Annotated in this window: 58 protein-coding genes, 1 pseudogene and 1 riboswitch; of the genes and pseudogenes, 28 read left to right on the top strand and 31 right to left on the bottom strand. The window is 58.0% G+C overall.

Going from position 1 to position 54,880, the window contains the following annotated elements; all coding sequences use genetic code 11:
- Positions 1–45 precede the first annotated feature (45 nt).
- Together QZR14_RS19615 and QZR14_RS19610 are read right to left on the bottom strand one after the other, a co-directional pair.
- The gene (locus QZR14_RS19615; protein ID WP_311997473.1) at positions 46–684 is read right to left on the bottom strand and encodes a hypothetical protein; all 639 of its coding nucleotides are present in this window, start codon (positions 682–684) and stop codon (positions 46–48) included.
- A gap of 252 nt (positions 685–936) precedes the next feature.
- The gene (locus QZR14_RS19610) at positions 937–1,740 is read right to left on the bottom strand and encodes a 2OG-Fe(II) oxygenase (protein WP_311997472.1); all 804 of its coding nucleotides are present in this window, start codon (positions 1,738–1,740) and stop codon (positions 937–939) included.
- A 267-nt stretch (positions 1,741–2,007) separates the two neighbouring features.
- Here QZR14_RS19610 and QZR14_RS19605 point away from each other — a divergent pair, with 267 nt between their 5' ends.
- Together QZR14_RS19605 and QZR14_RS19600 are read left to right on the top strand one after the other, a co-directional pair.
- Complete coding sequence (locus QZR14_RS19605; RefSeq protein WP_311997471.1) at positions 2,008–2,991, top strand: helix-turn-helix transcriptional regulator; 984 nt, start codon at positions 2,008–2,010, stop codon at positions 2,989–2,991.
- A 223-nt stretch (positions 2,992–3,214) separates the two neighbouring features.
- On the top strand, positions 3,215–4,411 hold the full coding sequence (locus QZR14_RS19600; protein WP_311997470.1) for an SEC-C metal-binding domain-containing protein: 1,197 nt from the start codon (positions 3,215–3,217) through the stop codon (positions 4,409–4,411).
- Between the two features lie 96 nt (positions 4,412–4,507).
- On the opposite strand, the gene QZR14_RS19595 is transcribed toward QZR14_RS19600, so the two are convergent.
- Both QZR14_RS19595 and QZR14_RS19590 read right to left on the bottom strand, forming a co-directional pair.
- The gene (locus QZR14_RS19595; RefSeq protein ID WP_311997469.1) at positions 4,508–5,089 is read right to left on the bottom strand and encodes a hypothetical protein; all 582 of its coding nucleotides are present in this window, start codon (positions 5,087–5,089) and stop codon (positions 4,508–4,510) included.
- Between the two features lie 277 nt (positions 5,090–5,366).
- Complete coding sequence (locus tag QZR14_RS19590; protein ID WP_311997468.1) at positions 5,367–7,286, bottom strand: tyrosine-protein phosphatase; 1,920 nt, start codon at positions 7,284–7,286, stop codon at positions 5,367–5,369.
- Between the two features lie 159 nt (positions 7,287–7,445).
- Between QZR14_RS19590 and QZR14_RS19585 the strand changes: the two genes are divergently transcribed.
- Positions 7,446–7,655, top strand: a complete 210-nt coding sequence (locus tag QZR14_RS19585) for a hypothetical protein (RefSeq protein WP_311997467.1) — start codon at positions 7,446–7,448, stop codon at positions 7,653–7,655.
- 93 nt (positions 7,656–7,748) lie between these two features.
- On the opposite strand, the gene QZR14_RS19580 is transcribed toward QZR14_RS19585, so the two are convergent.
- Positions 7,749–8,078 carry a DHCW motif cupin fold protein gene (locus tag QZR14_RS19580; RefSeq protein ID WP_095049927.1) on the bottom strand — a complete coding sequence of 110 codons (330 nt, stop codon included), beginning with the start codon at positions 8,076–8,078 and terminating at the stop codon, positions 7,749–7,751.
- A gap of 367 nt (positions 8,079–8,445) precedes the next feature.
- On the opposite strand from QZR14_RS19580, the gene QZR14_RS19575 reads away from it, so the two are divergent.
- Entirely contained in the window at positions 8,446–9,963 is a 1,518-nt protein-coding gene (locus tag QZR14_RS19575; RefSeq protein WP_311997466.1) for an EAL domain-containing protein, read from the top strand.
- Between the two features lie 62 nt (positions 9,964–10,025).
- On the opposite strand, the gene QZR14_RS19570 is transcribed toward QZR14_RS19575, so the two are convergent.
- Entirely contained in the window at positions 10,026–10,292 is a 267-nt protein-coding gene (locus QZR14_RS19570) for a hypothetical protein (RefSeq protein ID WP_250604762.1), read from the bottom strand.
- A gap of 142 nt (positions 10,293–10,434) precedes the next feature.
- On the opposite strand from QZR14_RS19570, the gene tspO reads away from it, so the two are divergent.
- Positions 10,435–10,875 (top strand): tryptophan-rich sensory protein TspO, encoded by a 441-nt coding sequence (gene tspO, locus QZR14_RS19565; protein WP_007916213.1) that lies wholly within the window; start codon positions 10,435–10,437, stop codon positions 10,873–10,875.
- The gene (locus QZR14_RS19560; RefSeq protein ID WP_311997465.1) at positions 10,875–11,852 is read left to right on the top strand and encodes an alpha/beta hydrolase; all 978 of its coding nucleotides are present in this window, start codon (positions 10,875–10,877) and stop codon (positions 11,850–11,852) included. The genes tspO and QZR14_RS19560 overlap by 1 nt, the downstream gene beginning before the upstream one ends.
- Before the next feature lie 314 nt (positions 11,853–12,166).
- On the opposite strand, the gene QZR14_RS19555 is transcribed toward QZR14_RS19560, so the two are convergent.
- Positions 12,167–12,361: a hypothetical protein gene (locus QZR14_RS19555; RefSeq protein WP_093433302.1), complete on the bottom strand. Its 195-nt coding sequence runs from the start codon at positions 12,359–12,361 to the stop codon at positions 12,167–12,169.
- Between the two features lie 234 nt (positions 12,362–12,595).
- Between QZR14_RS19555 and QZR14_RS19550 the strand changes: the two genes are divergently transcribed.
- Positions 12,596–14,455: an ABC transporter ATP-binding protein gene (locus QZR14_RS19550; RefSeq protein ID WP_311997464.1), complete on the top strand. Its 1,860-nt coding sequence runs from the start codon at positions 12,596–12,598 to the stop codon at positions 14,453–14,455.
- 104 nt (positions 14,456–14,559) lie between these two features.
- On the opposite strand, the gene QZR14_RS19545 is transcribed toward QZR14_RS19550, so the two are convergent.
- A complete protein-coding gene (locus tag QZR14_RS19545; protein WP_311997463.1) occupies positions 14,560–15,429 on the bottom strand; it encodes an NmrA family NAD(P)-binding protein in 870 nt (289 codons plus the stop codon).
- Positions 15,430–15,461: 32 nt separating this feature from the next.
- A complete protein-coding gene (locus QZR14_RS19540; protein ID WP_311997462.1) occupies positions 15,462–16,394 on the bottom strand; it encodes an NADP-dependent oxidoreductase in 933 nt (310 codons plus the stop codon).
- Between the two features lie 102 nt (positions 16,395–16,496).
- On the opposite strand from QZR14_RS19540, the gene QZR14_RS19535 reads away from it, so the two are divergent.
- Positions 16,497–17,372, top strand: a complete 876-nt coding sequence (locus QZR14_RS19535) for a LysR substrate-binding domain-containing protein (RefSeq protein WP_311997461.1) — start codon at positions 16,497–16,499, stop codon at positions 17,370–17,372.
- 51 nt (positions 17,373–17,423) lie between these two features.
- Here QZR14_RS19535 and QZR14_RS19530 read toward each other — a convergent pair whose 3' ends face one another.
- The 3 genes from QZR14_RS19530 to gabP all read right to left on the bottom strand — a co-directional run bounded on the left by QZR14_RS19530 (position 17,424) and on the right by gabP (position 20,561).
- Positions 17,424–17,837 carry a PaaI family thioesterase gene (locus QZR14_RS19530; protein ID WP_311997460.1) on the bottom strand — a complete coding sequence of 138 codons (414 nt, stop codon included), beginning with the start codon at positions 17,835–17,837 and terminating at the stop codon, positions 17,424–17,426.
- A 134-nt stretch (positions 17,838–17,971) separates the two neighbouring features.
- A complete protein-coding gene (locus QZR14_RS19525) occupies positions 17,972–19,072 on the bottom strand; it encodes a GlxA family transcriptional regulator (protein WP_311997459.1) in 1,101 nt (366 codons plus the stop codon).
- Between the two features lie 88 nt (positions 19,073–19,160).
- Positions 19,161–20,561, bottom strand: coding sequence for a GABA permease (gene gabP / locus QZR14_RS19520; RefSeq protein ID WP_250604746.1), 1,401 nt, complete (start codon positions 20,559–20,561; stop codon positions 19,161–19,163).
- 518 nt (positions 20,562–21,079) lie between these two features.
- On the opposite strand from gabP, the gene QZR14_RS19515 reads away from it, so the two are divergent.
- Positions 21,080–21,442, top strand: a complete 363-nt coding sequence (locus tag QZR14_RS19515; RefSeq protein ID WP_311997458.1) for a hypothetical protein — start codon at positions 21,080–21,082, stop codon at positions 21,440–21,442.
- 131 nt (positions 21,443–21,573) lie between these two features.
- Positions 21,574–22,047: a short chain dehydrogenase gene (locus QZR14_RS19510; RefSeq protein WP_311997457.1), complete on the top strand. Its 474-nt coding sequence runs from the start codon at positions 21,574–21,576 to the stop codon at positions 22,045–22,047.
- Between the two features lie 44 nt (positions 22,048–22,091).
- Here QZR14_RS19510 and QZR14_RS19505 read toward each other — a convergent pair whose 3' ends face one another.
- Entirely contained in the window at positions 22,092–22,526 is a 435-nt protein-coding gene (locus QZR14_RS19505) for a DNA methylase (protein ID WP_250604742.1), read from the bottom strand.
- Between the two features lie 195 nt (positions 22,527–22,721).
- On the opposite strand from QZR14_RS19505, the gene QZR14_RS19500 reads away from it, so the two are divergent.
- Positions 22,722–22,970 carry a DUF6555 family protein gene (locus tag QZR14_RS19500; RefSeq protein ID WP_077572547.1) on the top strand — a complete coding sequence of 83 codons (249 nt, stop codon included), beginning with the start codon at positions 22,722–22,724 and terminating at the stop codon, positions 22,968–22,970.
- A gap of 140 nt (positions 22,971–23,110) precedes the next feature.
- Here QZR14_RS19500 and QZR14_RS28140 read toward each other — a convergent pair whose 3' ends face one another.
- Entirely contained in the window at positions 23,111–23,428 is a 318-nt protein-coding gene (locus QZR14_RS28140) for a DUF7677 family protein (RefSeq protein WP_442967415.1), read from the bottom strand.
- A gap of 292 nt (positions 23,429–23,720) precedes the next feature.
- Here QZR14_RS28140 and QZR14_RS19495 point away from each other — a divergent pair, with 292 nt between their 5' ends.
- Positions 23,721–24,008, top strand: coding sequence for a hypothetical protein (locus tag QZR14_RS19495; RefSeq protein ID WP_095049912.1), 288 nt, complete (start codon positions 23,721–23,723; stop codon positions 24,006–24,008).
- A 1-nt stretch (position 24,009) separates the two neighbouring features.
- Positions 24,010–24,438 (top strand): hypothetical protein, encoded by a 429-nt coding sequence (locus QZR14_RS19490; RefSeq protein WP_250604738.1) that lies wholly within the window; start codon positions 24,010–24,012, stop codon positions 24,436–24,438.
- Between the two features lie 111 nt (positions 24,439–24,549).
- On the opposite strand, the gene QZR14_RS19485 is transcribed toward QZR14_RS19490, so the two are convergent.
- Entirely contained in the window at positions 24,550–25,557 is a 1,008-nt protein-coding gene (locus QZR14_RS19485) for an NAD(P)-dependent oxidoreductase (protein ID WP_250604736.1), read from the bottom strand.
- Positions 25,558–26,049: 492 nt separating this feature from the next.
- Here QZR14_RS19485 and QZR14_RS19480 point away from each other — a divergent pair, with 492 nt between their 5' ends.
- Positions 26,050–26,412, top strand: coding sequence for a DUF6124 family protein (locus tag QZR14_RS19480; protein WP_250604734.1), 363 nt, complete (start codon positions 26,050–26,052; stop codon positions 26,410–26,412).
- Between the two features lie 140 nt (positions 26,413–26,552).
- Here QZR14_RS19480 and QZR14_RS19475 read toward each other — a convergent pair whose 3' ends face one another.
- Entirely contained in the window at positions 26,553–27,308 is a 756-nt protein-coding gene (locus QZR14_RS19475) for a bestrophin-like domain (RefSeq protein ID WP_250604732.1), read from the bottom strand.
- 235 nt (positions 27,309–27,543) lie between these two features.
- On the opposite strand from QZR14_RS19475, the gene QZR14_RS19470 reads away from it, so the two are divergent.
- Positions 27,544–28,011: a thiol-disulfide oxidoreductase DCC family protein gene (locus tag QZR14_RS19470; protein WP_250604728.1), complete on the top strand. Its 468-nt coding sequence runs from the start codon at positions 27,544–27,546 to the stop codon at positions 28,009–28,011.
- Here QZR14_RS19470 and QZR14_RS19465 read toward each other — a convergent pair.
- The 8 genes from QZR14_RS19465 to QZR14_RS19430 form a co-directional block, all read right to left on the bottom strand.
- Positions 27,995–28,486, bottom strand: coding sequence for a DUF2269 family protein (locus tag QZR14_RS19465; protein ID WP_311997456.1), 492 nt, complete (start codon positions 28,484–28,486; stop codon positions 27,995–27,997). The two genes, QZR14_RS19470 and QZR14_RS19465, sit on opposite strands and share 17 nt — an antisense overlap.
- Position 28,487: 1 nt before the next feature.
- A complete protein-coding gene (locus QZR14_RS19460) occupies positions 28,488–29,615 on the bottom strand; it encodes a saccharopine dehydrogenase family protein (RefSeq protein ID WP_311997455.1) in 1,128 nt (375 codons plus the stop codon).
- A gap of 189 nt (positions 29,616–29,804) precedes the next feature.
- Positions 29,805–30,929: an L-dopachrome tautomerase-related protein gene (locus tag QZR14_RS19455; protein WP_311997454.1), complete on the bottom strand. Its 1,125-nt coding sequence runs from the start codon at positions 30,927–30,929 to the stop codon at positions 29,805–29,807.
- 52 nt (positions 30,930–30,981) lie between these two features.
- Positions 30,982–33,645 carry an alpha-ketoglutarate dehydrogenase gene (mdeB, locus tag QZR14_RS19450; protein WP_311997453.1) on the bottom strand — a complete coding sequence of 888 codons (2,664 nt, stop codon included), beginning with the start codon at positions 33,643–33,645 and terminating at the stop codon, positions 30,982–30,984.
- A gap of 36 nt (positions 33,646–33,681) precedes the next feature.
- Positions 33,682–33,990, bottom strand: coding sequence for a putative quinol monooxygenase (locus QZR14_RS19445; RefSeq protein WP_250604718.1), 309 nt, complete (start codon positions 33,988–33,990; stop codon positions 33,682–33,684).
- Between the two features lie 27 nt (positions 33,991–34,017).
- Positions 34,018–34,671 carry an oxygen-insensitive NAD(P)H nitroreductase gene (nfsB, locus tag QZR14_RS19440; protein WP_095049900.1) on the bottom strand — a complete coding sequence of 218 codons (654 nt, stop codon included), beginning with the start codon at positions 34,669–34,671 and terminating at the stop codon, positions 34,018–34,020.
- A 54-nt stretch (positions 34,672–34,725) separates the two neighbouring features.
- Positions 34,726–35,898, bottom strand: a complete 1,173-nt coding sequence (locus tag QZR14_RS19435; protein WP_250604716.1) for a major royal jelly family protein — start codon at positions 35,896–35,898, stop codon at positions 34,726–34,728.
- 48 nt (positions 35,899–35,946) lie between these two features.
- Positions 35,947–36,954 carry a zinc-binding alcohol dehydrogenase family protein gene (locus tag QZR14_RS19430; protein WP_311997452.1) on the bottom strand — a complete coding sequence of 336 codons (1,008 nt, stop codon included), beginning with the start codon at positions 36,952–36,954 and terminating at the stop codon, positions 35,947–35,949.
- A gap of 110 nt (positions 36,955–37,064) precedes the next feature.
- Here QZR14_RS19430 and QZR14_RS19425 point away from each other — a divergent pair, with 110 nt between their 5' ends.
- The 8 genes from QZR14_RS19425 (at position 37,065) to QZR14_RS19390 (ending at position 44,434) form a co-directional block, all read left to right on the top strand.
- On the top strand, positions 37,065–37,958 hold the full coding sequence (locus QZR14_RS19425; protein WP_250604712.1) for a LysR family transcriptional regulator: 894 nt from the start codon (positions 37,065–37,067) through the stop codon (positions 37,956–37,958).
- Between the two features lie 47 nt (positions 37,959–38,005).
- Positions 38,006–38,211, top strand: a riboswitch (cobalamin riboswitch).
- A 91-nt stretch (positions 38,212–38,302) separates the two neighbouring features.
- Positions 38,303–40,240, top strand: coding sequence for a TonB-dependent receptor plug domain-containing protein (locus tag QZR14_RS19420; protein ID WP_311997451.1), 1,938 nt, complete (start codon positions 38,303–38,305; stop codon positions 40,238–40,240).
- Positions 40,240–40,599, top strand: coding sequence for a (2Fe-2S) ferredoxin domain-containing protein (locus QZR14_RS19415; RefSeq protein ID WP_250604709.1), 360 nt, complete (start codon positions 40,240–40,242; stop codon positions 40,597–40,599). The genes QZR14_RS19420 and QZR14_RS19415 overlap by 1 nt, the downstream gene beginning before the upstream one ends.
- The gene (locus QZR14_RS19410; RefSeq protein ID WP_250604708.1) at positions 40,596–41,516 is read left to right on the top strand and encodes an ABC transporter substrate-binding protein; all 921 of its coding nucleotides are present in this window, start codon (positions 40,596–40,598) and stop codon (positions 41,514–41,516) included. The genes QZR14_RS19415 and QZR14_RS19410 overlap by 4 nt, the downstream gene beginning before the upstream one ends.
- Before the next feature lie 50 nt (positions 41,517–41,566).
- On the top strand, positions 41,567–41,761 hold the full coding sequence (locus QZR14_RS19405) for a PLDc N-terminal domain-containing protein (protein WP_250604706.1): 195 nt from the start codon (positions 41,567–41,569) through the stop codon (positions 41,759–41,761).
- A 301-nt stretch (positions 41,762–42,062) separates the two neighbouring features.
- A complete protein-coding gene (locus QZR14_RS19400) occupies positions 42,063–42,539 on the top strand; it encodes a hemerythrin domain-containing protein (protein ID WP_311997450.1) in 477 nt (158 codons plus the stop codon).
- A 102-nt stretch (positions 42,540–42,641) separates the two neighbouring features.
- The gene (locus QZR14_RS19395; RefSeq protein WP_311997449.1) at positions 42,642–42,968 is read left to right on the top strand and encodes an isochorismate lyase; all 327 of its coding nucleotides are present in this window, start codon (positions 42,642–42,644) and stop codon (positions 42,966–42,968) included.
- A gap of 56 nt (positions 42,969–43,024) precedes the next feature.
- Positions 43,025–44,434, top strand: coding sequence for an aminotransferase-like domain-containing protein (locus tag QZR14_RS19390; protein ID WP_311997448.1), 1,410 nt, complete (start codon positions 43,025–43,027; stop codon positions 44,432–44,434).
- On the opposite strand, the gene panB is transcribed toward QZR14_RS19390, so the two are convergent.
- Complete coding sequence (gene panB, locus QZR14_RS19385) at positions 44,422–45,237, bottom strand: 3-methyl-2-oxobutanoate hydroxymethyltransferase (protein WP_311997447.1); 816 nt, start codon at positions 45,235–45,237, stop codon at positions 44,422–44,424. The genes QZR14_RS19390 and panB overlap by 13 nt on opposite strands.
- A gap of 302 nt (positions 45,238–45,539) precedes the next feature.
- Here panB and QZR14_RS19380 point away from each other — a divergent pair, with 302 nt between their 5' ends.
- Both QZR14_RS19380 and QZR14_RS19375 read left to right on the top strand, forming a co-directional pair.
- On the top strand, positions 45,540–46,022 hold the full coding sequence (locus QZR14_RS19380) for a GNAT family N-acetyltransferase (RefSeq protein ID WP_311997446.1): 483 nt from the start codon (positions 45,540–45,542) through the stop codon (positions 46,020–46,022).
- Between the two features lie 168 nt (positions 46,023–46,190).
- Positions 46,191–47,732 (top strand): class I SAM-dependent methyltransferase, encoded by a 1,542-nt coding sequence (locus QZR14_RS19375; RefSeq protein WP_311997445.1) that lies wholly within the window; start codon positions 46,191–46,193, stop codon positions 47,730–47,732.
- Positions 47,733–47,852: 120 nt separating this feature from the next.
- On the opposite strand, the gene QZR14_RS19370 is transcribed toward QZR14_RS19375, so the two are convergent.
- Positions 47,853–48,320, bottom strand: coding sequence for an anti-virulence regulator CigR family protein (locus tag QZR14_RS19370; RefSeq protein ID WP_311997487.1), 468 nt, complete (start codon positions 48,318–48,320; stop codon positions 47,853–47,855).
- 126 nt (positions 48,321–48,446) lie between these two features.
- Between QZR14_RS19370 and QZR14_RS19365 the strand changes: the two genes are divergently transcribed.
- Both QZR14_RS19365 and QZR14_RS19360 read left to right on the top strand, forming a co-directional pair.
- A complete protein-coding gene (locus QZR14_RS19365) occupies positions 48,447–48,902 on the top strand; it encodes a VOC family protein (RefSeq protein ID WP_311997444.1) in 456 nt (151 codons plus the stop codon).
- Positions 48,903–49,023: 121 nt separating this feature from the next.
- A complete protein-coding gene (locus tag QZR14_RS19360; protein WP_123450288.1) occupies positions 49,024–49,182 on the top strand; it encodes a DUF2986 domain-containing protein in 159 nt (52 codons plus the stop codon).
- A 121-nt stretch (positions 49,183–49,303) separates the two neighbouring features.
- Here the strand turns inward: QZR14_RS19360 and QZR14_RS19355 are convergent, their stop codons facing one another.
- The 5 genes and pseudogenes from QZR14_RS19355 to QZR14_RS19335 all read right to left on the bottom strand — a co-directional run bounded on the left by QZR14_RS19355 (position 49,304) and on the right by QZR14_RS19335 (position 53,732).
- A complete protein-coding gene (locus QZR14_RS19355) occupies positions 49,304–50,020 on the bottom strand; it encodes a class I SAM-dependent methyltransferase (protein WP_311997443.1) in 717 nt (238 codons plus the stop codon).
- Between the two features lie 169 nt (positions 50,021–50,189).
- The gene (locus tag QZR14_RS19350) at positions 50,190–50,576 is read right to left on the bottom strand and encodes a nuclear transport factor 2 family protein (RefSeq protein WP_311997442.1); all 387 of its coding nucleotides are present in this window, start codon (positions 50,574–50,576) and stop codon (positions 50,190–50,192) included.
- A gap of 150 nt (positions 50,577–50,726) precedes the next feature.
- Positions 50,727–51,830, bottom strand: coding sequence for an alkene reductase (locus QZR14_RS19345; RefSeq protein WP_311997441.1), 1,104 nt, complete (start codon positions 51,828–51,830; stop codon positions 50,727–50,729).
- A gap of 108 nt (positions 51,831–51,938) precedes the next feature.
- Positions 51,939–53,194, bottom strand: a pseudogene (locus tag QZR14_RS19340) (cation:dicarboxylate symporter family transporter).
- A 112-nt stretch (positions 53,195–53,306) separates the two neighbouring features.
- Positions 53,307–53,732, bottom strand: coding sequence for a VOC family protein (locus QZR14_RS19335; protein ID WP_108225465.1), 426 nt, complete (start codon positions 53,730–53,732; stop codon positions 53,307–53,309).
- A gap of 155 nt (positions 53,733–53,887) precedes the next feature.
- Between QZR14_RS19335 and QZR14_RS19330 the strand changes: the two genes are divergently transcribed.
- The gene (locus tag QZR14_RS19330) at positions 53,888–54,766 is read left to right on the top strand and encodes a LysR family transcriptional regulator (protein WP_311997440.1); all 879 of its coding nucleotides are present in this window, start codon (positions 53,888–53,890) and stop codon (positions 54,764–54,766) included.
- Positions 54,767–54,880: the final 114 nt, after the last annotated feature.

The raw sequence follows: 54,880 nt of genomic DNA, 5'->3' as shown, positions 1-54,880 counted from the left end.
ATTCGCCAAAAGCTGTAGAGCGGACGCCATAACGCCACTACGTGACTATGCCACCAGACCCGCCTTCAGAAACAGCAGACAGAGTTTGGTCGGGAGAATGGCACCGCCATCAAGGCCGCCATTGTTCATTCCCAGACCGGCGTTCACAAATGCAAGCAGAAGAGACTCATCCATTTTGACTGCATCTTCGATTTTCGCCCTAGAAAATTGGCCAACTTTGTCAATGTCAAAGGACGGGATTCGCTCCAGAGCGAATAGGATGCGGCTAAGCTCTTCAAACGAAATTTCTTCTCTGGCATAAGCCGCAAAACATTTTGCTGCCAATTCAGGCTTTTTTGCGCTCTCCATTCTTTCCAGAATTTCGATTATTGTCTCACCTACTCTTCCCGCGAATTTGTCGTTTTCTCCAAGCTTGCGAAGCATTTCATTTCGCTTGTCTTCTGAAATCTCAGAAAGCTCGCTGAGAAAACGAAGAAGCTTGCCGCCGAAAACGTGATCCCTGATAGATAGTGTCGCGCTGAAGATACCGGCTATGGTGCTAACAACCGGGATTGATTTCGCAGCCTCAGAGGCAAGCAAGGCATCTATTCCGAGCTCGACATATTCCTTTGCTGCATCTCCCATTGCGCCGGATCGTATTACCTTCGCGAGCTCTGAACCACGCGGTGAGTCTTTCTTGTCCATGAGTCCCCCCCCCTATTTTCACGTGAAAATTACCAGGATGCTTATCCGCAATGCTCGGCTCGCTTGGACTCGATCGAGGAGCAGCAGGAGCACGTGAGCGAAGGCTCTTGGGGCGTCGACGGTGTATGCGGCTAACTGTACCGCCTTAATATTGCGAACGCCAAATGTCCGCCTTTGGCCAAAATCTGAACCAGCACCATCTGCTCACCACCCAGTCCAAAAAACGGCTGCTTCCCTGATTACGCAGCCTCTTCACCCCTTCTTCTTAATCAATTTATTCAAGTAATACCTCAAACTCCACCGATCCTTCGGCCGCGGCTTATAACGCGTTTTATTCCTCTGCCCCGGCTCCCCGCCCACCCCGCTCGCCGTGTAGTAATAAAGCGCAATCGACCGCCGAGTGATGTGTTCCGGCGTAGTCAACGGCTCCGGATGCCCATGGTTGCTGTCCTTATCCGTATTGAAAATCACACACCGGTTATAAATCGGCAGCACCTTCTTCAGGCACTTCTTCATCCCCACATCCCAAAGCTCCAGGTTGCCGCCATACGCCTCCTGCCAGTCCTCGGTGAGGTAAATAATCACGTTCAGCCGCCGCTCAACATTGAGCTTCTTGTTCAGCCGAAAATCCGAATGCACGCCGAGGAAGCCGCCGGTTTTGGTTTCGTGCAGGCCGCCGCCGGTGAAATAGGGATCAGGAATCAGCCCTTGAATGCCGGTGAGTTTTTCGAGGAATTGCAGCATCGGTGCGGAGTTGAAGGTGTTGAAGACGTTCTTCAGGTACGGGCTGCAGGCGTTGGGGCTGATCTGGCGTTTGAGTTGGCCTTTGTAGCCGCGCTCGTAGATCTGTTCGTTGTTGGTCGGTTCGACCGGGAAGTGTTCGCGGATGCTGGCGATGACGTCGGCTTGCAGGAAATTGTCGATGACGATGTGCGGGAATGGTGTGGCTTGGGTGTATTCGTGGGTCAGCGATTCGCCGAAAGCGCTGGCGGCGTTTTGGTCGAAGTCGAGTTCTGGGGACAGGGTGATGGGAAGTGTTTGTGTGTTGGCTTGCATTGCCGCTCCAATTAACTTGAATGCTTTCAGGTCATGTCAAACAGGGCCAAGCGCTGGAGGCGTCGCCGCTATTTGCTTGCTGAGTAAAGATGCGAGCAGGTTGCCATGTCGGCAATGGGCTGCCGAGTGTCCTTTGCTTAAACGTGGCGCGGCGGTGTTACGGCATGTTTCCGACCGTCACAAACCCGTCATATTTCCTCTGCTAACCTCCTCGGCGCCCTACCCTTCACCCCTGTCCTAGAGCCCCCAACCGAAGGTGCCGCCAAGGTGTTTCCGACTCCTGTTCGCCAGCAAATCATCCTGCGCTCCGACAATCTCCGTTCGGACGACTTCGGTGCACTGTTTTCGAAGCTGTTTGGTAATCGCTATGCGGACAATCCGCCGCTGCCGTCGAACATCATGATTGGCGGGGTCTACGGTCGGCACGATGGCGTGAGTTTTCGGCGGATGCATTATCACGGTGATTTCACCGTGGCTTTCCCCGATCCACAGGATGAGATCACGTTCGTCATTCCCACTGCCGGCAAGATCGTTTTCAACCATGCCACCGAGTCTATCGGGGTGTCGCACGTTGGGCTGGCGATTGATAAGGCGGATATCCGTTCGATGCGTTTTCTGGATGATCACGCGCATCACGGCATGTCGATCAATCGTCTTCAGCTCACCGAGCGGCTATCGGCGCTATTGGATAAACCGATTCTGCAGAAGATCGTTTTTGAGCCGAGTGTGGATCTGGAGACGGCAGCGTTTCAGGGGATCAAGGCGTTGATCGATCTAGCCACAGGCACTGAGTTTGATCTGCTGATCAACAGCGGGACGCTGATGCCGTCGCGGTTGCGCGAGATGTTGATTGATGCGGTGTTGGAGGCGTGGCCGCATAATTTTTCCGAGGTATTGCGGCGGCCGACGGCGATGGTTGCGCCACGGCATGTGAAGTTGGCGGTGGAGTTTATTCAGGCGCATCCGGAGCAGTTGGTCAGTGGTGTGGATCTGGCGCGGTTGAGCCATGTCAGTCAGCGCGCATTGCAGGAGGGGTTTCGGCGGTTTGTCGGGATGTCGATTGTGGCGTATCAGCGGCAGGTGCGGCTGGAGCGGGCTTATGAGGTTTTGAAGCAGCGGGGTTTGGAGTCGGTGACGGAGGTGGCGTTAAGGTTTGGCTTTAGCAATGTGGGGCGGTTTTGTCTGTATTTTCAGAGGGCTTATGGGGTGAGTCCTGGGGAGTTGAGAAGTAGTTTTCGCCCCCAGTGCTGAACAATTCGCGATGCTCTCGCGAGGGCTTTCGATCTTTTTAACGGCGCAGCGGCCTCATATCGCTGCCTTTCCAACCTGGCGCACGTTACTGGACATCGACAAACGCCAAAAGGCTCAAGGCTGCCATTAGCCCCCCTATTGCAATGATGGCAAAATGACTACACTTGAGCGACACTCATCGAGACGTCTCGACCGGGACCCTCGCGGCATACAAGGAGATATTATGCAACGGACTTACCTATCAGATACTAATTCTGACTATAAATGCCTTGAGGATTACTTATCTAACGGTGAATTCGGCAAGTTGCCGGATAAACAATCCCATACCTTGCAGCATGATAGTTTAAACAATGCGGCGATTTTAGAGTTTGTCAGACAAGGGAATCCTGAGTTCGTATCTCTAGACTCCAACAACGAAGTACTGAACGGCATTAACGATCTTCTCGATGCTCACGTATTGCCAACTCGCTACGACGCACCGACTAGCTTCCACTTACTCGATTCTTTGGTTGCAACGCTTAGAAGCACTGTTGAACGATTAAACATCGATACCAAAAACTTTCCACTTCATGCAACTGTACCAACAGGAATGATCAACGCAATGGTCGTTGATCTACCCTGCTCCTCAAAACCCTTCCTGCTTTTTGACTCGCAACTATTCACCTTTTGCAACTTAATCGCAAAAATATATGCACAATGCCTCTTCCCCGCTGCGGGCACAAACTTTGTTAGCACAGACACAATAAAACAAACGATCGCTAACGATCCGGGCATTGCCCTACGATTGACTGGATTACTGGATGCCCTTGTAAGAAATGGAAGACCCGGCACATCAAAACCTTTCCCTGTCGATCCTAGGTCTGTAAGGCTGGCACATGATCTCTGCAGGGGTATGGAGCTTTTCATAGTCGCCCATGAATTTGGCCACGTGTATGCCGGCCATCTTGATACCCCGAACTCTAAATTTCACATGTCTGAGGCAAGCTCCGAGATATCAAGTTCACATAGAAAAGAATATGAAGCCGACTACGCAGCCTTGATTTTTACTACCCATGCCTTAGAACACGAAGAATGGGATTTCTGGCAGATTAATTCTTCTATTAAGCTATTCTTCTCGACTCTCGACCTGATCAACCGCTATGCCGATTACATTACCAATGGGCCAAATAGAAAATTTACGAGTAAAGAAAGTGAAACTCACCCTTCTAATGAAAATAGAAAAAGATCCATCGACATCGCGATAGGCGAACTTGAAATACCAGCTGTGCAACGGAACCTGGCCAGCCACCACGGGATTTTAATTGAGGAGGCTACGCAGTTGCTCTGGGCCTCCATTACAAGAGACAAGGGCGCACTGGGGAGAAATGATCCCTGCTCATGTGGTTCTGGATTGAAATATAAAAAGTGTTGTTCAGCGTAAACAATCACTGAAAAAAATAGACCTTTGCGGAGGTCTATTTTGATGTAGGCGACGAGCTATTCAATATTGGCTCGACACTGCTGAAGCCTTAGTCAATTATGGCTTCAAATCCTTGAGATATTTATACAACCCAACACCCCGCTTAAAGAATTTCCACTTCAAGCGGTCATCCTGGCGCAAAGATAAAGCGGCGAACAATCCCTTCGGATTCTTCAGATTCTCCCGCCTGACTCCTGATATAGCACTACAGGAAAACTCAAGTTGTTCCCGAATGCTTTTGTAAGCGATATCGACAGTTGATTCTTCAATGGGTAATTGAATGGAAAAATATTTGCCATTGAACTCTGTAAAAAGCAAAAGCATCGGAAGATCTTGAGTATTCTCCAACTCAAAGAGTTCAATAATTTCGCGATTTTCCTCGGGTTCAATCCATATGGGCACCATCATACTCATAGACCCCCCAGGAAATTTGGGGCAACTATGCTCGCCCTGCGCAGGACGAATTGAAAAAACAGCAAAATCCTCTCCAGTGATTTTATTGAATGCCTTCCAACGATCTTCATCACGCAAGACTTTTATGAGGTTAGGATGCTCATCCCCGTATAAAACAACACCAAACATTTGAGCGACGTCATTGTTTGATTTGTATTCGTGCACGAGCGTCTTGAATCTACTCATATCGCGTCCATTAACGTTGAAATAATCTTCCGTATCGACGCCTTGAAATATCGCGCAATTCAAGGGTCACAATTGTTCAACAACCTCTTTTTCGGCACTGAACGGAGCCATGATAGCCGCATTCAGTGGCTACTCGCCACTACTGGTCGATGGCCTCGGACTCAATAAAACAATGCAAAGCACTAGCACACGGCATCGCTGCACTATGTCGGAAATAATCCTCCCAGGCTCGTGCGCGCAGCCCGACCGCTAGCTGCGCAGCCGAGCCCGGTGACCTTTAAAACGCGTAGCTGGCCTTGAGGCCGCCGTTGAAGCCGTGGCTGTCACCGCCGCCATTCGCGCCGACTTCTGCGCCCAGGCTCAGGGCGCCGAGGCTGGCCATGACGTTGACGCCGCCGCTGAATTGGTCGCGGTTGTCGAAGGCGGCGCGTTGTTCGATATCCAGGCCCAGCAGGTGACTTTGGCTGTCGACCTGGTTGTCGCCCAGTGTGCGTTCGTAACCCACTTGCACACCCGGCACCAGTTGCCAACTGCCCATCGCCACCGGGGCGAAGGCGACATTGAGGTTGGCGACTGCGCTGCGGCGGGTGGCGCTGTTGTCGTCGACGTCGAGCACCAGTTCGCTGCCCTTCTCTTTGAAGCCGTTGAGGTCGAGGTGGCTGACGCGAAAACCGAGGCTCGGCTCGAAGGTCATGCCGTTGACCGGGGCGCGATAGCCCAACGCAAGCGTGGCACCGCTGAGGTTGCCGTGGCTGTCGCCCTTCGCGGTGCCGAGGCCACCGCCGAGGTCGCGTTTGCTGTCGTAGTCGATGTAGCCGGCGCTGGCGTTGGCGTCGACGAACAGGCCTTGTTCGAGGCTGGTGAAGCCGTAGCGGGCGCCGAAGTTGAGGAAGGTGAAGTCGGTGTCGGCTTCGCCACCTGCGCCGCCAACAGTGCCTTTGCTGTAGCCAAAACCGCCGCGTGCGCTGAGTTGATCGCTGAAGCGTTGGGTGATGCCAACCATCAGGCCTTGGCTGTGTTCGTTGCTGCTTTCGGCGTGGGCCGAGCCGTCGGTGCCGAGATAGCCGGCGAGCGCGGTGGTCCAGAGGCGGTACTGGCCGACTTTGAGGTCGCTGCCGCTGGCGAACGGTGCGGCAGCTTGTTCGATCATCGCGTTTTGGCGCAGAAGGTAGCTGGCGGCGTCGGCATGGACTTGTCCGCCGACCTGGGATTCGACACCGCCGAGGGTGCCAGCGTCGATGGCCGATTGCAGGTAGTAGTTGTAGGCGCTGTAGGTGCCGGACAGGTTGGTGTTCTGCAACTCGCGGAGCAATTCGGCGCCGGCAGCGGCGTTGCCGATCAGCCCGGCCTGACCCGGCAGGCTGTTGTATTCGACCAGTTTGCCGCGCAGGACGTAAATGGTTTCCTGCGACAGACCGAGACCTTGTTTGAGGTAGTTGTCCATGCTGCCGTACTCGGTAGTGACTTCATCGAGGCCGGCCTGCAAGTAACTGGCCTGCACGCCGAGCAACGGCTCGTAAATGGCTGCCATGCTCGGCGGCAACGCCTTCAACGTGGCGGCGACGCGGGCGGCGGTGTAGTCGTTGGTCGCCAGGTAGTTGGCCATGATGGTGGCGTTGTCGACCCCGGCAATGCTCTGCAACACGGCGGCGGTCCAGCCGGTGCGATCCTTGCCGGCGGTGCAGTGGAACAGTTGCGCGGCATCGACACTGGCCAGTTCATTGAACAGCACGCCGAACTGGTCGCGCATGCCGGCGTCGCTGACGAAGGCGCGGTTGGTCTGCTCCATCATCGCAATGGCGTCGGCGGCGCTTTTGAAGGAGATGTTGGTGATGTTCGCGCCGGACGTGGTGCTGCCGATGATGTCGATGTTCTGGTAGGTCGCACCACTGATCAGCGTGTCCGGGGTGGCGGCGATTTCGCTGGGGGTGCGCAGGTCGTAGATGGCTTTGATGCCGAGACTGTTGAGGGTCGCCAGATCGCTGGCCGTCGGCGTCAGCGCGTTGGAGCGGTAGAACACGCCGCTGCGCATCGTGCCATCGTGGGCCGTGGTGTACGCGGCGGTGGTACCGGCGATATCACGGAAGTTGTCGATGCCCTGCAGGCGCGGTGTGTCGAGCGGCACGGGCTCGGCAGCATGGGCGGCGGCGATGGACAGGCTCAGTACGGACAGCGAACACAGAAGACGTTGAAACACAGTGCAGCCTCATTGTTTAAGCGTTGGGCTGGTCACTATGGGTAGGCAAGTGATACTGGATATGACAGTTTCGGCTTCAACGGAAATGGCTGCGCGATCGGGCCGTGGGGTGCGTGATCGGTCCATCCACCGGCAGAGAAAGTCTCAGGGATTACGAAAGTGGAAGATCTGATTCGAATGGCAACACACGAAGATGCCGCCATGATCAGTGAGCTCATCGTGAACATGGTGCCCTCCTCGATAACGGCTGAAGGTTTTTATCGATCGCTTGGGTTCGAGACGAATATCACGGCACCGAGCGAACGATCATCATGCAAAAGCAATGGTGATGGCAGTGCCGAACCCACCGTAGAACCATTGCAGCAGTGAGCCTGCTCGCGATGGCGGCCGGCCAGCTGAGGTGCGTGTTGGCTGAAAAGCCCCCATCACGAACAGAAAAGGTCTGAAGGCATCAGCGCAAACTCAATCGACGATGAACAGTTTCGCTCCAGTGGCGGTGAAGGATCGATGGCCTTCTGCGTCGTTGCCTACCTGGTAACTCATGCCGGGAGTCAATGTGAACTGGCGGCCATCCTCCAGTTCGGTCTGCAACTGCCCTTCCAGGCACAGGAGGATATGGCCGCGCCAGCACCAATGATCAGCGAGGTAGCCGGGGCTGTACTCGACCATCCGCACGCGCGTTGCGCCAAACTGGCAGGTTCGCCACCAGGCCGTGCCGGTTACCCCGGCATGCGCCTCCGGTTCTATGGTTGACCAATCGGTGGTACCGAAAGGAATGGCGGTGAGATCCATGGCTACCTCGTTGATGTTCGCGAAGCGCGCAAGGTATCAACGAGGGAATTGTGCCGATAGATACAGACTGCGCGGATTTGCGGGATACAGACTCTGAACACGTCCTTGTGGAAGCTGGCTTGCCAGTAAAGAGGCCCGGTCACGCAGTTCTCAGAACGCAGAGAAACCAAACAATCCGGGCAATCAGTTAAATTGATCTGGAGCAGTATTTACCCCACACGGCAGCCGTAATCTGCAATCGCTGAAAACAGCCGTGCTGTGCGCACGTCACAGGCCTTGAGGCCAAGGTGGCGCCATGAACAAAAAACGCATTGTCTGGGGGAGCATTCTCCTGGGCCTTCCGTGTGTCTTGCTTCCGGTTATTTTGATGGGTTACGTCGCCTGGATGTTGAATCTGGCCGCGGCTCAGCAACGGCTGGAAACCCTCGCATCCGTCGCCTCCAGTCGTGCCCATGGCACCTTCAATGAAGCGGCCGGCGCGCTGAAATCCATTGCCGGTTCCCGGCTGGTGCCGTGCACACCGGAAAGCATCGACGAGATGCGTCTGCTGACCATCAACACGCTTTCGGTGAAGTCGATCGGTTATGTCGAAGAAGAGATTTACGCCTGTGGTTCCTGGGGGCCGGTGGGGCAGCATGCGACGCCGTGGCGTGAGGATTTCACAACGGCGGATGGCGTGCGGGTTTCGCTCGGTGTGCAATCGCGCATCGTCCCGGCCAAGCCGATGATGGGGTTGCAGTACGCGGCGTTCAATGTGCTGGTCGATCCCGAGCAGTTTCTGCATGTGATGCTCGAAGAGGATCTGCACTTGGCGGTTGGCACCGCGACCGGACAATTGGTCAGCGCCTCGCGACCGGGCGCGGAGCACTTCTTGGCGCGCGTGCATTCAGGCCCGCATTCGGGCCTTGCCGACGGCTACCTCTACACCCTCGTCCACAGCGGTGACTGGGTCGCCATCGCCGCGCTGTCACGCCATGAATTGATGCAAGGCCTGATCCGCCGGGAGATGTTGCTGTTGCCGATCGGTGGCTTACTCTCAGGCGTGCTGGTGCTGCTGATCGTGCGCCGTACCCGCCAACGTCTGTCACCGCTGGCCGAACTGCAACTGGCAGTACGCAATCGCGAGTTCATCGTTCACTATCAACCGATCATCCGCCTCAGCGATGGTGCCTGTGTCGGCGCGGAAGCTCTGGTGCGTTGGCAACATCCGGACGGCACGCGGGTGAGTCCCGATGCGTTTATTCCGCTGGCTGAACACAGCGGTTTGATTCTGCCGATCACCGATCAGGTGATCGACAATGTACTGCGGGACGTCGGCCCGTTGCTGGTCAAAGAGCGCAGCCTGCACGTGGCAATCAACCTGGCGGCGAAGGACGTCAGCAGTGGCCGTTTCCTGCCAGTACTCGACACTGCGTTACGCCGCGCCAACGTGCAGCAAAAGCAGATCTGGCTGGAAGCCACTGAGCGCGGTTTCGTTGAGATTGACGCAGCCCGCACCACCGTCAATCGTGCCCGCGAGCTGGGTTATCTGGCGGCCATCGATGATTTCGGCACCGGTTTTTCCAGCCTCCAGCATTTGCAGCAACTGCCGCTGGATGTGCTGAAGATCGACAAATCGTTCGTCGACAACATCGACCACGACGCGGCGACCGGATCCGTGACCGGCCACATCATCGAAATGGCCAAGAGTCTGCGCCTGCAAATCGTAGCCGAAGGCATTGAGACCGAAGCGCAACGGGATTACCTGCGCGGTCAAGGTGTGCAGTTTGGGCAGGGCTGGCTGTTTGGCAAGGCGATGCCGGCGGCGGAGTTTTTGCGGTTCTATCAAGAGCGCAAGAACATGATGGCTGAACACGACGCGCAGGAAGCAGCGATGCCGGTTTAAGCGCCAAGGCAGGGAGAATAGTCTTCGTTGATCCCCGCCGTTGCCAAAATTTGCATCACGTTTCAGTTGGTCTGGCTGACAACCTTGATGTCCGTAATCCCTACCCGCTCGGCCCGTTCGAGGATCTGTTCGGGTGTTGAGTCTGCAGTGGGCATCATCAGACCGTTTTCCGCATCCCCCAAGTGCAGTTGAAGCAGATGCATCGCGGCCTCGTGCTCGGCCAGTTGCTGTTCCTTGAGTTCCAGCAGAAAAGTCCGAGGCTCGCCGTTGAATCGGTATTCGATGTGATAGGTGTACATGAGGTCATCCGCGTCAGTAGGAAAAGGCACTGATTATCCTGACGCGACGGTCAGTTTTTAGTTCAAATTTAATCGCCTCTCTGACCAATCTGAATTTCATGGCAAACTTTTTCCTTGCCGAGGCGTCCCTTTCTTAAACCCCCAACCGGCTGATTTCAGCCAAGGACTGGCGATGACCTTCTTCATTTTTCTTCTGGCCTGCGCAGCCGCAGCAACCACCGGCGTGATGTTCAAACCGGGGCCGTGGTACGAAGGGCTGAACAAACCCGGGTTCACCCCGCCCAATTGGGCGTTCCCGGTGGCCTGGACGATTATCTATCTGCTGCTGGCCTGGGCCGGTTACCGCTTGAGCCTGATCCCCGGCAGCCAGACCGTGCTGGCGTTGTGGGCGGCGCAGATTGCGCTGAACACGCTGTGGACGCCGGTGTTCTTCGGCGCACATCAGGTGTTGGCGGCGATGGTGATTCTCACCGTGTTGTGGCTGGTGGTCGCGGCGATGGTGGTACTGGCGATACAACTGGACCTGATCACTGGCTTGATCCTGTTTCCCTATCTGGCGTGGCTGTGCGTGGCGGCGGCGTTGAATTTCTCCATCCTGATCAAGAACCGCTGATGACCAATGCCAACTGGGGTAATGCAACACCGTGGCCGCAGGGCGAGCGCGAATTGGCGCAGGTGCGCGCCTTCAACAGGAAGCTGGCCTGGCTGCCGCGTTTCAAAATCCGCAATCGCCTGACGCCGCGTTTGATTCAGGCGCTGTTGCGCGTCAGTCAGATCGGCGGCTCGGGCGCGTTGCGCAAGTTTGGCCTGACAGCTGAGCGCCAGTTGATCGATAACGTGCCCGTGCGGATCATCCGCCCCAAAGGCCCGGCGAAAGGCGTGGTGCTGGACTTCCACGGTGGCGGCTGGGTGATCGGCAATGCGCAAATGGACGACAACTTCAACGCGGCCATCGTCGACAGCTGCCAGGTGACCTTGGTCTCGGTGGATTATCGACTGGCGGTGTCCACGCCCATCGAAGGACTGCTGGAAGATTGCCTCAACGCCACTCGTTGGTTGTTACAAGAGGCTGAGTTCACCGGCCTGCCCGTCGTGGTAGTCGGTGAATCGGCGGGTGGCCATCTCGCGGCGGCGACCCTATTGGCGCTGCAACAATGGCCCGATCTGCTGCAAAGAATCAGCGGCGCATTGCTGTATTACGGCGTCTACGACCTCACCGGAACATCCAGCGTACGTAACGCGCCCGCCGACACGCTGGTGCTGGATGGCCCCGGCATGGTCGAGGCGTTGCGCTTGCTCACACCCGACCTGACTGACGAGCAGCGCCGTCAGCCACCGTTGTCCCCGCTATATGGCGACTTCAGTGGTTTACCGCCCGCGCTGCTGTTTGCCGGCGAACTCGATCCGCTGCGCGACGACACCCTCGACATCGCCAAGCGCTGGGCGCAATCGGCGCCGGTCGAGATGTACCTGCTGCCCTCCTCGCCCCACGGTTTTATCCACTTTCCCACGGCCATCGCTCAGGGAGTTCTGGCCTACAGCCGGAAATGGATTTCGGCGCACATCGAGGCTGGCGCGCCGCGGGGTTGAAAACGGGCAGCCCGGCCAGCAGCTGAAGCGCTGTCCCACACTGTCTTGCATCAACGGAGCATCAAGAGCAAAAGGCCCACGGCTATCGCAATCCAACCAACAACCCTCGCTGCACCTGTCCATTGGTAATACCGGAGCTTATCTCTCTGCTCCTTTGTGAGCTCCTCAGCGGACATCAGGCGAGACCTCTCTGCCTTTACAGACTTTGAATAGCCGAACATATCGGACACATACAAAATCAGCCCCGCGCCTATCACCAACAGTGCGCAAGCGAAACTCACCATATCGATCCACTCTATCGAAACACGCCAGATTCAGGCGATGTAAAAGAAGTACAGCGCCAAGCCAAGCAACTGCATGAGCAACAGGATGGAAAGCAAATGATTGCACCCCTTCCAGACATTGCTCACCGGTTTGTTTCTGGCGACTCGGTAGCGCAGGTAACTGTCGAGTGAAAGCGACGCCGTGGGAATCAGCACGAACAGAAACGTCAAAAAGAAATTAAACATTTCCTTTGCCCATCGACTCCCAACCTGAAACCGGTTTTGTTCGCTGCATCGTGCGCTGCTCAAGTCGTCTGAGCAGACAGCTTAGCTGATCGGCATGCCCCCGGAATCCGTGGTGTTCTGCACCGAAGTGATCCCGGGCGATCACACTAGTGGGGACAAGTCAGTGACATGCAAACCCGCAACACCGCCATTCAATGGCAGAATCCCCAGACCCTGATAATTTCGGAGACCACAATGCTGCGCGTGTTTGAACAACGGCTCGACCCATTTCCTCCCGACGAAGCACCGCCTCCGCCCGTCGGCTTGATGCGGTTCCTGTGGGCCTGCACGCGCGGTGCACGCGGTTATATCCTTGCGCTGGCGCTGCTCAGTGCCGGCGTGTCGATCTACGAAGCCTGGCTGTTTTCCTTTCTTGGGCAAGTCGTGGACCTGCTCTCGACGTGGCAGGCCGGCGGCGGAGTCAACGCGCAGGAAAGTCGTGTGCTGTGGGGCATCGGCATCGTCTTGTTCATCAGCATCGGGCTGGTGGCGCTGCGCACTATGGTCCAGCACCAGATCCTCGCCATCAATCTGCCGTTGCGGCTGCGCTGGGACTTCCATCGGTTGATGCTGCGGCAAAGCCTTTCGTTCTTCTCCGATGAGTTCTCCGGACGGGTCACGACCAAGGTCATGCAGACCGCACTGGCCGTGCGCGAAGTGTTGTTCACCCTCATCGAAATTGCACCGGGCATCGGCGTTTACTTCATTGCGATCATCGCCCTGGCCGGCGGCTTTGCCCTGAAACTGATGCTGCCGTTCATTATCTGGGTCGCGTTGTTCGGGCTGGCCATGGTGTATTTCGTGCCGCGTCTTGGCCAGGTCGGCCAAGAACAGGCCGATGCGCGTTCGTCGATGACCGGGCGCATCGCCGACGCCTACACCAACATCACCACAGTGAAACTGTTCTCGCACTCCAAGCGTGAAGCGCACTTCGCCCGCGCGGCGATGGAGGATTTCAAGCTCACCGGTTTCCGCCAGATGCGTCTGGTCAGCCAGTTCGAGATCGTCAATCAGGCGCTGGTGGTCGGGCTGATTATCGGTGCCGGCGGCTATGCCCTGTGGCTCTGGCATCTGGGTCAGGTCGGTACCGGTGCGGTGGCGGCGATCACCGCCATGGCGCTGCGCATCAACGGCATGTCGCACTGGATCATGTGGCAGATGACGTCGCTGTTCGAAAACATCGGCACCGTGCAGGACGGCATGGCCACCCTCACCCGTGGCCCCAAAGTGCAGGACGCGCCGAACGCCGGCGTAATGGTGCCGGCGGGCGGCGCGGTGACGTTCGACAAGGTGAATTTCAACTACAACGGAGAACGTCAGGTCCTCGACAACCTGAGCCTGAACATCCGCGCCGGCGAGAAAATCGGCCTGGTCGGCCGCTCCGGTGCGGGCAAATCGACGCTGATCAACCTGCTGTTGCGCTTCTATGATGTCGACAGCGGCGAGATTCGCATCGACGGCCAGAACATCGCGCATGTCACCCAAGACAGTCTGCGCAGCGCGATCGGCATGGTCACCCAGGATACATCCCTGCTGCACCGCTCGATTCGCGACAACATCGCCTACGGCCGCCCGGACGCCACCGACGAAGATATCCGCCGGGCTGCCGCCAATGCGCAGGCCGACGGTTTCATCAGCCAATTGAGCGACAAGCAAGGCCACAGCGGCTACGACACGCTGGTCGGCGAACGCGGCATCAAACTGTCCGGCGGCCAACGCCAACGCATCGCCATCGCCCGAGTGATGCTGAAGAACGCGCCAATCCTGCTGCTCGACGAAGCCACCAGCGCGCTGGACTCGGAAGTCGAAGTGGCCATTCAGGAAAGCCTCGATGAAATGATGCAGGGTAAGACCGTCATCGCTATTGCGCATCGGCTGTCGACGATTGCGGCGATGGATCGACTGATTGTCATGGATGAGGGGCGGATTATCGAGCAAGGGACGCACGCTGAGTTGCTGAGCCGGAACGGTATTTATGCGCGGCTTTGGCAGCATCAGAGTGGCGGGTTTCTGGGTGAGGATCAGGGCGTGGCGGCGGCGATGGATCAGGCTTGAGGGTTTCGGACTGAGTGGGGAGCAGTCGCTTGTGAGCGACTGCTTTACGTTTTGGATGGGGGCATTGCACTGGCAAAAATCACCTATGCCCCCGGCCTGACGGTTTAAGCTTCGGAAACGGCCTCGCGCACGAAATCCTCATAGGTGCGCAGCGGGTGCCCAATCAGGGCCTGAATCTGTTTTACCGTTTTTTCAGCGGAGCGCATGCCGAATTTCTGGATGCCCGCCATCATCAGACGCATGTCATAAGCCAGCCAGGTGGGGCCATACGCAGCCAGTTGTCCTTCGAAAGCCGCGACGTCATCACCACCATAGGCGACTTCGCGGCCCAGAGCAGTACTCCAGATACTCGCCACGGACGCACCGGTGAGTGCTTGCGGCCCAACCAATTCCAGCGTTACACGATCCAGCGCTGCGGGTGCCTTGTCACGTCGCAGCAGCTCTGCGACCGCAACATCAGCGATATCGCGCGCGTCAATCATCGACACGCCGGCGGCGCCAATCGGCATTGGATACACCGAGTGGTTCTGGATAGCCTGTTGCACCATCCGGTCGTTCTGCATGAAATAAGCCGGACGCAGAACCGTGGCAGGCATGTCGAAACTCTCGATCATGCGCTCAACCGTATATTTGCCAGTGAAGTGCGGGACATTGGTGAATGTGTCGGCATGGATCACCGACAGATAGACAACGCGTTCGATCCCCACCTCGCGAGCCAGGTTTAGTGTAATCAACGCCTGAGTGACCTCATCGGGCGTCACAGCATTGAGCAGGAACAGCGTACGCACCGAGGCCAGTGCAACGCGCATCGACGCTACGTCCGTGAGGTCGGCGACCACTTCAGTGACGCCAGCCGGAAATTCCCGCTTGCCCGTTTGACGCACAAGGGCTTTGACCTCGGCGCCCGCGCTAGCAAGGCCTTGAGTGATCAGTGAACCAATGGTGCCGGTGGCGCCAATAACCAAAATGCTCATGTTTAAAACTCCTGCGTGGGATTCAAAGTGGATCAGCGAGTGAAATCCGCAACGACCTTGCCGGTCCGTGAGGTGCGATTGCGTTCGATCGCTTCGGGAATATCAGAGAAACCAACGACATCGCCGATCCTCGATTGAAGCGTGCCGCTGGCGACTTCCCTGGCCAGTTTCTCCAGCAAGTGAGGATCAGGCTTGTTCATGAACCAGAGGCCTCGGCGATTCGCCGGCGTTCTGGAAAGGATGTCGGGGGATGAAGTGCCAACAACCACACCGTCCTGCGCCAATACCTGCCACGACCGGTCCAGGACCTCACCACCGACGTAGTCGAGCACCAGTTCGATATGGCGGACGATGTTTTCGAAACGCTGAGATTGGTAGTCAATGACAGAGTCGGCGCCGAGGCTTCGTACGTAATCGAGGTCGGCAGTCCCCGCCGTTGCAAAGACCACGGCGCCCGCCCGCTTGGCGTACTGCACGGCATAAGCGCCCAGCCCGCCTGCTGCGCCATGAATCAGGATTCGCTGCCCTGCGCGGATAGGCCCCGCGTGATGAAGACTGTTCCATGCCGCAATGGCTGCTACAGGCATGGCGGCCGCATGGATGTCGTCCAGGGCCTCAGGCGTGAGGGACAGACTCGCTTCGTTTACGGTCACGAACTCAGCGTAAGCGCCCAATGCGCCCATCGCTGCCATGACGCGGTCGCCAACACTGAAACGAGAGACTCCGGGGCCCACCGCTTCAATCACTCCGGCCATTTCGGCGCCCAGCACGATGGGCAGTGGCAGCGCGAATGCATTGCGCACCTGTCCTTCGCGAATCTTCCAGTCGATGCCATTTACGCCCGCGGCTTGAACCCGAACCAGCACCTGGCCTTGCTCGGGTGTTGGTTTCTCGATCCTGGAAACTTGTGCGACTTGTACACCACCGTAGGCTCGTATCAATACGGCGCGTTGAAGTGTATTCATGGGAATTCCTCATCTCGTGTTCCGATGACAAGAAATTAATCCGTTGCGCAGACAAAACGAAGACCACAAAATCCATACACCTCGTTTCAAATATGGAACACCATGAACATTAACGCGCTACTGGATTTCATCCTCGTCGGCACTCATTCAGGGCTGGGAAAGGCGAGCCGTGCGAGCGGCATTCCCAAAGCCACGTTGTCGCGACGGATCGCGGAACTGGAAGATCAACTCGGCGTGCGGCTGATAGAGCGCAGCGCGCGCGGTCTGAAGCTCACCGAAGCGGGTGAGGCGCTGATTTCCCGAACCGAAGGCCCGCTCAGTGAAGTGACCGACGCCATGACCGCAGCAGGTGAAGGCGTATCAACGCCTCGCGGACGTCTGCGGGTCGCTGCGCCGATTCTGTTCTCGCAGCTCGCAATGGGACGTATCGGCGCCGAGTTCTGTGCCGCTTATCCGGATGTATTCATCGAGGTCGTTTCGGAAGATCGCAGGGTGGATCTGGTGGAGGAACAATTTGACGTCGCCATTCGAATCAACCCGAGCCCGGACGGCAGCCTGGTCGGCCGGTGCTTCGCCAAAGACCGAATGGTCGTGGTGGCAGCGCCTGAAATACTCAGGCCGGTGCCCGGCGCGATCAGCGCCGTTCCCGCTATCGTGACGTCGACTTTCCAGCCAACACACTGGAGTCTTGATGGCGGGCAGTTGGTTTTGGAGCCAATCCCGAAGATGCAATTCTCTTCGCTACTGATGGTTCGCGATGCCGCTATCGCCGGCGGCGGTGCAGCGCTCATCCCGCAGTCCATCGCCTGGAACCAGCTCTCCCGTGGTGAGCTGGTTCAGTGGGGGACGGTGGCAGATGCCGAACCAGCGCTTTGGGTCCTGCATACCTCCCGGCGACTCGCGGCGCCAAAGGTCCGCGCATTCGTCGACTTCATGTGTGACAGGTATTCAGACATGTCTCTCGTGCTGAGGGGATAGAACTTGATCAGGTTCGGGCTCGTGTGCCCGTTGCCTTGATGCACAACTTTTTCAACTCACCGGCACCGCAAATACAGCACTGGCCCGCGCAACGTTTCGCTCCCCAACATGCAAACTGACAGCAGCAAACGCCAGCTGCCTTCCCTTTTTCGAGTATTCCAAACGCACTTCCAGCCACTCGTTCATTTGCACCGCGCCGAGATAATCCAGGGTCATGCTCGCGGTGATCAATGGCTGCGGAGGGTCGCTGGAAAAGGCCATGGCGTAGCCCATTCCAACATCGGCCAGTGTCGCCAATACGCCGCCATGCAAGGTGCCGCGGCCATTGGCATGGCGTGAGTCGGTCAATAAGCCCAGCTCCAGTTGCAGCCCGCTGCCCCGCGCGTAGATCGGGCCGAGCAAATCGAGCAACGGGCTGCTGCGGGTAAACGCGGTGAAACCTTCGGGAATTGCGGTGGCGTCCATGGTCCCTCCGTGTGCCGGTGACTCACCGGCTTCATTGAGCTTAATGGGAGGGTTTATTGGCAATCGCCTGATGGAGCAAGAACTATACGGATGCGGAATCTCCGGTGATCAACTGTCGAAGCAGGATCGACCGCTCATCCCGTGGACGCCAGATCGCCACGCTCCATCATTCGAACACTGGCAAACGTCGATTCGTTGCGCGCCTGATCGAGCGTTGTCGCCGGTTTGATTGCAGACGGTTGCGCTACCGATTTACGGCTCATTTCAGAGCCGGATCGCTCGTCACTCGGCGGCACGCCAAAGTGTTCGCGATAGCACTTGGAAAAATGCGGCGTGGAGACGAAACCGCACACGTACGCCAGCTCGACGATCGACAAGGACGTCTGCTTGAGCAGTTGTCGCGCCCGGATCAGCCGCAGTCTCAAGTAGTAGCGCGACGGTGTGCATTGCAGGTATTTCTGAAACAGCCGCTCAAGTTGTCGACGTGACAGATCGACGTACTCCGCCAAATTATCCAGGTCGATCGGTTCCTCAAGATTGGCCTCCATCAACGCCACCACTTCTTGCAGCTTCGGCTGGTGCGTGCCGACCACATGTTTGAGCGGAACGCGCTGATGATCCTGCTCGTTGCGGATGCGCTCGTAGACGAACATCTCCGAGATGGCGGTGGCCAGTTCACGACCATGATCGCGCGCAATCAGGTGCAACATCATGTCCAGCGGCGCGGTGCCTCCGGAGCTGGTGAAGCGGTTGCGATCGAGGGTAAAGAGGCTGGTGCTGACGCTCACACGCGGAAAAGCTTCCTGCATGGCCGCCAGAAATTCCCAATGCACACTGCACTCGTAGCCATCAAGCAGCCCGGCCTTGGCGAGCGCCCAGCTACCGGTGCAGACCCCGCCCAGGCGCTTGGACTGTCGCGCCAAGGCTTGCAGCCACGTCGTGTGCTCGCGAGTGATCGAACTCTGGATGCCGACGCCACCGCAGACGATGACCGTGTCCGCCACGGAGGGATTGCTCCACGACCCATCCGGCGTGATCGGCACGCCGTCGCTGGCCCAGACCGCCGCGCCATTGGCGCTGAAGGTATGCCAGCGATACAGCGTTCGCCCCGTCAGTTGATTGGCCATGCGCAATGGCTCGACGGCGGACGCCAGCGACATGAGGGTGAATTTGTCCAACAGCAGAAACCCGACGGATTGGGTCGCACCGTCGGCCACGGAGGAGATCGATGACATCATGTCCTCATGAAAATGGGTCTGAGACGCAGGCGTCTGTCATTCCCTTCGGCCTTCGCGAAGGGAGTATCAGGTTCCGCGCAAACGCCTACCCAACCGACGAGACCCTCGCCGTCGGCGCAGGATGACGCGACGTCAACAGGCCAATAAAGGAAATCGCCAGCGCCAGGCCGATGGTTGTCGTGACTTCGGTGCGGTGTTGCGGGGTGATCATCATCACCGCCAGCGCGGCGCAGATGAACACGATCACCAGCCACGTCAGCCACGGAAACAGCCACATGCGAAAGGTCAGTTCGACGTTGCGCTGTTGCAATATCCGCCGCATGCGCAGCTGCGACACCGCAATCGCCAGATACACCAGCAAGGCAATCGCCCCGGAGCTGGCCAGCAGGAATTCAAACAGCCCGGCGGGCATGAAGTAGCTCCACACGGTGATCGACGCACCCAGCACGGTGCTGGCGATAACCGCGGCGCGAGGCACGCCTTCCGAAGAAGTCGCCTTCAACGCTTTCGGCGCATCGCCACGCCGGCCCAGCGAGTACAGCATGCGCGAGGCGATGTAGATCGAGGAGTTCATGCAACTGGCCACGGCGATCAGGACGACGACGTCGACCATGAACTTGGCGTGCGGGATGTTCATGATTTCCAGGGCGCGCTGGTAAGAACCGACCGAAGCCAGCAGCGGATCATTCCAGGGCACCACGGAGATGACCACGAAGATCGACAGCAGGTAAAACACGCCGATACGCCAGATCACCGAGCGCGTGGCTTTGGCAATGTTGCGCGACGGGTCGTTCGATTCGGCAGCGGCGATGGTCACCGCTTCGGTACCGATGAAGCTGAACATGATGGTGATGAAAGCACCGACCACCGCCGACAATCCGTTGGGCGCAAATCCGCCGTGTTCGGCCATCAATCCGCTCAAGCCGCTGACTTCACGATCGGGCACCCAGCCCATCAACACGGCAAAACCGACGCCGATAAAACCGATGATCGCCACGACTTTGGCCATGGCGAACCAGAACTCGAACTCACCATACTTGGACACGCTGAACAGGTTGGTCACCACCAGTGCAATGATCGAACCCAAGGCAAACAACCAGGCATCGACCTGCGGAAACCATTGGTTCAGCACGTGCCCGGCGGCCAGCGCTTCGATAGGAATCACCAGCACCCAGAACCACCAGTACAACCAGCCGATGGTAAAACCGGCCCAGCGCCCGATGGCCTGGTCGGCATAGGTCGAGAATGAGCCAGTATCGGGATTGGCCACCGCCATCTCGCCGAGCATGCGCATGACCAGCACGACGAGCAAACCGGAGAACAGATAAGCCAGCAGAACCGCCGGCCCCGCCGCAGCAATGGCATGTCCTGAACCTACGAACAATCCGGCGCCGATAATTCCGGCGATGGACAACATAGTGACGTGACGAGGCTTGAAGCCCTGCGCCAATTGGCTACTCGAATCCATGGAGTTCGGGCTGATCATTGGTTTTTTTATTCTCTGCTGAACGACATTCAAGCAAGTTGACTGGGCAACCGAGCACGTTCGTTGCCTGCTGAACCTCCCGAAAGAAGTCCGTTCAACCGCCGCAGTTCTTATCAACCCCATGATCTGAATGGGATTATTTTGATGTGAAGACGCGTCACCTTACCCGGCCTGTCAGATGATTCAGTAGCCTGATTGCGCCATGGTTGTGTCTGATATCGACATTCGAAGACTTTGCGGTCGAGATAAATACCTATCAGTCAGCTGGAAGTCTCAGAGTAGATTGCGGGTACCGAGACTACTTCGATTGACGACCTTGCCTACAAAAACAGCGGAATTCGCTGCTTGTAGGCATGAGGCTGGCCTTCTATCGTTTGCCAGCAACCGAACTACAGTAGCCGCTTAGGCGATCGCAAATGTAAGTGACGTATCACGGCTCCCTTTAGCGTGATACGCACCACGCAAACACAGTTGGCGAGCCAGAGCATAAAAACACCACTCAAACAAAGATCATGAAAATGAATCACAAAAAACTCGGTTCCGGGATGCAAAGTTTCCTCTCGTGGATCTTTATTCTTTTATTTATTACCTGCACCAACACCCTCGTCTATCTCTCCTCGCTTCTGGATCTCAGAGAAAGCGCACACCTCATTTTTGTATTCAGCTTCTATCTCCTTGCTTACATCGCAGCGTTGTTTTTGTTAGCAAAGACATGGCAACTCCTGCACATGCTTCTGGCCCCCAAACCATTGCCCAACGAAAAAATAGTCATCACTCAGGAGGTAACGTTTGAGGAACTTGAAAAAATCAAGTCGCTCCTGAGTGAGATGAGGTCTTCAGAAAAACAAGGATTTTCTGGTCCTTCGGCACACGTCGCGTAGGCTGGCGCTTTTGCGCAAATCGCTCGGCTTTTAATCCTGCGCTTCACAGCGCCACCGACCTTTCCTCCATTGCATGGAACCCTGCCGGATCTGCGTTCTCTATCGCAAAACCAACCGAGGAGGGATTCACCATGATTGCCCCTGAAACCGGTATGAAACCGGGTGAGCGTTACCGCATTGAAGGCGTCGAGCGCGCGCCGCAATTTCCTGGATTTTTCCTCGATGGCAAGTATTACCTGGGCCCCGAGTTGCAGACGGCCGTCGGCTGGCTTGAAGGACAGAATTTCCTGTATGACCAACTCGATCCCAATGGCGAGCCGGTTTATCCGGGCAGAATCGTTGGCACGATTACCGCGCGGACACTGGAACTGGCGGATGGGTTGCGTCTGAGCATCGAGGAAATGCCGTTTCAGGCAGAAGCCGTTTCACCATTGCGGACGTTTGACGAAGTGACCGTTGAAACCCGACCACTGACGATATCGCAGCGGCACACAATAGCCGGCCGCCAGCCGATGCAACCTTCTGCGCTGTTGGTTGCAGGCGCGGCATTGCTGGTAGGGCTGTGCTTGTTGGCGATCAATCGTTCTGGCCGTCGAGTCAAATAGGCTTTGCACGACGCGGGCGGTGACCGTTTTTTTACGGCCCGCGATCAAAGGCTGATTACAGCGCTGGCTTCGCGCATGAAGATTTCCACGGTCTTCGGGCCGATGCCATCGAACTCCGCCAGTCGCTTCTCGAATGCCTGGCGATCAGGGCTTGCCTCGATCATATGGCTGACCTTGCCCGCGTACTCGTCGTTAAGCTTGCGTGCCAAGGCGTGCAGCCGCTCGGCAGTGGTCTCGTCGTAACGCACGTAATGCGCATCCCCTAGCATCGCGACCAGTTCACGATGGCTGCACGCAGCCAGTTTGCGCGGTGTATCGCGCCCGTGTTTATCGGCAATCACCCGATACGCTTCGGCGGCGATTTCAGCCTGTATCCGCTTGCCCATCAAGAAGCTCGCGAGCAGCCATTTGAACAAGCCACCGTCATCGTTGTGCTTAAGGTGAATGTTCAAATCCCTGGCGCTGATGGTCTTGTTCACCGCTAACCTCCGGGGTTGAAATCGTGGGGATTTTTCGTCCTCTGCCTGCCTGGCAGACGCTTGATCGTTAGGCTGCCGCCGGTTCCAACCGTTCAAAGCAAAACACTTACCAGCGGCCTGAAACGAACTCCCGAAAATCCTTTGAATTTTTTTCGTCGGCAAAACTCATTTGCGTATGAGCGTAAGGAGGAGCGCATGAGTAACGTCGACATCTTCGTCATCGAATACAAACTTCACGGCCAGCCAAAGTCATTCGTCATCCGCGCAAAAACCATGCGCAACGCTGACGCATGGCATTGGGCGAGTTGCGACGCCGGCATTGCGCCGATTCCAAAACCCGGCAAGCCACCGTTGAAAGTCATCTCCAAACCCCAGGCCGAACGGTTTGGCATCACCGAGGTGAAATGGCGCGAAACGGCGACAGTGGACTGGACGGAGGCTTAGTCATACTCAAACAGATCGGTAATACGCTGGATGGTGGGATTTGGCAGTCGCCGTGAGAATCCTCGAGCGCCACGCCGACGCCTGGCGGATACAAACCCGGGCATCCCGCGGATGTCTCGGGCTGGCACGTAAACTAGACATTAGCTCGTGCTTTTGGGTGGCCCATAGAGTTCGGTTTCCCAGTCCTCAAAAGGCGGTTTTACTTCGAAAGACCGATCGCAGTATGACCGTAGGTAGTCAGTCGCCCTTCTTTGCGCGTAAGTGAAATTGAGGACATTGCCTTCGTCGTCCATCTCTATGACATTCGCAAATATCGCAAAGACCTGTTCAATCGCACTGGGCTCTGAGCCATACATATCGAGGTACTTCACGTCCTTGAGCATGTAGTGGCTTCCACTGGCCATGAAGTATGCGAACGTTCGGAGTGCTCCACTGAAATCGTTACTTAGCTTTTTCATATCAGGTTCTTGTAGGCAACATTAAGGATTTGATTAAGAGGCGATTTTCATCCCCCCCCCCCCCGAGCGAGCAAAGCAAATGACCCGGGGTGTATAAGCCGAGGACCTAACGCACGGTGACTGCACCTGATTACTGGCTGACTAACGGAAGACCTAGCGTAAGAGGAGCGCCATCTATTTGCTATCATCCTGATGCTTTTTTGTGGCCGAATGCGCGAGCGACACGCCCACGTAGCGTCTCGCGCTGGCCACCGGCGGTCCGGCAATTCGACTATTCATGTAAGGCACGTTAATGATCTCCGAATTGGCAGTCTCGAATCTTTTAGGGCCATGGCGCGGGGATGCCCATACCGGGCTGATGCAACGCTGCAAGGAGTCATGGGATACACCGCTAGTGCATTTGAGCGATCTGATGGTCGCTACTTTTTTGAATCAGAATATCGCACCCGAACACCTGTTAATCGAGGCAAAACACCGCATCGAAGTGCGGGAAAGAGATGGCTCCGAATACTTCGACGGCCAGCTTCTCGAAGCGATGGAAAATGTGAGATCTCGGGGGCTGGATTTTTCTGGAGTTTGATATGGGGTTCTCCTCCACGCTATGGGCTTGGTACGGCCAGAATGAGTACAAGCAGGTTCTCGCCGTGTGCGAGGCCATCGAGGCGCTTGGGTTTCTGGCTCAAGCTTCGGACATACAGCAGGCAACTATCCCGGATTGCCCCGCCTGTGAAGTCTGGTCCGAGATGATTCTCCCGATAGAAAAGGTACTTTCAATCTGCGGCAGTGGGCTATCGGAGGACGTGAAGAGCCGGCTGGAAGACATTTGGGAGCGATGCAATAGCCTTACTGAGGCCGCATTTCACTGTAATGATCGCCTGATCTTTGATCACGCAGAATGGATGCCCATCAGGACACGAGCCACCGAGTTGCTGGTTTTAATGGAGTCGACGGAAATCCATCCATTCCTGGGTGACGTGCTATTGGACTGTAAAAAGTTGCTCTCGGAATAATTCGGTGAGTCTTTCAGGCGCACCAAAACGGTTTTACGTTTCAACCGTTGAGTGAATGCGCATCACCGCCGACCTGAATGAGCGGCAAGTCGGCGGTGCTGCGCAGAACGGTTACTGCACTCGCAGTTCCAGCAGTTCACCACCCTCTTCACTCAGACGCTGCAGATATGCACCGGCGTCAAGCAACTGATAAGGAAAGTAAAGACCTGCCGGAGTCGGCGGCTGACCATCCAGACCGAGCAATCGCTCGAGCAACATGGCGACGCTAAGGCCCGTCAACGCTGCAGCGCCTGCCGGGTGAACGAGGGCATGCCGGGTGTGCAACGGGCGCCCTTGGCGATCCTCACCCAGCAGTTCGATAAGAATCTCGGTCGACATCGGCCGTCCCGCGCGCCGTGAAGAACTCACCCCGCTGGCGAGATTGAACTGCACATTCGGTGCATCGGTGGCCGCCGCCAGCCCAGCGACATCGATGGACGAGAAACCGCTGGCTTGCATCGGCGTACCGTCCAGCGCTCGGAAATTGACTGTCTTATCCTGCCCTTCGCGCCAGATGTAATCGCCTTCGCGCCGAGTCAGGGCGGCGGGCAACATTTTGCTCAAGTGTTCGAAATCCTTGGCCACGGTGGGCCCGCCGCCGTCCTGCTCGTCGACCAACGCATCAATACGAATATCGCGCACCCGGGCAAAGGCCTCGGCAAGGTGCAACACCGCCACAGTCGTCGCGCCTACCATCCACTCATAACCCAACACGATGGGCGCCGCCTCAGGGCGATGGATGTAGCTCGCGATTTGCGGCGCTATCTCGAAAATGCCGGAAGAAATGCTCAGGTGCGGCACCTTGCGCCTCTGCGCGAAACGCAGCCCGACAAGAGAATGATCCATATAAAAAACCGCCACGGCACTGACCGGTCGATCACCCAGCCCCAGGTCATCGGCAGCCAGGTCAATGACCACGCCCTGCGCCCCGCCCATTTCCTCGGCGGCTTGCTCAGCCTTGGCCAGGTCTCGGCCGCCGATCAGCAACGGGACGCCGGGATAAGCAGCACGCAACGCTTCGGCAGAACGGTGGCCAATGGCGCCGGAACCGCCCAGGAACAAAATCGGATGAACTGACATGGGTATCCTTCCTCGTCTTTTTTGGGTTGCAACCTAGTGTTGGTGCGTGCCCTGTCGTGAGGGTTCCCGGCCATTGCCTGAGCTTGAAAGTAGACCGACGAATGTCATTTTGAACGGCGTGTTGATGCGGCGTGTTTAGGCGTTTTTCGTAGTTGTTTAAAAGACACGTCGCGTTACTTGCTTGAGGCTACAACGTCTTGCGTCATTACCTACGACTACGCCAGAATCCGCCGGCTTGTGCGCCTCAAGGGCCACCGGTAACTTGGTTCGCGTCACTGAATCCCAGTGATCGGGTTTAGTAGCCCGTGGTAAATGAAAGTGCACAAGCGTCCATTGGAAGGTATTCACTTACCTGCACTTGATGGCGGCTGTGCGTAGGGTGCCCTCGGGCGCGCCGGCTTTCTTCTTTTCCCCGGTCTACTAACCTGCGTACAGCTGCCACCCCCTGTTTAGTAGCTCGGAGCGGCGGCCACCCAACAGGAAAAAGAAGAAATGTTCAAGATCACGCCAAATCCGCCGGAAACAGATCCGGCCTCCCCGTATGAATCATCCGACTCAAAGAAATTCCACGAAGCCGCCGAACGCGCACTCGATCACTACCTCAAACCCGCCGACCAGATAATGGCCACACCGTACCGCCCCAGCACGATGTTCCAGGCCAACCCGAAAACCGCAACAGAGGAATTACTTGTCAACGCCAGTGAGTCGCTGGGCTCTGCTTCGGTGATGTTGGGCAATGTGATCGCAATGGTGGAAGGTCCGGCGCGCAAGACGCTTCAGTGCATTGCGCAAGTGGTAATGCTGGGAGAATTGGCGGTGAATCAAGCGCTGGATAATGTCGTGCCGGTAGATTGAGGGGGAATCCCTTTGTGGCGGCGGTCTGGCTGCTGTCACAAAGGGATCGAATTTGCATTTTGCGTCGGTTTCGGCCGGAAGCGAACTTCCTGTGGTCCGCTTCGAGACTACGACGCAAAACGCCAGCGCGCCACGCGCCCCTAAAGCTGCATGACTGCGAGCGCCCTGCGCAGGGGCTCGTCGGATATCTGGATGGGACCATGAAATGGCACGTCCATGTCCAAAACTAGGTATACGGACGCCGCAATGAGTAATGACGAGATGATGAACATTCCTATCACCATCGAATTACGGGGCGCGCGGTATCCAAAACTGGCGAAAATGAGCGTCAACCAGGCAACTAGCATCCCAATAAGCGGGCCAGGAATCGCTCCCTCGGATTGCTCGACGATCCTCCAGCGTTGCTCGATGAGCGAATGATATTGCTGACGAATATCCTGAAGCATCGTTTCATGGTAGCGGTCCGGGGGTTTGATAAGAGCCAAAGACTTGCCTATATCATCCAGGTATTTAGCCGCCTGGCTGTTACGATGCTGCAGCGCCTCGTCTCCCCGATACGGGGTCTCGATAGCGCGTTCAAGATAGGTGATCAGACGATTTCGCGTATCTTGCGCCGCATCGCCATAGCCCCGCAGTGTCCGATCAAAAATGATCATGCTGGTTGCATACCCATGGAAGTTTGCATCGATGGACTCGAAAGTGTTTTTGGCAGAATTGATCATCAAGCCAAAGACCAGCGATGTCATAACCACAAAAATATTGGCTACCAGACGAATGACGGCGTTGGTTTCGTCATCCCTGTGGTGGGATGCCAGCTTCGGGTACCACTGCATCATGAGAAGCGAGGCAGCAACGAGGCACGCAAAAATGGCCAGTGCGATCCAGAGAGAGTTCATACATCAGCGCCCCGATCAATTTGAGTCAAGTCTTGAAGGATAGACCGTTGGGTTCTCTCCGAATTCTGCTCGGCAGATACTGAGTTTGCAGTTCGGGAATGACCCCAATACTGGATCGTTGTCACCGATCGCTGAGGTTCACGCCCCAATCCGGTTTGTGCCACAAGCGGCCTTTCGCAGATAGCCCCTTCTGAGGCTATGATCGCAATACTCCAGCCTATCCCGAACAACGCCAATGCCCACCCCAAAAACCCGCCCAACCCCCGCCCCGCTCCTCAACCCCGGCGAATCCGTGGTCCTGTTCGATGGCGTGTGCAAACTCTGCAACGGCTGGGCACGGTTCCTCATCCGCCACGATCATCAACGTCGCGTGCGTTTGGCAGCGGTACAATCGCCGGAGGGACAGGCCTTGCTCGCGTGGGCCGGCCTGCCGGTCGATCAATTCGACACCATGGCCGTCATCCGTGACCGTCACTACTGGGAACGCTCGGACGCGTTCTTCGAAGTCATCAGCCAACTACCCGCTCGCTGGCAGCCACTGCGGTTGCTGCGCATCTTCCCGCGTGGCCTGCGCGATTGGGCTTACGACCGCATCGCGCTTAACCGCTACCGATTGTTCGGCAAGTACGACACCTGCCTGCTGCCCACCCCGGATCATGAACAGCGTTTTCTGAAAACAACGGCACCTACGTCAACAAGCTGAACAACTGCAGCGGTGTCATCTTCGTCACCATCATCAGCACGATGACAAACATCCCGGCAAACCCGAGCACGCCCATCCACAACCATTGGCGGTATACACCCTGGTATTGCTCATCAAGCCCCGCCCCCGCTGCGCTCGCACTCGACGCCATGACGTAAAGCCGCTTCTGCAGGAGCAACACCGGCAGCCACAACGAGCCAACGCAGAAGAAGATGATCAGCGAGGTCAGCACCCAATCAGTACTCATCGACAACCCTGAAAGCCGCATCAGCAGATAACCGGTGATAATCTGCACAAACCCCGCTGGCGTGGTAATCCACGTGTCGAAGCCCACGACCATGCGCGCGACGTGCGCGATCACTTGCGGGTTGCGCGTGCGGCTGGCGGCGATCAGGTAGAGGTAGGAGCCCATGCCGAAACCGAACAGGAAAATCGCCGCGATGATGTGCAGGTACTTCAGCCACAGATAGAGCATGTCAGTGCTGCCCTTCCGAGAACTGCACGGCGAGGCTCAGGTTGTCCGGGTCGTTGATCGCGGCCATGTATTCGGCGACGCTGATTTCGCCCACGCATGGTCGGGCGCCGGCGGTCGGCACGTAGCCCTGGGCCATTTTCGTGGCCAGGGCCACGGCGGCGCAGCTGGGGATCTCTGGGCCTTTGTCGTTCAGGGCGGTGAGTTGCGCGGTCATCGACAGCGCTTTGCCGTCAACACCAAGGCCCTGCACGTCGATGTACATCGCGCTTTTGCCATCGCCGAAACGCTCGAAACGCGTGCCGAGGCGATGCAGTCTTCCGGCCCACAATGCATGGTCGCGCAGCAGCCCGACTCTCAGTGCCTGAGCCAGCAGACCGTTGGCGATGCCGCCGAGTTTAAGACCGGCGCCTGCCTTGAAGCTCAAGGTCTGCGCGCCATAACGAGCGGCGAAGATGTCCATGTCCGGGACATCAACGTTGGACAGCAATCGGGTGCCCATCTGCGGCATCTTGCGCAGGGTCAGGTCCAGCCAGCCGGAGACTTCATGCACCTTGCCGTTCTTGAGTTGTTTGATCGGTTTGCCGGCGTAAGCGAGTACGCCCTCGATGGTCGACAGCCCGGGCATTTTTGCCGAAGAGGTAATGCCATGCTCGATCGAGTCAATGCGCGAAAAGCGCTGGCGCTGTTCATCAATGATCGCCGACGACAGGGTTGGCACCGAGCTGCAACCACTGAGAATCACCACGCCTGCTTGCTTCGCTTGGGCATCAAGCACATCGATGCCGTTGACGAAGGTGCGGCAGTCCGCGAGGTCGCAGTAATTCACGCCGGCGTCGATGCAACGCTGCGCCACCGCATAGGATTGCCCCTGAAACGGCCCGCCGGTGTGAACGACCAACTGAATGTTCAGCGCGCGCAAAGCGGCTTCGAACTCCGCGCCCATCGCGTCACCGCACCAGCCTTCGCAGACGTTGCCCGATTGATTGTTCAGCTCATCGATTTTGCGCTGCAACTTGCGCGGATCACGGCCGGAGAGCACCAGGCCGATGTCCGGCATCAGCGCCAGATGCCGGCACACGATGCTGCCGAAGTTTCCGTAACCACCGACCACCATCACCCTGAACGGCATGCAATTCTTCCCTAAATCAATCCATCAAACAGGCGGGAAGGATATAGGGCCGGACGTCGGCAAGCCATTCAATCAGTTGATCGCCACCCATTTTCGGTACTGCCGGGTGCGCAAGGTATGTCCTGATTGTTGCACGAGCAGCGCGCACAGCGGTGACCCTGCTCCAGTGGTGTACGGTTACCTGCCACCCTACCGTTTGGACAAACGGAACACCGTCATCGGCCATTGCACCCGCGTCGTGCCGTCATTGAACAGACCGACACGATCCATTTGTGCAGCAGGCAGCCAGAGTGTGCCGTCGCGATCAAGAAACGGCGCATCGACCCAATGCAGGCGTGAATCGACGATCAACGTCTCGATACGCCCATCAGGCCGGCGAACCCGTATGGCGTCTTGAGCCAGATCGGAGAAGTACAGATTGCCACTGGCATCCATCACGGTGCCCCCGGTGGGTGGCAGGTCAGCAAAGGGTTCAACGCGGCTGGCGAGTTGCGCAGGCGTCAGTGCAGAAGCGGTCAGATCAGCGATGCGAACCTTGGACCATGGGCCTTGCAACGGCCCGAAATACAGCCATTCACCATCCGGACTGACCTCCAGTGGATCGGCATTGACACGAAGCGCAGTACCGTCCGGCGCCTTGAGCGTTTGGCCGCCGAGCACAATGTTTCGCTCATGGCCGGCCGTCACCGAACGATGCCCGTTCAGCACCCGTCTGGCGTCACCGCTGACGAGATCAAGGACGATGATGCCCGCGTTACCGGCGTCAGTCAGAAAGGCATGCTGGCCCTCAAAACGAACGTCATCGATGTAACTGCCAGGACGGGCGACTTCAGCAGAAAACGGATAACTTTGCACCACACGCTTTTCAACCAGATCGATGGCAACAAGTTTGGCGCCACCGGGTACAGGATTTCCGCCAAAATCCGCCGCCCCGGTGTCCACGACCCACAACACGGACTTTTCCAGGCGCAAGGCATTGATATTCACAAACGCCTTGCGCGGATCTTGCCCCGGCCCCCAGGCATTCCAGCTCGGGTCCGGGAAGGCCGAGCGCTGGCCCTGAGCATTGAAAACGCTGAGTTGCGAACCACTGCCGCCTGTCCAGCGAGGACCGGCAACATAAGTCTGACCGTCGAAACGGGCCACTGCGTTCCAGATCTGTTCGTTGCTTTGCAACGCAACCTCCAGCACCGGAGGTTGCGGGGACTGGCTTGCACACCCGGCCAGCACGGCTGCGAGCAGCAGCCCACATAACGAGGCGCGTGCGACTTTTACAGGCATGACGCCGAATTCGAAAAAAGTACCGAACGACATGGATCTGCCTCTGAGGTTGGTTGATGAAAGAAGCAACACGCGACGTGAAAGCTCAGCAGTTCCAGGGGGCTTCGGCGTCGGCGTCGATAGCGTATTTCGCCCGAGCCTGGGCATGTGCCTGCGGATCGACCGAAGCCAGCGCCGCCAAAACGATGTGATAGCGATCCACTTCAAAGAAGCTGCGCAACGCCGAGCGTGTGTCGCTGCGTCCAAATCCGTCGGTGCCCAGGCAGATGCACGGCGCCTGTAAATACGGCGCCACCAATTGTGCATAGGCACGCACGTAATCACTGACCGCCACGACCGGAGCGTTACCGGGCAGACAATGCAGCAGGTGACTCTGGCACTCGACATCGCCGCCGAACACTTGCTGGCGCTGTACCTCGCGGGCATCACGGGCGAGTTCGGAAAAGCTGGTCACACTCCACACTTCGCTGCTGACTTGCCACTCTTGATCCAGCATGTGCGCGGCGGCGATCACCTCGCGCAGAATCGCTCCCGAACCCAGTAAACGAACCGCCGGTACCTCCTCGCCATAGCGGGCATAGAGGCGCATGCCGCGAATCACGTCCGCGTGTTCGTCTGGTTCAAGTGAGGCCTGAACGTAGTTCTCGTTGGTTACCGTCAGGTAATAGAACTCATCCTCTTGCTGCTCAAGCATGCGCCGGGAGCCATGGTCGATGATGACCGCCGCCTCGCTGGCAAATGCCGGATCGTAGGCGCGGCAGTTGGGCACAGTGGCCGCCATCAACTGACTGGAGCCGTCCTGATGCTGCAGTCCTTCACCGGCCAGCGTTGTGCGCCCCGAAGTGGCGCCGATCAAAAAGCCTCTGGCGCGCTGGTCGGCCGCCGCCCAGATCAGATCGCCAATGCGCTGAAAACCGAACATCGAGTAGTAGATGTAGAACGGCAGCATCGGCTCGCCATTGACGCTGTAGGACGTGGCCGCAGCGATCCAGGAAGAAATCGCACCGGCTTCGGTGATGCCTTCTTCGAGCAGTTGCCCATCGGTGGACTCCTTGTAATAGAGCAGCGCGCCGGCATCTTCTGGCTCGTACAACTGGCCGACAGATGAATAAATCCCGATCTGCCGGAACAGATTTGCCATACCGAATGTGCGCGCTTCATCGGCGACAATCGGCACAATGCGCGGCCCTAATTGTTTGTCCTTGATCAGATTGGTGAACAGTCGCACCACCGCCATGGTCGTCGAATTTTCACGCTCATCGGCCTTCAGCGCAAAACGGCCATAGCTGTCGAGCGGTGGCACTGTTATTGGTGCAGCCACACCGTTGCGCTTGGGCAGGTAACCGCCGAGTGCCCGTCGTTGCTGATGCAGGTATCGCAACTCGGGGCTGTCGTCGGCCGGTTTGTAGAAGCGCATTTGTGCCACGGCCTCATCATCCAGCGGCAAGGCGAAACGATCACGGAATGCCTTGAGCATCTCGATATCGAGTTTTTTCTGCTGGTGCGAGGTATTGCGCGACTCGCCGATCTGGCCCATGCCGAAACCTTTCTTGGTTTTGGCGAGCACCACGGTCGGCCTGCCCTTATGCTTGCGCGCGGCCTCGAACGCGGCATGCAACTTACGAAAGTCGTGACCGCCCCGGCGCAACGCGTCGATCTGCTCCGGGCTCATGTCTGCAACCAACGCCTGCAACTGCGGGTCCTGGTCGAAGAAATGGCTGCGGTTATACGCACCGTCATTGGCCCCCAGATTCTGGTACTCGCCATCCACCATCCCGGCGAAGTGGCGCAACAGTGCATGGCCGTCATCGCGGGCAAACAATGGGTCCCAGTCCGAACCCCACAACACCTTGATCACATTCCAGCCGGCGCCGCTGAACAGTGACTCCAGTTCCTGAACGATTTGCCCGTTGCCGCGTACGGGTCCGTCGAGACGCTGCAGATTGCAGTTGATCACGAAGGTGACGTTATCGAGATTCTCCCGCGCTGCCAGCGAAAGCGCAGCGATGGACTCCGGCTCGTCCATCTCGCCATCACCAAAAACGCCCCAGACATGCCGCCCCTCCGTCGAGGCAATCCCTCGGTGCTGCAAATACCGCAGGAACCGTGCCTGGTAAATCGCATTGATCGGGCCAATACCCATTGAGCCCGTGGGAAACTGCCAGAAGTCGGGCATCAACCAGGGATGCGGATAGGAACACAATCCGCCACCCTTCACTTCTTGCCGGTAACGCTCCAGTTGCGACGCCTGCAAACGCCCTTCAAGAAAGGCCCGCGCGTACACCCCGGGCGCAGAGTGCGCCTGGAAGTAAACCAGATCACCCCGCCCGGCTTCGCTGTCCGCACGGAAAAAGTGATTGAAGCCGACCTCGAAAATTTCCGCCGCCGAGGCATAACTGGCAATGTGACCACCCAATTCGCCATAGGCCTTGTTCGCCTTCGCCACCATGGCCAGGGCGTTCCAGCGAATGATCGAAGTGATGCGCTCCTCCATCACCAGATCCCCGGGATAAACCGGCTGCTGTTCGAGCGCAATGGTGTTCTGGTACAGCGAATACGCACTCGCCGTCGTTTGCACGCCGAGACGGCTGGCCTGCTCGGCCAGTCGCAGCAGCAAGAACCGCACGCGCGGTCTGCCACCTACTTTCGCGACACCTGCCAAGGCTTCCAGCCACTCATTGGTTTCAATGGCATCGATGTCTTCGTAAACCGGCGTCACGTGGGTTGGCCGTTGCGCGTTATCTTTCATGGCAGAACATCCTGACAGGTTGCGTGGACGACTGGATCAGTTCGAGACGTGCTCGAGAAATATCAGTTGCAGCGGCTCTTCCAGCAGGTCATCCGCCACGGCGGCAAAGCGCTTGAAGTAAGGCATGGCGAAATGCGCATCCAGTGCCGCCTGATCCTTGAAGGCCTCGCGCATGTAGAACGTGCCGCGCTGGTCGCGCAGTTCAAACAACACGTAATCGAGATTGCCCGGCTCTGCGCGTGTCGGCTCAACCAGCGCCAGCAAGCCTTCTTTCAAGGCCTGCTCCTGGCCTGACCTGGCCTTGAGCACGGCAATCGAGATCAATGTTTCTGTGGACTGGCTCATCTTCAATACTCCAGGGACCGGTTGCATTCAGAGAAAGGTAAACAGCGACTGGGACGGCAAGCGGGACTTGGGCAGGCCTGCGTTGAAGTCTTCGCTGCTGTGATAGCCGAGGCTCACCACGACCAGACTGGTGAACCCCTGTTCGCGCAAGCCCAGTTCACTGTCGAGGACTTTGCTGTCGAAACCTTCCATCGGCGTCGCGTCGATACCCAGCGAGGCGGCACCCAGCAGCAATGTGCCCAGCGCGAGGTAGGTCTGCTTTTCCATCCAGTGCTGCAGGTCTTTCTGATCGAAGCGATGCAGATCGACAAAACCGCGCCGTCCACGCTCCTGCCCTGCTCGCGCCTCGGCATTGTGAAAACGCCCGTCCATGGCTTCCTGAGCCAGCAACGCCTGCAGGTATTCCTCCGGCAGATGCGTGCGAGTGCAAAAGACGATGACGTGCGACGCGTTGAGTATTTTCGGCTGATTGAAGCTGAACGGTCCCTGAGTACTGTGGGCGATTCGGGCCCGGCTCTGATCACTCTCGGCAACCACGAAATGCCAAGGCTGGGAGTTGACCGACGACGGACTGTTACGCAGTTGTTCCAGCAGTAACTCCAGTGTGTGCCTGGGAATCTTGCGGTCGGCATCGAAAACTTTTGTGGTGAATCGGCGCTTGGCCAGAGAAACGAGATCCATGATTGAACTCCTGATCTGAAAAGTGAAAACGTAAACCTCAATGCCGCTTGGAAATCAGCGCGTCGGTGCCGGCGCTGCGTCGATCTTCAGACGCATCAGGCTGTAAGGTTTTTGCCGCTGATCCTGCCCGGAACGGAATGCCGCCTGGCGGTGCAACTGGTTGGCGATGAAATACAGATAGCCGTCGGGGCCAATCGACAATGTGTCTGGCCAGAGCAGGCGCGGGTCGTGTACCAGCGTTTGCCATTGGCCGTCCGGCAGGCGTTTGCGGATCGCGTTGTGCTCGTAATCGCCGGCATAGATGGCGCCGGCGGCGTCAGCCTCCAGACCATCGGACGCGCCCTTCTCCCCCAGATCCTGCACGGCGGCCGTCAGTTGCTGTTCACTGAAGTTGGCATCACGCAGCAACGCGGTGGACACCGAATACAGGTGCCGACTCGACAGCGGCGTGAAATACAGCGTCTTGCCGTCCGCCGACAGCGCGATGCCGTCCGAGGCTACGCCCAGCGGTTTGCGCTTGCCGTCCGGACTTTCAACGGTGAGTGGCAGGCCTTCAACCACCGGAACAAAAGTCGGGTCAACCGAGGTTGCCGGCACACCGCTCAAACGGCGCATTGCACTGCCGCTGGCGATGTCCATGACGATGATTGCGCCCGGTCCGCGCAGGGACGAGTCAGTGAGATAGACCGTACCCTCTGGGCCTTTGCGAAAGTCGAAACGCATGTCGTTGACGTAGGTACTCGGCAACATGACGTTGTCCGGGAACACCAGACGCTTGACGATCTTGTTGCTGACCAGATCCACCGCGATCAGCTTCGCGCCTTTGGGTTTTGGCTCTGCGAAACCCGGTGCGGCGGTATCGAGCAACCAGACACGGCCCCGCCCGTCGGCCACCACGCTTTGTACGCTGATCAGACCATCACTGGGATCGTTGAGGTTTTCCTGGTTGATCGCCGCGTTCGGGTAAGCCACGACTTTGCCGTCGCGGATCTCGCCCACGGTGAACGGCACGTTGTCGCCCCAACGCGGGAAGTTGACGAAGATTCGCCCGGTCTCGGTGACGGTCACGCCGGTGGGCATCGCGTCGTAGAACGCATGGACCTGTTCAAGCTTGCCGAACGATCGGTCGGCGGGGGCATCAGCCGGCAACGCGACGGCGCTGATTGCATGGGCGAACGGCGCTGCCATGACCATGGCCAATGCAGCAGAAAGCTTTTTCATACGCATGAGCTGCTCCTGACCGGCCCGCGTGCAGGCCCGTCTGAATGAGTGAAATCAGAAACCTTCGAGAACCAGTTTGCCTCGGGCCTTGCCGCTCTCGACCAAGGCATGGGCACGGCGCATGTTTGCCGCGTTGATCGCGCCAAAATGTTCACCGACCGTCGTTTTCAAAATGCCTTGGTCAATCAGATCGCTGACGCGATTGAGCAGGTGATGCTGCTCGATCATGTCCGGGGTTTCGTACAGCGAACGGGTGAACATCAGCTCCCAGTGCAGCGACAGCGACTTGCGCTTGAGCGGCATCACGTCGAGGCTCTCAGGATCGTCGATCACGCCCAGACGCCCTTGTGGTCGAAGCACTTCGATCATCTGGGCAAAATGCTGCTCGGTATGGGTCAGGCTGGCGACATGGCTGACCTCGTCGATGCCCAGTGCCTGCAACTGTGCGAGCAACGGCTGACTGTGATCGATGACGTGATGCGCGCCCAATTGCCGGACCCAGTCAGCCGTTTCCTGCCGCGAGGCGGTGCCGATGACGGTAAGCCGCGTCAACTGTCGGGCCAGTTGCACCAGCATCGAACCGACGCCGCCCGCTGCACCCGTGATCAACAGGCACTTGCCCTGCCCTGAACCCTCGGTGACACCGAGACGGTCGAACAACAGTTCCCAAGCGGTGATCGACGTCAACGGCAATGCCGCCGCATCCGCTGCAGTTAATGAACGCGGTTTGTGCCCGACGATTCGCTCGTCCACCAGGTGAAATTCGCTATAACTGCCGGTGCGGGCAAGGGAGCCTGCGTAGAACACTTCGTCGCCAGGCTGAAACAGCGTCACTTCAGCGCCGACCTCGCGGACGATGCCGGCGGCATCCCAGCCGAGGATTTTCGGTTCTTTGGTGAAAGTGCCGGCGCGCACTTTGGTATCGACCGGATTGACCGACACGGCTTGAACCTCTACGAGCAAATCCCTTGGGCCGGGAGTCGGCACCGGGAGGTCGATGTCCTGCAACGACTGCGGATCCTCAATGGGCAAGGCGTGTTGTGTGAAGGTGATGGCTTTCATGGAAACTCGCTGTCTGAAGAGCTGATGTGCTCGCTTGTCGCCATCTTCGACTTCCCAAGCACAAAGAAAAACCAGCAGAATGCGCCAACACTTTCACTGCAGGAGTGAAAATGATCCGCATTGATGATCTTGGTTTGTTCACCCGCAGCGCCGCGCTGGGCAGCTTCACCGCTGCCGCCCTTGAGGCGGATTTATTGCCCGGTCAGGTTGCCGCGGCGATCAAGCGACTGGAGCGTGAGCTGGACGTGCGCCTGTTTGCGCGCACCACCCGCAGCCTGCGATTAACCGCCGAGGGCGAGCAATACTTGCCCACCGCCCACTCGGTGCTGGAGGCGCTCAAGCAAGGCAAGGAAAACCTGCGCGGTGAAACCGCCACGTTGCGTGGCGTGCTGCAAGTGACGGCGCCGTCGGATCTGGGGCGCAACATTTTGCTGCCGTGGCTCACGCTGTTTCGCCGCCAGCACCCGGAGCTGACCTTGCGATTTTCCCTGTCGGACCAGATGGCCGACTTGTTTCGTGACCCGGTAGACGTGGCGATTCGATACGGCTCGAATGAAGATGCCAACTACGTGGCGCTGCCGCTGGCACCGTGGAACCGGCGAGTGCTGGTCGCCGCACCGGAATACGTGGAGCGCCACGGATACCCGCAAACGCCGGTCGATCTGCACAACCACCCTTGCCTGCTCTACCAGCAAGGTGGCCGGATCTACGACAAGTGGAGCCTTGGCAGTGAAACGATCCAGGTCTCGGGACCGCTGTTCAGCGACGACGCCGACATCGTGCGCCGCTGGGCGTTGAGCGGCGAAGGCATCGCCAACAAATCCTGGCTGGACGTGAGTGCAGACGTGATCGCAGGACGACTGGTCGTGCTGCTGAAGGATTTTCCCGGCAATGCCTCACCGTTGAGCCTGGTGTGCCCGCATCGCAAGCAGATCACCCCGGCGGTGTCTCAGCTTTATACGTGGTTGAGTGGCCAGTTTGTCGCTCTGGAACGCATTCAATAGACTTCCTCCGTTGGTTGACACATTGACGAGACGCTCGTCGAATGTTCAGATGCCGGCCAGTTTCAGGTGTCCCATGCCGCCGTGCATGGGGTGAAACGGGAAACCGGTACGTTCTTTTCGAACAAGTCCGGTGCTGCCCCCGCAACGGTATGCGCGTGATGCTTTCAATACACCACTGTGGCCACACAGCCATGGGAAGGTGAAAGCCTCGATACGCGCGAGCCCGGAGACCGGCCTGGAAAGTGTTTGGCAAAATCCTGCGGTGGGCGGGCATGGGCCGGTATTGGCTGTGCGCGATGCCTTCTCTTGCATGCTCTTCTGCGAAGATCCTTTTCGAGAAGACAATGATTCGACCTTTCTACACCTCGGCTCCAACGTTCTTGTGCGGCTGCCTGTTCAGCCCTGTGCTGCTGGCCGACGACGCGCCACTGCAACTCAATCAGCAAATCGTTTCTGCACCGTCGGTGGAGTCCACCACCGTCGCCGACATGGCCAGATTCGGCAGCAAGGTCGAGATCGTCAGCCGCGAGCAGATCGAACGCGCCGGCCCCAGCGCCGATGTCAGCCGCGTGATGCAGATGTTCATTCCCGGCTTGTATGTCGCGCCGAAAAACGGCCCGTTCGACTACGGCACCTATTCGCTGCTCGGCGGGCGCAACGACGACACGCTGATCCTGCTCGACGGCGTGCGCCTGAACAATCGCCTGTATGGCGGCCTCTATCTGGACACCCTGCCGGCCAACGCCATCGAGCGCATCGAAGTGCTCAAGGGTGGCCAGAGCCTGTTGTTCGGCACCCAGGCCGTGTCCGGCGTGATCAATATCGTCACCCGCAGCCCGCAGTCGCGCAAAGCCTCCGGCGAGGTGAATCTAGGCGTCGACAGCTTTGGCGGCACCACCGAAGACGCCCGCGTCGAGAATATCTTCACTAACGGCTTTGGCGATCTCGGTCTGCTGGCGTACGTCAGCCACAACGTCTCCGACGGTTACCAGCCGTACCGCAACCGCGACCTGAAGAACGTCAGCGAGAAAAAACGCGCCTACGAAGTCACCACGTTCGGCGGCAAGGCAATTCAGTCGTTCGAGGATGATTCGCGACTGGAACTGTTCTACCAGTACGCCGACGCCAACCTCGACTTCGCCCGCCCGCTGGACAATCACCAGACCAACAACGACCGCGTGCAGCAGATCGCCACAGCGACCTTCGAACAAACCCTCAATGAACGCCTGAGCTACTTCGTCAAAGGCCATATCAACGACTGGGACACACGTTATACCCGCGTCAACAACGTCAATGGCAGCGGCACCAGGGTCATTAATCACAACGACTATTGGGGCTTCACCGACTGGGGTGTGCAGGCCGAAGGCAAGGCTCAATTGCCCGGCGGCCATGTGCTGGTGTTCGGCACCGACAATCAATGGTTCAAGGGTCAGGACGATGTGTTGATCATCGACAACGACAAGGCCGAAGCCCACGCGTTCTACACGCAACTGCGGCCGCAAATCGACGCCCTGCCCGACTGGCACCCGAGCATCGGCGTACGTCACGAAGCCATGAGCGGCGGCGACGGCGCCACGGTCGGCATGCTCACTTCGCTGTATGACCTCAACGACAACTGGTCGGTGCGCGGCCAATACGGTAGCGCCTACAAACTGCCGAACGCCGAGCAACTGTTCGTCAACGAGCCGGGCGACGAGATCGGCAATCGCAACCTGAAGCCGGAAAAAAGCCGCAACGCTGAACTCGGTGTCGACTACAAAGGCCTCTTGCTGGACCGTGAATTCAGCGCCAGCGTGACCCTGTTCAAACGCAAGATCGATGACCTGATTACCCTTGACGACATTCACTGGGTCAACGGTGAAGGCCTGGTGCGCATGCGTGGTTTCGAGGCCGACGCCAAGCTCGCGCTCAACGATCGGTGGAGCCTGCAAGCGGACATGACCCGCAACCTCACCGAATCGCGCAGCGGTGTGACCCTCAACGATATCCCGAGCTTCTTCGCCCGCTCGCGGCTGGGCTACGAATCGGAAAACCGCCTGTGGGGCGCCGGCGGTGCGATCCGTTACATCCGCGACATCAAGAGTTCCAAGCAAGTCGAATACGGCAATTATTCCGTGGTTGATGCCGACGCTTATCGCTACCTCGACAATGCCCACCAGCACCGCGTGAGCCTGCTGGTGGAAAACCTCTTCGACCGTGATTACGTCACCAGCCGTTCGAGCAACGTCGATAACCTCGGCCGGCCGTTCACCTCCGAAGTGCGCTACACGTACCGCTTCTGATGAGTGAGATCACAACCGTCGACGGCGTCGACACGCACCCGGACTGGTCGCAAGTGCCCGAGCATGCGCGCCATGTATTCGTCTGCACCGGCCCGCGCTGCACCCAGCGCGGCGCCTTGCAGTTATGGAAAACCTTGCGCCGGCATTTGCTGACACACGATCACATCGAGACGCCGTGCGGGGTCTTGCTGACCCGCACGCACTGCCAGTTTCCGTGCAATCTGGGGCCGATTGTGACGGTGTACCCGGAGCGCTGCTGGTATGGCGTGCGCAGCCATGAAGATGTGCAGCGGCTGGTCGAGGGACATCTGGTGGGCGGTGAAGTGGTTGCGGATTTGCTGATCAAGGCGCAGGTATGAGATCGATCCTGGTGGCGCTTGCCGCCCTGCTCTGCGCAATGCCCGTACTCGCCGACAGTTACCGCAATTGCGGCGAGCAATGGGACGCCGTAAAGCCTTCGCGCATCGTCGCGCTCAATCAGCATGCGGCCGATATCGTCCTGGTGCTGGGCGCCGGGCCAGCGTTGGTCGGCGTGGCCTATCTGGATGACACCGCTGCCGCTCAGCAGCCATCCGAGTATTTCGGTGTGCCGGTGATCGCGCGGCAGTACCCGGCCAGCGAAGTCCTTTATGCACAAAAACCGGATCTGGTGATCGGCGGGTTTGCCACAGCGTTCGGCGACGGTGTGACCTCGCGTTCGGGGCTGGCGCGCAATGGCATCGCGTCCTATTTGCTCGAGTCGGCCTGCAACGGGCATTCGCTGGATTACTTCGCGCAAGTTCGCAGTGACTTGCTGACCTTGGGCAAATTGCTGCACAAACAGCCACAGGCGCAGCAGTTGAGCGAGGCCATGGACGCCGATCTCGCCAGCGCCCGGGCCTTGGGCGCCACTGGCCAACCGCTGTCGGTGTTCTATCTCGACAGCGAGGTCAAAGGCCTCGACAGCGAAGGTCAACGCGGCTTTGTCACCCAGCTGTTGGCCGCTGCCGGTGCGCGCAATGTGTTCGCCGACATCAACCTTTATCGAGTAACCGTGAACAGCGAAACCCTGCTGGCCAGCGATCCCGACGTGATCCTGCTGGCCGACGCCGACTGGTCACCCGCCAGTCGCAAACGCGATCTGCTGAGCCACGACCCGGTACTGTCGCAACTGCGCGCGGTGCGGGAAAACCGAATGATCGACATCCCCTTCACGCACCTGCTGCCGACCTTCAACAGCGGTCGGGTCGCTCTGGAACTGGCCCGCCAGCTCAATGCCCTGAACAAAAATAAATGAACCCGCCGCCCCCCACGCCACCTAACGCACAGACCATCAGGAGGTAGCCAATGCAAATCGAAACCGTGTGGATCGTACTGGCGGCAGTTCTTCTGCTTATTGAACTCTGGGCCATCAATCGGGTGCGCAAGAGCGAGGGCAAAGCGAGCAATAAAGGCGTGTGGATTGTGCTGATCGTGTTTGTGCCGTTGTTCGGGTTGATTGCCTGGGCGTTGGCGGGGCCCAAGCACGTGGTACCGCAGTGAGCGTCAACGACAAGTCTTGAGTCTGCGCGGGCATTGATTGCCCGCGTTGTTTTTGAGGTCAGCGGTAGAACGGTGACAGCAGCATACCCCGCTTCGGCGCCTCGGCTGTGAACTGCAATGGTCGCACGACACAGGTCATGCAGGCTGCATGAAGGCAGTTTGCCTAAGGCGCTGCAAGCCTTTGAAGCCGCAGCATTTTTCCGGATCGATAAATTGGCATGGCAAATGCCACAGGTTCAAAGCATTCACAGCGCCGTGAGAAAACGGCCTGTGTTCACTCCGTGACAGCCGAGGAACCATAATGAACGCCATCGACCTTCTCAAAGCCGATCATGTAAAAGTCAAAGACATCCTCAGCCAACTCAGCGACTCGACGGAGCGGGCGCTGAAAAAACGCGTGGAACTGTTGGGTAAACTGGAAATGGAAATCACCATCCATACCCGGCTCGAAGAGGAAATTCTTTATCCCGCGTTCAAGGAAGCAGGCGGCAAAGAACAGGACATCATGTATTTCGAGGCCAAGGAAGAGCACCGCACCGTCGACTCACTGGTGCTGCCTGATCTGAAACAGACCGATCCGGGCACCCCGGAATTTTCCGGCCGGGTAAAAGTGGTCAAGGAATTGCTCGAGCACCATATTGAAGAGGAAGAAACGGAAATGTTTCCTCAAGCAAAAAAACTCCTGGGCAAAGCCAAACTGGACGAGTTAGGCGCGCAGATGGAAGCCATGAAGGCCAGTTACAAGAAAGAAATGGCTGCCGGAAATATGGCCGCTTAAACCGTTGCCCGTGCCCAAGCCCGGCTTCGGCCGGGTTTTTTCTGATTGCTCAAATCACCCGCCCTGCTGCACGATCAGCCGTCGCCAACAGGGAATGTTGAAATGGAACAGAAAGCGCCTCAGCGAATCCAACCCGCCGACTGTGCGGACATGCAAGATATTCGAAGTGAAATCGACCGACTTGATCAAGCGGTGATCAAACTGCTGGGCAAGCGTTTTCAATACGTACTCGCTGCCTCGAAGTTCAAAACCTCGGCGACCTCAGTGCGGGCACCGGAGCGTTTTCAGGCGATGTTGGCAACCCGTCGCGACTGGGCCGAAAACGAAGGTTTGAATGCAGACGCCATTGAGAAAATGTACCGCGACCTGGTCAATCACTTCATTGCTGAAGAGATGAAGCACTGGGCGGCGGCACAGACGGACAACTGACTGCTTTGGCACAATCGTCCGTTTGCTCCGAAGGCAGACAATCAAGGAGAACAGCATTGACGACGCCACCCAAGGACGCGTTCGCCTATCAGGAGGTCTACCACTACCTCCTCGGCCTGATCGAGGCGGCCAGTGGCACGACTGAGCAGAAACTGCCGTCCCTGCGACAACTGGCCCTGCGCCTTGGCGTTTCGGTCTCGACAACCAAATACGCCTATGCACTGCTCGAAGACGAGGGCCGGATCCACGCCAGAGCCAGGTTTGGCTATTTCACCCGGTCGATGCCGGCGGCACCTGTGACGCCCAGTTCCGACAATCTTCTGGACAGCGTCTTTGCCAGTGCCCGTCAGCCTGCGATGTTGGCGTTTAGCAGTGATGCCCCGGCGATGCTGCTGTCGCTGCAAGGTCCATTGTTGACGATGGAGCGCGAACTGACCCGCCAATACCCGCGCTCGCACGCGCCGCTCTATCAGGCCCTCGGTGAGCCTGAATTGCGCGCGGTCCTGGCTGAACGCTACACCCGTTCCGCTCACAACCACTGGCAGGCCGAGCACGTGTATATCGGCGCAGACCTGCGCAGCGTGCTGGAACTGTCGCTCAATGCCCTGAACCTCGGTGGCAGCGTGGCGCTGGTCGAATCGCCCTGCTCGTGGGCGATTCTGCGCCAGTTGCAGGCGGCCAATATCCGCGTTATCGAAATGCCCCTCGGCGATGACGGCCGCTTCGATCTGCCCGCGTTGAAGGCGTTACTCACGCGTGAGCCGGTGCGCCTGGCGGTGCTCTCCTCCACAGTGAATATTCCCCAGGGTCAGTTGATGCCCGCGCAGGATAAACAGCAGATCTGTCGCTGGCTGGCCGAGCGGGATATCTGGTTGTTTGAAAACGATACATGGGGCGAGTTGGGTTTCTCCGAGTCAGCCGCGCGTTATCGCGACTTTGCCGATCCGGACAAGCTGCTGGTGTTCTCGACATTCGACAAACTGATTGGCGGCGAAGCGCCGTACGGCTACGTTTTGTGTCGCCAGCAGGCCGCGCCATTTCATCGACTGTTTACGCAGCGCGGTTTTCGCCTCTCGCCTATTCGGCAGAAAGCGATTGCCAGGCTCTACAGCTCCAGGCGCATCGACCAGCACCTGACCACCCTGCGCGCTCTGTTGCGCAAGCGCATGCAACAGCTGCACACCTTGCTGGAAGAACACGGTAACGGCCAGTGGCAGGTGCTCGTCCCGCAAGGCGGTGCAAGTTTCTGGCTCAAGGTTGTGCGATCGATCGACATGCAACGGGTGTTCGAGCGCCTGCTGGCTGAGCGGATCGTCATCGCCCCCGGCGAAATCTTCAGCCAGCAAGGCGCCTGGAAGCAGTACCTGCGCCTGAGCTTTACCCTCGACTGGGACAAGGACATCGGCCACGCGGTGCAACGACTGGCGCAGGCTATCACCGAAGAAAACCGCGTCTACAGCCCATAACAATGCCGCGTTTCAGGAAACCGGCCATGGCGCACATCCTCGGCAAACTGCGCGCACGCCTCGCTGATCACCGCGCCGACATCGGCGTACCGTTTGACGAAACGCGGCTGATGCTCACCGCCCAGGCCGAGCACGTCTTCGGTGACCAGCACCTGCCCGTCGCAGGCCGGTGAGGCGCCAATGCCGATGGTGGGCATTGGCGAGTCCAGCGTGATCTGCCGTGCCACACCTTCGGCCACACCTTCGAGCAACAGGCTGAAAGCGCCTGCGTCGAGATTGGCTCGCGCATCTTCGGCAATCACTGCGCCGGTTTCAGCGGTCAGGCCCTGGGCCTTGAAGCCGCCCATGACATTGACAAATTGCGGCATCAGCCCGACATGCGCCATAACCGGAATTCCGCGCGCCACGAGAAATTCGACAGTGGACGCCAAGGCCTTGTTGGCCTCCAGCTTCACCGCGTCGCAACCGGTGCGCGCCAAAACCTGAGCGCAATTACGAAAGGCCTGCTCGTGGGATTCCTGATAACTGCCGAACGGCATGTCGGCCACCACACAAGCCAGGCACGTGCTATCGACCACCGCCCGCGTGTGGCCGATGATTTCTTCGAGCTGCATGCTCAGTGTCGAGGGGCGGCCATAACCGACCATGGCCGTGGAATCACCGACCAGAATGAAGTCGACGATCGGGTCGATCAGTTTGGCAATACTGCTGGAATACGCCGTGAGCGAGACGATTTTCTGTTGGCCTTTCATGGCAACCAATTGCGGTACGGTCAGGCGTTTGGTGCGGGTATGCTGGCTCATGGGCGGCTCCTTGAGACAGCCGTCCGTAAACAACAAATGTTGTCGAAATCAACGCGAAAATCTTCCATACAGTGCTCAATTCCAAAGGTTTCGAGCGGTCGATTATTCGCCTGACGTAAAAACATTCAATGCACAGATTTGCGTGAAAAAGCGACCCAGGTGCGGCCTGCTTCGTTGAAATGCACACAGGATCCGGGGTGCATAATTTCGCCGGTTACCGCAGGATTGGATGCCCGTGCAGCGCTCAAGGCGTATGTTCAACCACCCCGCCGGATTCCCTACGCTATCAAGGACAACCATTCATGGAAGAAATCATTACCTACCGAACCGCCACCGCCGAAGATGCCATGGCGATGTGCGAGCTGGGCCAATTGCTCAACTCGGTACACCACGCCGCCCGCCCTGATATCTACGCCGCCGCCACCGAAGATTTCGCCCGTGACTTGCCGCACTGGGCCGGGATATTCGAAAAGCCCGGCCAAATCGTCTTCATCGCCAGCGCCGGTGAGCGGCCCGTGGCGTTCATTACGGCCATCCTGTCCGCCAGTTCCGGCCCGCTGATGCAGCCGCAGAATGTGGTGCGCATCGGCTCGGTGTGTGTCGCCGAGCCGTTCTGGGGTAAAGGCATTGGTCGCGCGCTGATTCAATGCGTACAAGACTGGGCGATCGAGCAAGGTGCGCAGGACCTGCGGTTGACTGTATGGCCATTCAACGAACGTGCCGCGCGTATGTATGCGGAGTTCGGCTTTGAGACCCGTGCATTCGAGATGGGCATGCGTTTGTGAGGACCGACCAACTCCGATCCTGAATAACCGCTGCGAAATTTCAGCACGAACCCTATCGAATGGTTCGATCCTGCCGACAACATCCTGGCGGACAGCGAGAGGTTCTAACGGCGCGAGTCCACCTCCGCACAAGAGCCACTTTCCATTACGATTCAAGAGGCTGCACCCATGAGCAACGCCTGGAACGAAGGTTATTTCACCGACGAAGGCTACACCTACAGCTATAGCCGGGAAATCAATCCGGTTTTCCAGCGTTACTGCCTGTTGTTGCGCGGCGTTGCCGGTCTGGACAATCCCGACGGTTATCACTGCGAACTGGGTTTTGGTCAGGGTGTGTCGATCAATATCCACGCCACGGCGAGCCCTGCAGGCTTCGTCGGTACGGACTTCCACCCCGGTCAGGCGGCCCATGCCATTGAGCTGGCGGAACTCAGCAACAACGGCGCAAAACTCTATGACGACAGCTTCGAGCAACTGCTGGCGCGTCATGATTTGCCGCAGTTCGACAGCATCAGCCTGCACGGCATCTGGACCTGGGTCAGCCGTGACAACCAGAAGCTGATTGTCGAGTTCGCCCGGCGCCACCTCAAACCGGGTGGTCATCTGTATGTCAGTTACAACGCATTCCCGGGTTGGTCGCCTGCCGCGCCGTTGCGCCAATTGTTCAGCCTGCACGACCGCTTCGCCAATCACTCGACGCGGGCGGATCAGCGCATTGACGCCGCGCTGCAGTTTTCCGAAGCGCTGCTGGCGGCCAACCCCAAGTACGCCATTGCCGCGCCAAGTCTGGGCGCCCGACTGCAGACCATCAAAGGTCAGGACCGCCAATACGTCGCTCACGAATATTTCAATCGCGACTGGAACTGCATGTACTTCGCCGACATGGTGGATGCGCTGGCCCCGGCCAAGCTTGATTTCGTGACGACAGCGGTGCCGCTGGATTCGGTCGATGTACTCAATCTGAGTGGCGAAGCCCTGACCTTTCTCGACAGCATCGAACACCCGGTGATGCGCGAGCAGGCACGTGACTACTTCGTCAATCAGTCGTTCCGCCGCGACCTGTACGTGCGCGGTGCCAACCGACTCTGCGCCGCCGAGCGCCGGTCGCGCATGCTCAATACGCGATTTGTCCTGATGCAACCGGCAGAAACCGTAGCGTCCAGCGTCACCGGCCCCGCTGGCGAAGCGTCTTTGCAAGCGGAAATTTACGGCCCGCTGCTCAATGCACTCGCGGGCCAGACGTATGAAGCCCAAACGATGCAACAGTTGCTCGATGCGGTGTCGCCAATCGCCTATGACGATCTGGAACAGGCCATCGCCATCCTGGTCAGCATGGGCGCGGTAGCCCCTTGCCAGAGTGAAGCCGCCGAGGCGCGGGTATACGAACGCTGCGCCGCGTTTAACCTGCAACTGTGCAAGCGCGCGCTGTTCAACGCCGACATTCAGGTGCTGAGCAGCCCGGTCACCGGTGGTGGCGTCATGGTCAGCCGCTTCCAGCAACTGTTCCTCATTGCAATCCGCCAGGGCAAACAGCACCCGGCGGAGTGGGCGCAACTGGCGTGGAGCGTCATCGCCGAACAAAACGAAGTGCTGGTCAAGGACGGCCAACCGCTGACCACTGCCGAAGCCAACATCGCCGCGCTGACCGAGCAGGCCCAAGTCTTTGCCGAGCAATCGTTGATCGTGCTGAGTGCTTTGAAAATCGTCTGATCGAGGTGAGTGGCGCGCAGTGGTACAGGCAGGAAATCTGCGGCCACTCGCGCCAGCAGCACACACCACTGCTGGCCATCAAAAACCCCACGGTCAACGGCGAGATCTCATAAGGGTGCCTTAATCAAACGCCCCGTTCAGCACCTCGTATATCAGACCGGTTGCCAGCGCGACCAATATCAAGTCCGTGCCCGCCTGCTGCCATTCGTAGCCATCGTAATGTGGCAGATGACCAACCAGGCGCCCATCGAGCTTTTTGGCGATACCGGGCGGCAGTGGTTTGCCGCGCGCAAGGTTCTTTTGAACCCCCGGTGGCAGCGAAGGGCCCGGGCTCCAGTAATCGCGATAGCCGCCAACAATCCCGAGCACATTGCCGCGATCGATGCTGGGGCCATGACTCCAGTCACCACCGGCGTTGTTGCCCTTGTTGCCGTTACCTTTCTGGTTACCGTGGCCCTGCACATTCTGCGAATTACCCTTGCCATTGCCCTGGCCCTTTCCATTACCGGGATCAGCCAATGCCATCGCCGAACTGACCACCAGCGCAAGGGAAGTAATCGTTGCAATCAATGTGCGTGACTTGATCATGCGGCGCGCCTTCATGGTGGGTTGCTCCTGTGTCATCTTGACGTTACCCATCAGCTTAGTTTATTCGGACTAGCCGCTCGTCGATTACAACCCAGTCCATCGACACTGCCTGACAGGAACTATTTCATGGATTTGAAATTCAGCCACATCGACGTATTGGTCAACGACCTCGAAGAAGCCTGCGCCTACTATGCGCAAATCCTCAAGGCACGAACCTCCACAACGCAGATATGGAATCGTGGTGGCCTCCACGTGCGCTATGCCGTCGCGCTGATGGGTCAGGAGCGGTTCATGCTGGTCCAGCCACTGGCGGGGAATCTGAAGGAACTGCTGGATACCGTGGGCGAAGGCATGATTTATCGCCATTGCTACACCACCCCGGATATCGAGTTGGCCTACGACGAACTGCTCGCCAGCGGGGTTCAGCCGGAAGACGAGAACGGCCAGCCGTTGACCCGCGAGAACCTGCAATCGCCCTCCGGGGCCCGCATTATCTGGTTGCCCAAGCGTTTCGGGCATTTCTCGATCGAGATTCTTGAAGAGAAGGCGCTGGGGGCGTTTATCGAGGCGGCGTTTGCCTGAGGGTTGTGCGATATCCTAGTGCGCGACTTTATCGCGATGTGAGGAATGGGCATTGCCTTGGCCCGACGCTTACGTCAGGATTCGCCCCTTTTTGAGCGCAAGAGCAGGCCGGATAGAAAACATGAATCGTCAAAAGAAACTGCAGCAGCTGTTCAAGGAAAAGGCCAAAAAGGCCAGTGCCAAACTGGCACCGAAAAAGCCCAAGTACATCAGCAAGGCTGAGCGGGCGAAACTGGAGGCAGAGGCAGCGGTGGAACCAACCGATACCAGCGAGAGCTGATTCCTGCTCTACGAGAGCGGAGATGTTCAGCAGCGCCCGCTCGATACGGAGGTCTTTCTCCGCCAGCCTCGCCTCGCTCCGTCGGCTACATCTTTTCGGTGCGGGCCAAATAGGGAATACGTCAAGAAAGCGTTTTACACGCCAGCCAGGCCCCCCAGAACAAACTGCTGAAAAACCGCGTCGTTTCACCAAACCCGGCCTCATGCAACAACGCCTGAACCGCCGCTTCGGAATGCGGCGGGTCGGCGCCTTGCAGAATCTTGCCCAACTTGGCCTTCACCTCCTCCGCACTGGCGCCCTGCTGCCGCCAACGCTGTCCCCACGCCAGGAGTAACAACGGTTGGCTGGCATAGGCGTAATGGTTGCCGGCGACAATCAGCGGCGCGCCCGGTTTGAGACGTGCCTGAATCGCTTGCAGGATCCGGCGCTTGGGCTCATCACCATTCAGATGATGAAGCACGCCGATCAACGTCGCTGCATCGAATGAGGCAGCGGCCGGCAGGTCTTCGACGTGGCCGAGATGCACTTGGGTTCGGTGCAGTAAATCGTTGGCTTGCAACTGCGCAGTCGCGGTTTCCAGCATCGGTACGGAAGGGTCGACTGCGGTGAAACGCCACTGCGGCTCCAGCGCCGCCATCGCAATGATTTCCTGCGCCGTACCGCCGGCGCCGACCACCAGTATGCTGGCCGGGCGCGAACCCAGACTCGCCGCCAACATGCAGGCCGCCAGGTCGTGACAGGCGTCGTAGCCGGCCAGAGCGATGCGGCTTTGGCGGGCGTATTCGCTGGCGCGGGAAGTGTCGAATTTTTCTGCGGGGCTGGTCGAGGTTGGGCTCACGGCAATGCTCCTTGTTTTTCGAGCACGCTACGCCGAAGAGCGCGAGAGGGAAAATTCATTCGCTTCATGCCCCGCATTCCTCGCGGGAATGCGGCCATCGACATCTCGTCTCCCCTTGCACTTGATCATCCGCCGATCCCGGCAGCGGACTACCGGGATCGATCGATACTCAGGCCTCGAACTGGTGATAAACCTTGGCGATGACCTTCCAGGTGCCGCCAATTTTGATCAGGGTCAGGTAGTCGTTGTAATCGGCACCAATCGCATCGGTTTCCAGGTCCACACGCACTATTGCAGTGGTCGGTGTGATCGCCAGCACGTCAAGACGTGTGCTGATGTGCGGGGCCGCGCCGTTTTTCTCGACGAAATCAAACAGGTTCTTGATCGGGCCGCCGAGCAATTCGCCGTTGGTGAAACCGTACATCACCGCCTCTTTATGGAAGGCCTGAGCGACGCCTTGGGCATCGCCGATCCGAAGACCTTCAACGTATTGATTGGCAGTGGCGATGACAGCGGTGTATTCGGCGGTCGGTACAGCCTTGATGTTGTTTGACATGGTTGTTTCCTTTCGTTGGAGGTGAGTTACAGAGGCCACCGGAAGCCAAGGTGGGCACACGGCGGCAGGAGCTGCCGACATTCACCAATCCTGGCGTGTCGGCGAGATGATGAAATGGGTGACGGAGAGGTTTTATGTCAGGGCTGCCATTCAGGCATTAGCGGTTGGCCAATCGATGTAGCCTTTGGCGCCACCGCCGTAGTAACCCTCACGCGGGGCAATGGTCAGTTCGAGCCCGTGACGCAGGCGCTCGACCAGGTCGGGGTTGGCAATAAACAAACGCCCAAACGCCACCGCATCGATACGGCCCTGCGCCCGACGCTCAAGTGCCATCGCCAGGTCATAGTTGTTGTTGCCAATGAACGGCCCTTCGAACTGCGCACTCAGGGCGTCGAGATCCACCCCCGCAGGAACGCTGCGAGAAGTAGCCGTGGCACCTTCGACGAAATGCAGGTAAGCCAGGTTGAATCGATTGAGTTGCTGGATCAGATAGCCGTAAGTCGCCATGACGTTGCTGTCGGGCGGCGTATTCCCGGCATCGGGCGTTACCGGTGACAGGCGGATACCGACACGGTCGCTGCCCCAGATGGACGCCACCGCAGCGGTGACTTCGAGTATCAACCGGGCGCGGTTCTCGATGGAGCCGCCATAGAGGTCCGTGCGCTGATTGGTCGAGTCGCGCAGAAACTGGTCGAGCAGATAGCTGTTGGCCGAATGCACTTCGACGCCATCGAACCCGGCTTGCCTGGCATTCTCGGCGGCAAGTTTGTACTGCTCGATGATCCCGGGAATTTCCGCGGTCTCAAGCGCGCGAGGCATCGATACCTCGACAAAACCTTTCTCGGTGTACGTGCTGCCCTCAGCCTTGATCGCCGAAGGTGCGACCGGTGCTTCGCCATTGGGCTGCAACTCGACACTGGAAAAACGCCCGACGTGCCACAGTTGGCAGACGATCTTTCCGCCGGCCGCGTGCACCGCATCGGTGACTTTTTTCCACCCGGCGACCTGCGCTTGCGACCAGATACCCGGTGTCATCGCATAGCCACGTCCCTGAGCGGAGATGTTCGTCGCCTCGGCGATGATCAAACCTGCACTGGCGCGCTGAGCGTAGTAAGTCGCGTGCATTTCATTCGGTACGCCGTCGTCGGCCATCCGGCTGCGCGTCACGGGCGCCATGACAATTCGATTGGCCAATTGCAGCGCGCCCATGTGCATGGGCGAGAAAAGGTCGGTATCAACAGCGTTATCAATCATGAACACTCCAAATCAATAGACTGGTCGTCTAGTAAAATAACCCCAAAAAAACGCCCCTGCGCCAGCGGGCGTGCACACGTTCTCGATGCGGTTTGAACGATTGAAGACTCAGACTTCAGCAGCGCAATGAACACGCGACGGTTCAAGCGCTGCTCTTTCCCACTTGGCAATCACCAGCGGTGCGATGGCATTGCCCAATACGTTCAGCGTGGTCGTACCGCTGTCGATGATCCTGAAAATACCCGCGATCAATGCCACGCCTTCCAGGGGCAGACCGGCCGACGCCAACGTCGCGGAGAGGATGATGATGGCAAACCCGGGCACCCCTGCCGCGCCTTTCGATGTCAGGACCATCGTCACCACCAGCAAGATCTGCTGCGACAGTGACAGGTCGATTCCATAGAGTTGCGCCACGAAGATCGTCGCGACGCCGAGGAAGATCGAAGCGCCGTCCAGGTTGAATGCATAACCCACCGGCACCACGAAACTGACGATCCGCCGCGGTACGCCGTAGCGCTCCAACCGGCTCATCAATTGCGGCATGACCGCGGCGGAAGCGGCGCTGGAAAATGCCAGAATCAGTTCACTGCGGAAGTAGCGGATCAATTTGAAAATGTTCTCGCCGATCAGGTAGCAAATGCCGCCGAGTATCACCAGAGCGAAGACAATCAGCGCCAGATAAACCACACCGATCAACTTGAGCAATGGCAACAGTGAGGCAAAACCAAATGTCGCAACCGTTGCGCCAATCATGCCGAAGACACCGACCGGCGCGTAAGCCATGACGATTGAGACCACTTTGAACATCGCATCGCAAATGCTTTGAACCAGGGCAATGGCTGGTGCACTTTTTTCTCTTGGCAGCGCATTCAGGCGAGGCCGAACAGCACGGCGAAGAACAATACCGAGAGCAATTTCGCTTCCGACATCGCCACCAGAACATTGTCCGGCACGATGTTCTGCACGATCACCAGCGCACCTTTTGACGGCTCCATGTTGATCGATGCCGTGCCGTGGGACAGGCCGGAAATATCGGTGCCGGTACCCGGTTCAAAGAGGTTTGCGAAACACAAGCCGATGACAATGGCCAGCGCGGTAATCGCAAAGAAATAACCCAGCGACTTGATGCCCATGCGGCCAAACGACTTGTTATCGCCACCGCCGGCAATGCCCAGAATCATGCAACAGAAGACAATCGGTACAACCACCATCTTCATCATCTTGATAAAGATGTCACCGAGGGGTTTGAGGATCTCCGCACTGACCCACGTTTGATACTGCGGATGGGTATTGAAATACCAACCGACGAGCACGCCAAGCAACAGCCCGGCAACGATTTGCCACACCAGGGGAATACGTTTCATGTCTAGCCTTTTTGTTGGAAGGAAAGGTCTGCGTCAGTGGCAGTTGCTAGAGTCATGAGCTTCCAGCTCACTAGGGAACGAATGGCACAACCGGGTTGTGCCATGACGGTTGTCACTTGGCGAAGAGCTGGCTCATATCCTTGAACGCCTTGAACTCAAGGGCGTTACCGCAAGGATCAAAGAGGAACATGGTGGCCTGCTCACCCACCTGCCCCTGAAAGCGAATGTACGGTTCGATCACAAACTCGGTACCAAAGGACTTCAGACGTTCGGCCAATGCTTCCCACTGTTGCCATCCCAAAATGATGCCGAAGTGCGGAACAGGTACGTCGTGACCGTCGACCGGGTTGCTGTGAACGCTTTCCTGAGACGCGGTTTTCGGGTGTTCGTGAATGACCAGTTGGTGGCCATAAAAGTCGAAGTCGACCCACTGGGTGCTGGAGCGTCCTTCTGCAAGACCAAAGACCTCACCGTAAAAGGTGCGCGCCGCAGCCAGATCGTAAACGGGGATAGCGAGGTGAAAAGGCGAGAGGCTCATCAGAACTCCAATAATGTTTTTGTTGGTTGGCGAACATTCCTGCCGACATTGGCGCTTTCGGTTGAGTCGCTGCCGGGGATGGAAAACATCCTAGGACGGAAAACCAAACATAAAAATCAATATATATTTCTTAGAAACACAATTAATATTTGTGAATGATCAAAGAACTCAAGACACTCATTGCCGTAGCACGCGAAGGTACTTTCGCTGCAGCCGGCAACAGGATCGGCCTCACGCAGGCTGCCGTCAGCGCCCAAATCCAGCGCCTGGAAGCCGAACTCGGCTTCGAGCTTTTCGACAGAAAGGGGCGCTCGGCACACCTCAACAGAATGGGCCACCAGATACTTCTGCAAGCGCAAGAACTGCTCAGGCTCTACGACAGTCTCGGCTCGACAACCACGGGGCTGCCTCCCAGCGTGCTGGTCAACATCGGCGCCATTGCGTCGGTGCAGCGCTCTTATCTACCGGATGCGCTCGCGAAGTTTCACCAGCACTGCCCGCAGTGCAGATCCCGGATCGTTCCGGGGCTGTCGATGGAACTGGTCAACCTGGTGGATGCTGGCGAGATCGACATGGCCGTGATCATCCGCCCGCCCTTTTCACTGCAGAGTGACCTGCGCTGGACGACCTTGGCGCTGGAGCCTTACCGGTTGATCGTGCCCCGCGATGTGCCGGGCGATGACTGGAGCCAATTGCTTTGCAGTCAGCCGTTCATTCGATATGACCGCTCCTCCTTCGGCGGCAGGCAGGTCGATCGTTTTCTGCGGCAGATGCATTTCACCCTGCACGAGGTCTGCGAGTTGGATGAACTGGAGGCGATTATCAAACTGGTCGAAAACGGTGTCGGTATCGCGCTGGTGCCGCAAACGGCACCCGACTTTGCATGGCCTGCCGGCGTCAGAGTGCTCGATCTCGGCCAGCACACGTTCCACCGTGATATCGGGCTGGTGCACCGATCGCGCCAGACCTTCACCGAGCCTGTGCGGATGTTGGCTGAGCTGATCAGTGCGCAGGTGAGGATTGGCTATGAATAACTGCAGATCCTCGCATTCACAAACAGCCATTAATCGCATCAATAACAACCATTGACTCAATGAAGTTCTCTTATCAATAGCGCGGCGTAAGATCGGCTCCAGACCCAACCCTTA

Origin of the sequence: Pseudomonas sp. rhizo66, assembly GCF_031931925.1 — a bacterium.
Lineage (GTDB): Bacteria > Pseudomonadota > Gammaproteobacteria > Pseudomonadales > Pseudomonadaceae > Aquipseudomonas.
This window is presented reverse-complemented; position numbering and strand designations above follow the sequence as displayed.

What these genes read in the sequence shown, in the direction of transcription:
- QZR14_RS19615 (WP_311997473.1), bottom strand. Translation starts at nt 684, where the DNA reads ATGGACAAGAAAGACTCACCGCGTGGTTCAGAGCTCGCGAAGGTAATA.
- QZR14_RS19610 (WP_311997472.1), bottom strand. Translation starts at nt 1,740, where the DNA reads ATGCAAGCCAACACACAAACACTTCCCATCACCCTGTCCCCAGAACTC.
- QZR14_RS19600 (WP_311997470.1), top strand. Translation starts at nt 3,215, where the DNA reads ATGCAACGGACTTACCTATCAGATACTAATTCTGACTATAAATGCCTT.
- QZR14_RS19595 (WP_311997469.1), bottom strand. Translation starts at nt 5,089, where the DNA reads ATGAGTAGATTCAAGACGCTCGTGCACGAATACAAATCAAACAATGAC.
- QZR14_RS19580 (WP_095049927.1), bottom strand. Translation starts at nt 8,078, where the DNA reads ATGGATCTCACCGCCATTCCTTTCGGTACCACCGATTGGTCAACCATA.
- QZR14_RS19575 (WP_311997466.1), top strand. Translation starts at nt 8,446, where the DNA reads ATGGGTTACGTCGCCTGGATGTTGAATCTGGCCGCGGCTCAGCAACGG.
- tspO (WP_007916213.1), top strand. Translation starts at nt 10,435, where the DNA reads ATGACCTTCTTCATTTTTCTTCTGGCCTGCGCAGCCGCAGCAACCACC.
- QZR14_RS19560 (WP_311997465.1), top strand. Translation starts at nt 10,875, where the DNA reads ATGACCAATGCCAACTGGGGTAATGCAACACCGTGGCCGCAGGGCGAG.
- QZR14_RS19555 (WP_093433302.1), bottom strand. Translation starts at nt 12,361, where the DNA reads ATGTTTAATTTCTTTTTGACGTTTCTGTTCGTGCTGATTCCCACGGCG.
- QZR14_RS19550 (WP_311997464.1), top strand. Translation starts at nt 12,596, where the DNA reads ATGCTGCGCGTGTTTGAACAACGGCTCGACCCATTTCCTCCCGACGAA.
- QZR14_RS19545 (WP_311997463.1), bottom strand. Translation starts at nt 15,429, where the DNA reads ATGAGCATTTTGGTTATTGGCGCCACCGGCACCATTGGTTCACTGATC.
- QZR14_RS19540 (WP_311997462.1), bottom strand. Translation starts at nt 16,394, where the DNA reads ATGAATACACTTCAACGCGCCGTATTGATACGAGCCTACGGTGGTGTA.
- QZR14_RS19535 (WP_311997461.1), top strand. Translation starts at nt 16,497, where the DNA reads ATGAACATTAACGCGCTACTGGATTTCATCCTCGTCGGCACTCATTCA.
- QZR14_RS19530 (WP_311997460.1), bottom strand. Translation starts at nt 17,837, where the DNA reads ATGGACGCCACCGCAATTCCCGAAGGTTTCACCGCGTTTACCCGCAGC.
- QZR14_RS19525 (WP_311997459.1), bottom strand. Translation starts at nt 19,072, where the DNA reads ATGTCATCGATCTCCTCCGTGGCCGACGGTGCGACCCAATCCGTCGGG.
- gabP (WP_250604746.1), bottom strand. Translation starts at nt 20,561, where the DNA reads ATGATCAGCCCGAACTCCATGGATTCGAGTAGCCAATTGGCGCAGGGC.
- QZR14_RS19515 (WP_311997458.1), top strand. Translation starts at nt 21,080, where the DNA reads ATGAATCACAAAAAACTCGGTTCCGGGATGCAAAGTTTCCTCTCGTGG.
- QZR14_RS19510 (WP_311997457.1), top strand. Translation starts at nt 21,574, where the DNA reads ATGATTGCCCCTGAAACCGGTATGAAACCGGGTGAGCGTTACCGCATT.
- QZR14_RS19500 (WP_077572547.1), top strand. Translation starts at nt 22,722, where the DNA reads ATGAGTAACGTCGACATCTTCGTCATCGAATACAAACTTCACGGCCAG.
- QZR14_RS28140 (WP_442967415.1), bottom strand. Translation starts at nt 23,428, where the DNA reads ATGAAAAAGCTAAGTAACGATTTCAGTGGAGCACTCCGAACGTTCGCA.
- QZR14_RS19495 (WP_095049912.1), top strand. Translation starts at nt 23,721, where the DNA reads ATGATCTCCGAATTGGCAGTCTCGAATCTTTTAGGGCCATGGCGCGGG.
- QZR14_RS19490 (WP_250604738.1), top strand. Translation starts at nt 24,010, where the DNA reads ATGGGGTTCTCCTCCACGCTATGGGCTTGGTACGGCCAGAATGAGTAC.
- QZR14_RS19485 (WP_250604736.1), bottom strand. Translation starts at nt 25,557, where the DNA reads ATGTCAGTTCATCCGATTTTGTTCCTGGGCGGTTCCGGCGCCATTGGC.
- QZR14_RS19480 (WP_250604734.1), top strand. Translation starts at nt 26,050, where the DNA reads ATGTTCAAGATCACGCCAAATCCGCCGGAAACAGATCCGGCCTCCCCG.
- QZR14_RS19475 (WP_250604732.1), bottom strand. Translation starts at nt 27,308, where the DNA reads ATGAACTCTCTCTGGATCGCACTGGCCATTTTTGCGTGCCTCGTTGCT.
- QZR14_RS19470 (WP_250604728.1), top strand. Translation starts at nt 27,544, where the DNA reads ATGCCCACCCCAAAAACCCGCCCAACCCCCGCCCCGCTCCTCAACCCC.
- QZR14_RS19465 (WP_311997456.1), bottom strand. Translation starts at nt 28,486, where the DNA reads ATGCTCTATCTGTGGCTGAAGTACCTGCACATCATCGCGGCGATTTTC.
- QZR14_RS19460 (WP_311997455.1), bottom strand. Translation starts at nt 29,615, where the DNA reads ATGCCGTTCAGGGTGATGGTGGTCGGTGGTTACGGAAACTTCGGCAGC.
- QZR14_RS19455 (WP_311997454.1), bottom strand. Translation starts at nt 30,929, where the DNA reads ATGTCGTTCGGTACTTTTTTCGAATTCGGCGTCATGCCTGTAAAAGTC.
- mdeB (WP_311997453.1), bottom strand. Translation starts at nt 33,645, where the DNA reads ATGAAAGATAACGCGCAACGGCCAACCCACGTGACGCCGGTTTACGAA.
- QZR14_RS19445 (WP_250604718.1), bottom strand. Translation starts at nt 33,990, where the DNA reads ATGAGCCAGTCCACAGAAACATTGATCTCGATTGCCGTGCTCAAGGCC.
- nfsB (WP_095049900.1), bottom strand. Translation starts at nt 34,671, where the DNA reads ATGGATCTCGTTTCTCTGGCCAAGCGCCGATTCACCACAAAAGTTTTC.
- QZR14_RS19435 (WP_250604716.1), bottom strand. Translation starts at nt 35,898, where the DNA reads ATGCGTATGAAAAAGCTTTCTGCTGCATTGGCCATGGTCATGGCAGCG.
- QZR14_RS19430 (WP_311997452.1), bottom strand. Translation starts at nt 36,954, where the DNA reads ATGAAAGCCATCACCTTCACACAACACGCCTTGCCCATTGAGGATCCG.
- QZR14_RS19425 (WP_250604712.1), top strand. Translation starts at nt 37,065, where the DNA reads ATGATCCGCATTGATGATCTTGGTTTGTTCACCCGCAGCGCCGCGCTG.
- QZR14_RS19420 (WP_311997451.1), top strand. Translation starts at nt 38,303, where the DNA reads ATGATTCGACCTTTCTACACCTCGGCTCCAACGTTCTTGTGCGGCTGC.
- QZR14_RS19415 (WP_250604709.1), top strand. Translation starts at nt 40,240, where the DNA reads ATGAGTGAGATCACAACCGTCGACGGCGTCGACACGCACCCGGACTGG.
- QZR14_RS19410 (WP_250604708.1), top strand. Translation starts at nt 40,596, where the DNA reads ATGAGATCGATCCTGGTGGCGCTTGCCGCCCTGCTCTGCGCAATGCCC.
- QZR14_RS19405 (WP_250604706.1), top strand. Translation starts at nt 41,567, where the DNA reads ATGCAAATCGAAACCGTGTGGATCGTACTGGCGGCAGTTCTTCTGCTT.
- QZR14_RS19400 (WP_311997450.1), top strand. Translation starts at nt 42,063, where the DNA reads ATGAACGCCATCGACCTTCTCAAAGCCGATCATGTAAAAGTCAAAGAC.
- QZR14_RS19395 (WP_311997449.1), top strand. Translation starts at nt 42,642, where the DNA reads ATGGAACAGAAAGCGCCTCAGCGAATCCAACCCGCCGACTGTGCGGAC.
- panB (WP_311997447.1), bottom strand. Translation starts at nt 45,237, where the DNA reads ATGAGCCAGCATACCCGCACCAAACGCCTGACCGTACCGCAATTGGTT.
- QZR14_RS19380 (WP_311997446.1), top strand. Translation starts at nt 45,540, where the DNA reads ATGGAAGAAATCATTACCTACCGAACCGCCACCGCCGAAGATGCCATG.
- QZR14_RS19375 (WP_311997445.1), top strand. Translation starts at nt 46,191, where the DNA reads ATGAGCAACGCCTGGAACGAAGGTTATTTCACCGACGAAGGCTACACC.
- QZR14_RS19370 (WP_311997487.1), bottom strand. Translation starts at nt 48,320, where the DNA reads ATGATCAAGTCACGCACATTGATTGCAACGATTACTTCCCTTGCGCTG.
- QZR14_RS19365 (WP_311997444.1), top strand. Translation starts at nt 48,447, where the DNA reads ATGGATTTGAAATTCAGCCACATCGACGTATTGGTCAACGACCTCGAA.
- QZR14_RS19360 (WP_123450288.1), top strand. Translation starts at nt 49,024, where the DNA reads ATGAATCGTCAAAAGAAACTGCAGCAGCTGTTCAAGGAAAAGGCCAAA.
- QZR14_RS19350 (WP_311997442.1), bottom strand. Translation starts at nt 50,576, where the DNA reads ATGTCAAACAACATCAAGGCTGTACCGACCGCCGAATACACCGCTGTC.
- QZR14_RS19345 (WP_311997441.1), bottom strand. Translation starts at nt 51,830, where the DNA reads ATGATTGATAACGCTGTTGATACCGACCTTTTCTCGCCCATGCACATG.
- QZR14_RS19335 (WP_108225465.1), bottom strand. Translation starts at nt 53,732, where the DNA reads ATGAGCCTCTCGCCTTTTCACCTCGCTATCCCCGTTTACGATCTGGCT.
- QZR14_RS19330 (WP_311997440.1), top strand. Translation starts at nt 53,888, where the DNA reads ATGATCAAAGAACTCAAGACACTCATTGCCGTAGCACGCGAAGGTACT.